54 protein-coding genes (2 of these 54 only partly in view) are annotated in these 57671 nt (G+C 61.0%); 33 read left to right on the top strand and 21 right to left on the bottom strand.

What is annotated here, in order from left to right:
• Both ACZ5J0_RS10430 and ACZ5J0_RS10425 read right to left on the bottom strand, forming a co-directional pair.
• A protein-coding gene (locus tag ACZ5J0_RS10430) for an aldo/keto reductase (RefSeq protein WP_165450193.1) crosses the window boundary here: on the bottom strand, positions 1 to 162 show its 5' end (the start). The gene continues 735 nt to the left of window position 1, outside the view; only the first 162 of its 897 coding nucleotides appear in the window; it begins with the start codon at positions 160 to 162; its stop codon lies beyond the left edge, outside the window.
• A 34-nt stretch (positions 163 to 196) separates the two neighbouring features.
• The gene (locus tag ACZ5J0_RS10425; RefSeq protein ID WP_166840647.1) at positions 197 to 1159 is read right to left on the bottom strand and encodes a sugar-binding transcriptional regulator; all 963 of its coding nucleotides are present in this window, start codon (positions 1157 to 1159) and stop codon (positions 197 to 199) included.
• A gap of 122 nt (positions 1160 to 1281) precedes the next feature.
• Between ACZ5J0_RS10425 and ACZ5J0_RS10420 the strand changes: the two genes are divergently transcribed.
• The 8 genes from ACZ5J0_RS10420 to holA all read left to right on the top strand — a co-directional run bounded on the left by ACZ5J0_RS10420 (position 1282) and on the right by holA (position 13017).
• Positions 1282 to 3063, top strand: a complete 1782-nt coding sequence (locus tag ACZ5J0_RS10420; protein ID WP_142939096.1) for a glycerol-3-phosphate dehydrogenase/oxidase — start codon at positions 1282 to 1284, stop codon at positions 3061 to 3063.
• Between the two features lie 171 nt (positions 3064 to 3234).
• On the top strand, positions 3235 to 3987 hold the full coding sequence (locus ACZ5J0_RS10415; RefSeq protein WP_142939097.1) for an MIP/aquaporin family protein: 753 nt from the start codon (positions 3235 to 3237) through the stop codon (positions 3985 to 3987).
• Between the two features lie 80 nt (positions 3988 to 4067).
• Positions 4068 to 5582, top strand: coding sequence for a glycerol kinase GlpK (gene glpK / locus ACZ5J0_RS10410; protein WP_223940379.1), 1515 nt, complete (start codon positions 4068 to 4070; stop codon positions 5580 to 5582).
• A gap of 301 nt (positions 5583 to 5883) precedes the next feature.
• Positions 5884 to 8409, top strand: a complete 2526-nt coding sequence (gene leuS / locus ACZ5J0_RS10405) for a leucine--tRNA ligase (RefSeq protein WP_250821183.1) — start codon at positions 5884 to 5886, stop codon at positions 8407 to 8409.
• Positions 8410 to 8468: 59 nt separating this feature from the next.
• Positions 8469 to 9452 (top strand): DegV family protein, encoded by a 984-nt coding sequence (locus ACZ5J0_RS10400; RefSeq protein ID WP_446698053.1) that lies wholly within the window; start codon positions 8469 to 8471, stop codon positions 9450 to 9452.
• A gap of 73 nt (positions 9453 to 9525) precedes the next feature.
• A complete protein-coding gene (locus ACZ5J0_RS10395; RefSeq protein ID WP_464093076.1) occupies positions 9526 to 10344 on the top strand; it encodes a helix-hairpin-helix domain-containing protein in 819 nt (272 codons plus the stop codon).
• Positions 10345 to 10426: 82 nt separating this feature from the next.
• On the top strand, positions 10427 to 12082 hold the full coding sequence (locus ACZ5J0_RS10390) for a ComEC/Rec2 family competence protein (protein ID WP_464093075.1): 1656 nt from the start codon (positions 10427 to 10429) through the stop codon (positions 12080 to 12082).
• Complete coding sequence (gene holA, locus ACZ5J0_RS10385) at positions 12001 to 13017, top strand: DNA polymerase III subunit delta (protein WP_223940375.1); 1017 nt, start codon at positions 12001 to 12003, stop codon at positions 13015 to 13017. The genes ACZ5J0_RS10390 and holA overlap by 82 nt, the downstream gene beginning before the upstream one ends.
• A 124-nt stretch (positions 13018 to 13141) precedes the next feature.
• Here holA and rpsT read toward each other — a convergent pair whose 3' ends face one another.
• On the bottom strand, positions 13142 to 13402 hold the full coding sequence (gene rpsT, locus ACZ5J0_RS10380) for a 30S ribosomal protein S20 (protein ID WP_011774926.1): 261 nt from the start codon (positions 13400 to 13402) through the stop codon (positions 13142 to 13144).
• A 178-nt stretch (positions 13403 to 13580) separates the two neighbouring features.
• Positions 13581 to 14123 carry a type II toxin-antitoxin system PemK/MazF family toxin gene (locus ACZ5J0_RS10375; RefSeq protein WP_464093074.1) on the bottom strand — a complete coding sequence of 181 codons (543 nt, stop codon included), beginning with the start codon at positions 14121 to 14123 and terminating at the stop codon, positions 13581 to 13583.
• Positions 14124 to 14282: 159 nt separating this feature from the next.
• Between ACZ5J0_RS10375 and lepA the strand changes: the two genes are divergently transcribed.
• Positions 14283 to 16136 (top strand): translation elongation factor 4, encoded by a 1854-nt coding sequence (gene lepA / locus ACZ5J0_RS10370; RefSeq protein WP_187697191.1) that lies wholly within the window; start codon positions 14283 to 14285, stop codon positions 16134 to 16136.
• Complete coding sequence (hemW, locus tag ACZ5J0_RS10365; RefSeq protein ID WP_142939104.1) at positions 16137 to 17366, top strand: radical SAM family heme chaperone HemW; 1230 nt, start codon at positions 16137 to 16139, stop codon at positions 17364 to 17366. It begins immediately after the preceding gene.
• Positions 17367 to 17418: 52 nt separating this feature from the next.
• Here hemW and ACZ5J0_RS10360 read toward each other — a convergent pair whose 3' ends face one another.
• Both ACZ5J0_RS10360 and ACZ5J0_RS10355 read right to left on the bottom strand, forming a co-directional pair.
• Positions 17419 to 17832: a DUF4870 domain-containing protein gene (locus tag ACZ5J0_RS10360; RefSeq protein WP_026005318.1), complete on the bottom strand. Its 414-nt coding sequence runs from the start codon at positions 17830 to 17832 to the stop codon at positions 17419 to 17421.
• A 122-nt stretch (positions 17833 to 17954) separates the two neighbouring features.
• Positions 17955 to 18806: a DUF3097 domain-containing protein gene (locus ACZ5J0_RS10355; protein ID WP_464093073.1), complete on the bottom strand. Its 852-nt coding sequence runs from the start codon at positions 18804 to 18806 to the stop codon at positions 17955 to 17957.
• A 191-nt stretch (positions 18807 to 18997) separates the two neighbouring features.
• Between ACZ5J0_RS10355 and hrcA the strand changes: the two genes are divergently transcribed.
• The 3 genes from hrcA to ACZ5J0_RS10340 are packed head-to-tail and all read left to right on the top strand — an operon-like array spanning position 18998 to position 21956.
• Positions 18998 to 20005 carry a heat-inducible transcriptional repressor HrcA gene (gene hrcA / locus ACZ5J0_RS10350; RefSeq protein WP_062069563.1) on the top strand — a complete coding sequence of 336 codons (1008 nt, stop codon included), beginning with the start codon at positions 18998 to 19000 and terminating at the stop codon, positions 20003 to 20005.
• A gap of 50 nt (positions 20006 to 20055) precedes the next feature.
• The gene (gene dnaJ / locus ACZ5J0_RS10345; protein WP_142939107.1) at positions 20056 to 21180 is read left to right on the top strand and encodes a molecular chaperone DnaJ; all 1125 of its coding nucleotides are present in this window, start codon (positions 20056 to 20058) and stop codon (positions 21178 to 21180) included.
• A gap of 2 nt (positions 21181 to 21182) precedes the next feature.
• Entirely contained in the window at positions 21183 to 21956 is a 774-nt protein-coding gene (locus ACZ5J0_RS10340; RefSeq protein WP_142939108.1) for a 16S rRNA (uracil(1498)-N(3))-methyltransferase, read from the top strand.
• A gap of 27 nt (positions 21957 to 21983) precedes the next feature.
• Here the strand turns inward: ACZ5J0_RS10340 and ACZ5J0_RS10335 are convergent, their stop codons facing one another.
• Complete coding sequence (locus tag ACZ5J0_RS10335; RefSeq protein ID WP_142939142.1) at positions 21984 to 22856, bottom strand: GerMN domain-containing protein; 873 nt, start codon at positions 22854 to 22856, stop codon at positions 21984 to 21986.
• 443 nt (positions 22857 to 23299) lie between these two features.
• Here ACZ5J0_RS10335 and ACZ5J0_RS10330 point away from each other — a divergent pair, with 443 nt between their 5' ends.
• The 5 genes from ACZ5J0_RS10330 to ACZ5J0_RS10310 all read left to right on the top strand — a co-directional run bounded on the left by ACZ5J0_RS10330 (position 23300) and on the right by ACZ5J0_RS10310 (position 28813).
• On the top strand, positions 23300 to 24400 hold the full coding sequence (locus tag ACZ5J0_RS10330; RefSeq protein ID WP_142939109.1) for a PhoH family protein: 1101 nt from the start codon (positions 23300 to 23302) through the stop codon (positions 24398 to 24400).
• Positions 24397 to 24870 carry an rRNA maturation RNase YbeY gene (gene ybeY, locus ACZ5J0_RS10325; protein ID WP_142939110.1) on the top strand — a complete coding sequence of 158 codons (474 nt, stop codon included), beginning with the start codon at positions 24397 to 24399 and terminating at the stop codon, positions 24868 to 24870. Before ACZ5J0_RS10330 ends, ybeY begins: the two co-directional genes overlap by 4 nt.
• Complete coding sequence (locus ACZ5J0_RS10320; RefSeq protein WP_142939111.1) at positions 24867 to 26198, top strand: hemolysin family protein; 1332 nt, start codon at positions 24867 to 24869, stop codon at positions 26196 to 26198. Before ybeY ends, ACZ5J0_RS10320 begins: the two co-directional genes overlap by 4 nt.
• The gene (gene era, locus ACZ5J0_RS10315; RefSeq protein ID WP_374206996.1) at positions 26182 to 27144 is read left to right on the top strand and encodes a GTPase Era; all 963 of its coding nucleotides are present in this window, start codon (positions 26182 to 26184) and stop codon (positions 27142 to 27144) included. The genes ACZ5J0_RS10320 and era overlap by 17 nt, the downstream gene beginning before the upstream one ends.
• 106 nt (positions 27145 to 27250) lie before the next feature.
• Positions 27251 to 28813, top strand: a complete 1563-nt coding sequence (locus ACZ5J0_RS10310) for an LCP family protein (protein WP_223940370.1) — start codon at positions 27251 to 27253, stop codon at positions 28811 to 28813.
• A gap of 73 nt (positions 28814 to 28886) precedes the next feature.
• Here the strand turns inward: ACZ5J0_RS10310 and ACZ5J0_RS10305 are convergent, their stop codons facing one another.
• Positions 28887 to 30839, bottom strand: a complete 1953-nt coding sequence (locus ACZ5J0_RS10305; RefSeq protein ID WP_464093072.1) for a M13 family metallopeptidase — start codon at positions 30837 to 30839, stop codon at positions 28887 to 28889.
• A 249-nt stretch (positions 30840 to 31088) separates the two neighbouring features.
• Here ACZ5J0_RS10305 and leuA point away from each other — a divergent pair, with 249 nt between their 5' ends.
• From leuA to ACZ5J0_RS10290, 3 genes are all read left to right on the top strand, one after another.
• Positions 31089 to 32828 (top strand): 2-isopropylmalate synthase, encoded by a 1740-nt coding sequence (gene leuA / locus ACZ5J0_RS10300; RefSeq protein ID WP_091467727.1) that lies wholly within the window; start codon positions 31089 to 31091, stop codon positions 32826 to 32828.
• A gap of 85 nt (positions 32829 to 32913) precedes the next feature.
• Entirely contained in the window at positions 32914 to 33666 is a 753-nt protein-coding gene (gene recO, locus ACZ5J0_RS10295) for a DNA repair protein RecO (RefSeq protein WP_142939115.1), read from the top strand.
• 2 nt (positions 33667 to 33668) lie between these two features.
• The gene (locus ACZ5J0_RS10290; RefSeq protein ID WP_464094718.1) at positions 33669 to 34493 is read left to right on the top strand and encodes an isoprenyl transferase; all 825 of its coding nucleotides are present in this window, start codon (positions 33669 to 33671) and stop codon (positions 34491 to 34493) included.
• Positions 34494 to 34524: 31 nt separating this feature from the next.
• Here the strand turns inward: ACZ5J0_RS10290 and ACZ5J0_RS10285 are convergent, their stop codons facing one another.
• From ACZ5J0_RS10285 to ACZ5J0_RS10275, 3 genes are read right to left on the bottom strand one after another with little or no spacing between them, the layout of a single operon-like run.
• Positions 34525 to 35598, bottom strand: a complete 1074-nt coding sequence (locus tag ACZ5J0_RS10285) for an alpha/beta hydrolase (protein WP_464093071.1) — start codon at positions 35596 to 35598, stop codon at positions 34525 to 34527.
• Positions 35595 to 36620, bottom strand: coding sequence for an alpha/beta hydrolase (locus tag ACZ5J0_RS10280; RefSeq protein ID WP_464093070.1), 1026 nt, complete (start codon positions 36618 to 36620; stop codon positions 35595 to 35597). Before ACZ5J0_RS10280 ends, ACZ5J0_RS10285 begins: the two co-directional genes overlap by 4 nt.
• A 9-nt stretch (positions 36621 to 36629) precedes the next feature.
• A complete protein-coding gene (locus ACZ5J0_RS10275; protein WP_464093069.1) occupies positions 36630 to 38312 on the bottom strand; it encodes an FAD-binding dehydrogenase in 1683 nt (560 codons plus the stop codon).
• 68 nt (positions 38313 to 38380) lie between these two features.
• On the opposite strand from ACZ5J0_RS10275, the gene ACZ5J0_RS10270 reads away from it, so the two are divergent.
• Positions 38381 to 39460 (top strand): quinone-dependent dihydroorotate dehydrogenase, encoded by a 1080-nt coding sequence (locus tag ACZ5J0_RS10270; protein WP_464093068.1) that lies wholly within the window; start codon positions 38381 to 38383, stop codon positions 39458 to 39460.
• Between the two features lie 84 nt (positions 39461 to 39544).
• On the opposite strand, the gene ACZ5J0_RS10265 is transcribed toward ACZ5J0_RS10270, so the two are convergent.
• On the bottom strand, positions 39545 to 40138 hold the full coding sequence (locus tag ACZ5J0_RS10265) for a DUF3043 domain-containing protein (protein ID WP_142939120.1): 594 nt from the start codon (positions 40136 to 40138) through the stop codon (positions 39545 to 39547).
• Between the two features lie 133 nt (positions 40139 to 40271).
• On the opposite strand from ACZ5J0_RS10265, the gene ACZ5J0_RS10260 reads away from it, so the two are divergent.
• The 5 genes from ACZ5J0_RS10260 (at position 40272) to ACZ5J0_RS10240 (ending at position 45451) form a co-directional block, all read left to right on the top strand.
• The gene (locus ACZ5J0_RS10260; protein WP_464093067.1) at positions 40272 to 41705 is read left to right on the top strand and encodes a M20/M25/M40 family metallo-hydrolase; all 1434 of its coding nucleotides are present in this window, start codon (positions 40272 to 40274) and stop codon (positions 41703 to 41705) included.
• Positions 41706 to 41869: 164 nt separating this feature from the next.
• A complete protein-coding gene (locus ACZ5J0_RS10255; RefSeq protein ID WP_011774901.1) occupies positions 41870 to 42262 on the top strand; it encodes a HesB/IscA family protein in 393 nt (130 codons plus the stop codon).
• Between the two features lie 183 nt (positions 42263 to 42445).
• Positions 42446 to 43318, top strand: a complete 873-nt coding sequence (gene ctaC, locus ACZ5J0_RS10250; RefSeq protein WP_062069602.1) for an aa3-type cytochrome oxidase subunit II — start codon at positions 42446 to 42448, stop codon at positions 43316 to 43318.
• Between the two features lie 10 nt (positions 43319 to 43328).
• Entirely contained in the window at positions 43329 to 45053 is a 1725-nt protein-coding gene (gene ctaD, locus ACZ5J0_RS10245; RefSeq protein WP_011774899.1) for an aa3-type cytochrome oxidase subunit I, read from the top strand.
• Positions 45050 to 45451: a cytochrome c oxidase subunit 4 gene (locus tag ACZ5J0_RS10240; protein WP_142939122.1), complete on the top strand. Its 402-nt coding sequence runs from the start codon at positions 45050 to 45052 to the stop codon at positions 45449 to 45451. The genes ctaD and ACZ5J0_RS10240 overlap by 4 nt, the downstream gene beginning before the upstream one ends.
• A 141-nt stretch (positions 45452 to 45592) precedes the next feature.
• Here the strand turns inward: ACZ5J0_RS10240 and ACZ5J0_RS10235 are convergent, their stop codons facing one another.
• Complete coding sequence (locus ACZ5J0_RS10235) at positions 45593 to 45886, bottom strand: HPr family phosphocarrier protein (RefSeq protein ID WP_165450194.1); 294 nt, start codon at positions 45884 to 45886, stop codon at positions 45593 to 45595.
• A gap of 156 nt (positions 45887 to 46042) precedes the next feature.
• On the opposite strand from ACZ5J0_RS10235, the gene ACZ5J0_RS10230 reads away from it, so the two are divergent.
• The gene (locus ACZ5J0_RS10230) at positions 46043 to 46831 is read left to right on the top strand and encodes a GntR family transcriptional regulator (RefSeq protein WP_142939124.1); all 789 of its coding nucleotides are present in this window, start codon (positions 46043 to 46045) and stop codon (positions 46829 to 46831) included.
• 82 nt (positions 46832 to 46913) lie between these two features.
• On the opposite strand, the gene qcrB is transcribed toward ACZ5J0_RS10230, so the two are convergent.
• The 4 genes from qcrB to ctaE form a co-directional block, all read right to left on the bottom strand.
• A complete protein-coding gene (gene qcrB / locus ACZ5J0_RS10225) occupies positions 46914 to 48587 on the bottom strand; it encodes a cytochrome bc1 complex cytochrome b subunit (RefSeq protein ID WP_142939125.1) in 1674 nt (557 codons plus the stop codon).
• Positions 48565 to 49635, bottom strand: coding sequence for a cytochrome bc1 complex Rieske iron-sulfur subunit (qcrA, locus tag ACZ5J0_RS10220; protein ID WP_142939126.1), 1071 nt, complete (start codon positions 49633 to 49635; stop codon positions 48565 to 48567). The genes qcrB and qcrA overlap by 23 nt, the downstream gene beginning before the upstream one ends.
• A 93-nt stretch (positions 49636 to 49728) precedes the next feature.
• Positions 49729 to 50517, bottom strand: coding sequence for a cytochrome bc1 complex diheme cytochrome c subunit (qcrC, locus tag ACZ5J0_RS10215; RefSeq protein ID WP_142939127.1), 789 nt, complete (start codon positions 50515 to 50517; stop codon positions 49729 to 49731).
• Between the two features lie 88 nt (positions 50518 to 50605).
• Positions 50606 to 51244 carry an aa3-type cytochrome oxidase subunit III gene (gene ctaE / locus ACZ5J0_RS10210; protein WP_142939128.1) on the bottom strand — a complete coding sequence of 213 codons (639 nt, stop codon included), beginning with the start codon at positions 51242 to 51244 and terminating at the stop codon, positions 50606 to 50608.
• 148 nt (positions 51245 to 51392) lie between these two features.
• Here ctaE and trpD point away from each other — a divergent pair, with 148 nt between their 5' ends.
• On the top strand, positions 51393 to 52451 hold the full coding sequence (trpD, locus tag ACZ5J0_RS10205; RefSeq protein ID WP_142939129.1) for an anthranilate phosphoribosyltransferase: 1059 nt from the start codon (positions 51393 to 51395) through the stop codon (positions 52449 to 52451).
• An 18-nt stretch (positions 52452 to 52469) separates the two neighbouring features.
• On the opposite strand, the gene ACZ5J0_RS10200 is transcribed toward trpD, so the two are convergent.
• The gene (locus ACZ5J0_RS10200) at positions 52470 to 52748 is read right to left on the bottom strand and encodes an Lrp/AsnC family transcriptional regulator (protein WP_017197606.1); all 279 of its coding nucleotides are present in this window, start codon (positions 52746 to 52748) and stop codon (positions 52470 to 52472) included.
• A 72-nt stretch (positions 52749 to 52820) separates the two neighbouring features.
• On the bottom strand, positions 52821 to 53210 hold the full coding sequence (locus ACZ5J0_RS10195) for a DUF3054 domain-containing protein (protein WP_464093066.1): 390 nt from the start codon (positions 53208 to 53210) through the stop codon (positions 52821 to 52823).
• A 159-nt stretch (positions 53211 to 53369) separates the two neighbouring features.
• Here ACZ5J0_RS10195 and ACZ5J0_RS10190 point away from each other — a divergent pair, with 159 nt between their 5' ends.
• Positions 53370 to 53792, top strand: a complete 423-nt coding sequence (locus ACZ5J0_RS10190) for a VOC family protein (RefSeq protein WP_464093065.1) — start codon at positions 53370 to 53372, stop codon at positions 53790 to 53792.
• Positions 53793 to 53813: 21 nt separating this feature from the next.
• On the opposite strand, the gene ACZ5J0_RS10185 is transcribed toward ACZ5J0_RS10190, so the two are convergent.
• Entirely contained in the window at positions 53814 to 54797 is a 984-nt protein-coding gene (locus ACZ5J0_RS10185) for an Lrp/AsnC family transcriptional regulator (RefSeq protein WP_142939132.1), read from the bottom strand.
• 102 nt (positions 54798 to 54899) lie between these two features.
• Between ACZ5J0_RS10185 and ACZ5J0_RS10180 the strand changes: the two genes are divergently transcribed.
• From ACZ5J0_RS10180 to ACZ5J0_RS10170, 3 genes are all read left to right on the top strand, one after another.
• Positions 54900 to 55781: a sigma-70 family RNA polymerase sigma factor gene (locus ACZ5J0_RS10180; protein WP_464093064.1), complete on the top strand. Its 882-nt coding sequence runs from the start codon at positions 54900 to 54902 to the stop codon at positions 55779 to 55781.
• 226 nt (positions 55782 to 56007) lie between these two features.
• Positions 56008 to 57183: a tyrosine-type recombinase/integrase gene (locus ACZ5J0_RS10175; protein ID WP_250820234.1), complete on the top strand. Its 1176-nt coding sequence runs from the start codon at positions 56008 to 56010 to the stop codon at positions 57181 to 57183.
• Positions 57135 to 57488: a helix-turn-helix domain-containing protein gene (locus tag ACZ5J0_RS10170; RefSeq protein ID WP_250820233.1), complete on the top strand. Its 354-nt coding sequence runs from the start codon at positions 57135 to 57137 to the stop codon at positions 57486 to 57488. The genes ACZ5J0_RS10175 and ACZ5J0_RS10170 overlap by 49 nt, the downstream gene beginning before the upstream one ends.
• Positions 57489 to 57540: 52 nt before the next feature.
• On the opposite strand, the gene ACZ5J0_RS10165 is transcribed toward ACZ5J0_RS10170, so the two are convergent.
• Positions 57541 to 57671: the 3' portion of a hypothetical protein gene (locus tag ACZ5J0_RS10165; protein WP_250820232.1), read on the bottom strand. 79 nt of this gene lie beyond the right edge of the window; only the last 131 of its 210 coding nucleotides appear in the window; its start codon lies off the right edge, out of view — the gene reads right to left on this strand; its stop codon occupies positions 57541 to 57543.

The following is a 57671-nucleotide window of genomic DNA, read 5'->3' as shown; positions in this document are numbered from 1 at the left end:
CGCTGCTGTATCGAATCTCCGGTAGCCCTCGCCCAAGGCTGTGGCAACCAATGCCTCGGCGTCTGTGGCGGGAACTTTGTAGAGTCCGTATCCCATGCGGTCCATCTGTACGCCGTTGTTGAGTGCCAACTTGTTCGATGTCAGCTTGGTGGGGGATCTCATAGCAACGACTCTACCCATTCCTTGCACGATTGCTTCAGGAATGGTTGTTGAAACTCACCAGGCGTCGGGCTGAGGCTTCGTCCAGAATAAGGTCAGTTGCCAGTCCTGCTGCCAGGGCTCCCTGGAGTCCGTTGATCTTGGAGGCCCCGGAGACCACGCAAATCCGGCGCCTGACTTGGCGCAACTGTTCATGGCTTGGACCGGTTGACCTCGCATTCAAGGTGATGCCGTCCGATGACCCATCGCTCCGGAAGAAGACGGTCGCCACGTCGCCAACGACGTCGTCTGCGGCCAGCATGGTGAGATCGTATTCATCGAGGTAACCACCGGCGTACACGTGGCTGGGGTAGTCCGAATCAACGGATCCGACGCCGAAAATGGCGATGCTCATGCGGGCCTGCAAGTCCAGGATGCGTTGAACGCTGCGCTCATTCCACATGGCGGTCTTGGTGGAGGCATGATCAAAAAAGGCCGGAACAGGGAACTGCTCCACGCGCGCACCGTACGCGCTGCCGAAGCGTCTCATGATGTCGCTGGCATAGGTAATGCCGGTGGTTTGCATGTTTCCGGCGCCGTTGAGTTGAACCACGATGCTGTCATGGGTGACCTTGCGGGTTAGGTGCCGGCTGACCGCGCTCAGTGTTGCGCCCCAGGCCACGCCGATGATGGCATTTGAGTCCACAAGGGGTCCGATTGTTCGTGCAGCCTGCATGGCTACGCGGTCCAGGGTCTCTGCTTCATTGAGAGTGTCCAGCACCGGAACCACGTGGACGTCCACTCCGTATTGGTTCCGGATCTGGCTTTCCAGCTCCGGGCCGGTATCAAAAGGGCTTCGAATCTGGACCTGAACCAAGCCGGTTTCCCGCGCCGAGGACAACAGTCTGGACACTGTGGATCGGGACGTCCGGAGCTCGCGGGCAATCGCATCCATGGTCAGGTCCTGCAGGTAATACATCTGTGCAGCCCGGAGTGCATCCGAGTGACGTGATCGTGCCATCTCATTTCCTTCCTGCACGTTTGTGCAAATAGCTTGACTCCATTTTCCACCTTCGCCAGATTAGTGGTGAACGGTGCAGCAGCGAGTGGCGCGGCGCACGAACCAAGCCCAAGGGAGCAGTTTTGGGACACAACAAGATTTCCGGTACCTCACAGCACACACAGCGCGACTCCGTCGTTGCACTGCAGGAGCGGCCCTCGGCCAAGGTACTCATCATCGGCGGTGGCATCAATGGTGTCGGAACGTTCCGCGATCTTGCCCTTCAAGGCGTCGACGTGGCACTTGTTGAACGCGGGGATTACTGCCAAGGTGCCAGCGGCGCTTCTTCGCACATGATCCACGGCGGCATCCGCTACCTGGAAAACGGCGAGTTCCGCCTGGTCCAGGAATCAGTGGTTGAGCGCAACCGCCTCCTGCGGATTGCGCCGCACTACGTGAAGCCACTGCAGACCACCATCCCCATCTTCAGCACGTTCTCAGGCATCTTGTCCGCACCCATGCGCTTCCTCACCCACAAACAGGGCAAGCCCAAGGAGCGCGGCGCGTTCCTCATCAAGGTTGGCCTGAGCATGTACGACTTCTTCTCCCGCGACGGCGGAAGCGTACCCCGCCACCAGTTCCGCGGCCGCACCAGGGCCTTGGCCGAGCTTCCCAAGCTTCACTCCGGTATCAAGTACGCGGCTACCTACTTTGATGCCTCGGTTCACAACCCGGAACGCCTCACCCTTGATGTCCTGCAGGACGGAGAAAAGGCAGGCCGCGGCGGGGGCCTGCCGGGAGGAAGCGCCCGCGCCAGCAACTACGTCTCGCTCGTGTCCATGGGCTCGGACGGAGCCCGGCTTCGTGATGAACTGACCGGCAAGGAATTCGACTTCCAGGCTGACGTCATCGTCAACACCACAGGTGCCTGGGTAGACCTCACCAACCAATCCATGGGGGCCGTCAGCAAGTTCATGGGAGGCACCAAGGGATCCCACATCGTCCTGGACCACCCGGAACTGCTCGCAGCATGCAACGGCCGGGAAATCTTCTTCGAGCACACCGACGGCCGCATCGTCCTCATCTACCCCATGGGAGACCGCGTCCTGGTAGGTACCACGGACGTGGACGCTGATATGTCCGAAGACGCAGTGTGCACCGAAGAAGAAATCGACTACTTCTTCGACCTCGTCGGGCACGTGTTCCCCACCATCAAGGTGGAACGCGAACAGATCGTCTACAGCTTCGCTGGCGTCCGCCCGTTGCCTCGCCACGACGAAACCCAGCCGGGATTCGTCTCACGCGACTACCGCATCGAACGCAGCGTACGCACCGGCCGCGACGCCGTCACAACGCCGGGCGGTAAGGCCGCCGTCGTCCTCAGCTTGGTGGGCGGCAAGTGGACCACCTTCCGCGCCCTGGCCGAACACATGACCAACGACGTCCTCCGCGAACTGGGCATGGAACGGAAAGTCTCGACGGCGAAGCTCGCCATCGGCGGCGGCGCCGGCTTCCCGGCCACTGAACAAGGCGAACAGGAATGGATCAAAAAGCACATGGGTCCTGGCCTGGACGCCGACCGCGTAGCTGTCCTGCTGACCCGCTACGGAACCCGGGCAGATGCAGTTATCGAGTACCTGAACGCGGGACAGGACACGCTGCTGCGTGCCACGCGCGAGCTCAGTGTCCGGGAGCTGACTTACATGGCAGAACACGAGCAAATCGGGCACCTGGTGGATGTCCTCATCCGCAGGACCTCGCTGGCATTCCGTGGGCTGGTTACCGGCGAGCTACTCAACGAGATCGCTGCAGCATTGGCCGAGCCGCTCGGTTGGGACGCAGCCACCCGTGAAGCGGAAATCCGCCACGCCCAGGAAGTACTGCAGCGGTTCCACAAGGTTGACGTGCACAGTCTCGTAGCCTGAGCACAAGCAGCGGAAAACAGCTTGACCGTCCCAGCGTGCGGTAGGGACGGAATGGGGTAGGTGGTCCCGCCAGGGGACCACCACACCGGGACGGTTCCGGAGACAACGGAACCGTCCCAACAGCCTCTTCACCCGCGAGGAGGCTGACAACAGAAAAATGAGGAGTCAAAGATGTCTCTTGGAATTGTTTTCCTTTCCGAAGTATTCGGAACCATGATGCTGACCCTGCTGGGTTGTGGCGTCGTGGCAAACGTTGCGCTCAAAGGCACCAAGGGCAACAACGGTGGATTCTTGATGGTGACGTGGGGCTGGGGTATTGCGGTCTTCGCGGGCGTTTTCGTGGCTGCAAAGTCCGGTGCGCACCTTAACCCGGCTGTCACCCTGGGCCTGCTGGTCAATCAAAAAGCAGAGTATGCCCCCGGTGTGCCCGTGGATTTCGCGTCCACCCTGACGTACTTCGGTGCTGAACTACTGGGCGCTTTCCTGGGCGCAGTTGTCTGCTGGCTCGCTTACAAGCAGCACTTCGATGAAGAACCCCTCGCTGCGAACAAGCTGGGCACCTTCTCCACCGGTCCGGCCATCCGTTCCACCCCGTGGAACCTCATCACAGAAATCATCGGCACGTTCGTCCTGGTCTTCGTCATCCTGACCTTCGGCGGCACACCCTCCGGCCTCGGCCCGCTTGCCGTTGCACTGCTTGTTGTCGGTATCGGCGTTTCCCTCGGTGGTCCCACCGGCTACGCCATTAACCCTGCACGTGACCTCGGCCCCCGCATCGCCCACGCCCTCCTCCCCATCAAGGGCAAGGGCAGCAGCGACTGGGCCTACTCCTGGATCCCGGTGGTCGGACCGCTGGTTGGTGGCGCCCTCGCAGGGCTCGTGGCCTTGTGGGTTCCCGACATCATGCCTGCACTCGCCGGCTAATACTGCAAACACTCGCAACACCCATCCGCACGTCGTAAATCACCACCTGAGCACCAACAACAAAAGACAAGGACGTCACCATGAATCAATACGTCATCGCCATCGACCAAGGCACCACCAGCTCCCGCGCCATCGTCTTCGACCACGCGGGCAACATCGTCTCCACCGGCCAGATGGAGCACGAGCAGATCTTCCCCCAGGCCGGCTGGGTGGAGCACAACCCCGCCGAGATCTGGAACAACACCCGCGAAGTAATTGCTGCCGCCCTGTCCAAGGCGAACCTGACCCGGCACGACATCGCCGCCGTCGGCATCACCAACCAGCGCGAAACCGCTGTCGTCTGGGACAAGAACACCGGCGAGGCCGTCTACAACGCCATCGTCTGGCAGGACACCCGCACGCAGCCCATCGTCGACGAACTGGCACAGGACGGGGGAGTGGAACGCTTCAAACAGAAGGTCGGGCTGCCCTTGGCCACCTACTTCTCCGGTACCAAGATCAAGTGGATCCTGGACAACGTGGACGGTGCCCGGGAGCGCGCCGAGGCCGGCGACCTTCTCTTCGGCAACACCGATGCCTGGGTTCTGTGGAACCTGACCGGCGGCGTCGACGGCGGTGTACACGTCACCGATGTCACCAACGCCTCCCGCACCCTGTTCATGGATCTCGAGACCCTGCAATGGGACCAGGAAATCCTGGACATCTTCGGTGTACCGGCGTCCATGATGCCCGCCATCAAGTCCTCCTCCGAGGTCTACGGCCACGTCCACACCTCGCAACTGCTCCGGGAAACGCCTGTAGCAGGCATCCTCGGTGACCAGCAGGCGGCAACTTTTGGCCAGGCCGCGTTCCAGCCCGGCGAAGCCAAAAACACCTACGGCACCGGCTGTTTCCTGATCTTCAACACCGGCGAGGAAATCGTTCACTCCAAGAACGGCCTCCTCACCACCCTCGGATACAAGCTGGGCGACGCCAAGCCGCACTACGCGCTTGAAGGCTCCATCGCCGTCACCGGGTCCCTGATCCAGTGGCTCCGCGACAACCTCGGCATGATCAGCTCCGCCCCTGAGGTGGAGGAACTCGCTGCCGGCGTAAAGGACAACGGCGGCGTTTACATCGTCCCGGCCTTCTCAGGCCTGTTCGCACCCTACTGGCGGGCAGACGCACGCGGCGCCATCGTGGGCCTCACGCGTTTCGCCAACAAGGGCCACATCGCCCGTGCGGCACTGGAGGCCACCGCCTTCCAGACCCGCGAGGTCCTCGACGCCGTCAACGCAGACTCGGGAGTTCCGCTCACCGAGCTGAAGGTCGACGGCGGCATGGTCGCCAACGAGGCACTCATGCAGTTCCAGGCAGACATCCTGGGCGTGCCGGTGGTCCGTCCGAAAGTTGTTGAAACAACGGCCCTCGGTGCTGCGTACGCAGCCGGCCTGGCCGTCGGATTCTGGAAAGACCTGGGCGAGCTCAGCGCCAACTGGAACGAAGACAAGCGCTGGGAGCCGCAGCTGCCGGCAGAAGAGCAGGAGCGTCAGCTGCGGCTCTGGAAGAAGGCCGTGACAAAGTCCATGGACTGGGTCGACGAGGACGTTAAGTAGTCTGACCTGACGTTGACGGCAGCCGCGCCTGCCCCGCCCGCTTCGCGGTGCCCACCACACCCGGGCGAGGCGCGGCTGCCGTCAACTCAACCATCAGCTCTGTAAGCCGCTCGATGCGAACTGGGAGTTTAATCGTGCGCTATTGTAGATCTATGCGTGCGATCCTTCTGCTTAGCTAGCCGCCCGGCAATACATAGCCGTGCGGCCGCCCCTCCATTGTTGAGGGGCTTTTGTGTGTCCGGGACATTCCGGTGCCAGAGCAGGAGTCAGAACCGCCATCGAAGAACAGAAGAGGGCAGCAGTGAGCGTTCAGCCGGAGACAACCGGAACAGCACCAACAGCCGCAGCCGAAGCGCCCGAAGAGGGCGTCTACAGCTTCGCTGCGATGGAAGCCAAATGGCCGCAGGTATGGGAGGACCTCAAAGTCTTCACGCCTGCCGACGACGGTTCGCGGGAACGCCGCTACGTGTTGGACATGTTCCCCTACCCCTCCGGCGACCTCCACATGGGCCACGCCGAAGCGTTCGCAATGGGTGACGTCGTTGCGCGTTACCTGCGCCAGAAGGGCTTCGACGTTCTGCACCCCATCGGATGGGACTCGTTCGGTCTGCCCGCGGAGAACGCTGCGATCAAACGAAACGCCCACCCCAGCGAGTGGACGTACGCCAATATCGACACCCAGGCGGCCTCGTTCAAGCGCTACGCCATCTCTGCCGACTGGTCCCGCCGCATCCACACATCGGACCCCGAGTACTACCGGTGGACGCAGTGGCTGTTCAAGCGCTTCTACGAGCGTGGCCTGGCCTACCGCAAGGACTCGCCCGTCAACTGGTGCCCCAAGGACCTCACCGTCCTGGCTAACGAGCAAGTAGTCAATGGGGCTTGTGAGCGCTGCGGAACTGCTGTCACCAAAAAGTCCCTGAACCAGTGGTACTTCAAGATCACCGACTACGCCGACCGTCTGCTCGAGGACATGGACCAGCTCCAAGGCCACTGGCCCGAGCGCGTTCTGGCCATGCAGCGCAACTGGATCGGCCGCTCCGAGGGCGCCCACGTGCGCTTCGTCATCGAAGCCACGCAAGACCGTGCCGAGCGCGAAGTCACCGTGTTCACCACGCGGCCGGACACCCTCTACGGTGCAACGTTCTTCGTGGTTGCAGCAGATGCACACTTGGCGCTGGACCTGGTAACCCCGGAACAACATGATGAACTCATGGCCTACCGCGAAAAGGTCAAGGCGCTCTCGGAAATCGAGCGCCAGTCCACCGAGCGCGAGAAGACCGGCGTCTTCACCGGCCGCTACGCCATCAACCCCCTCAACGGCGAAAAGCTGCCGGTGTGGGCCGCTGACTACGTCCTGGCGGACTACGGCACTGGTGCCATCATGGCCGTGCCGGCGCACGACCAGCGTGACCTCGACTTTGCCAGGACTTTCGGACTTCCCGTCCGCGCTGTCCTGGACACCGGCGCCGAAGATCCGGCGGAGACGGGCGTTGCCACTGCTGGCGAAGGCACGCTCAAGAACTCCGGCGAACTGGACGGACTCACCAAGTCTGAAGGCATCCCCGCAGCGATTGAGATCCTTGAGAAGCTTGGAACCGGCGAGAAGTTCGTCAACTTCCGGCTGCGTGACTGGCTGCTGAGCCGTCAACGCTTCTGGGGTACTCCCATCCCCATCATCCACTGCGGTGAATGTGGCGAAGTCCCTGTGCCCGATGACCAGCTCCCAGTCAGGTTGCCGGACAATTTGCGCGGTGAGGCGTTGTCGCCCAAGGGAACTTCGCCGCTGGCCGCCGCCGTCGAGTGGGTCAACGTTGAATGCCCCAACTGCGGACGAGCTGCGCAGCGGGACACCGACACCATGGACACGTTTGTGGACTCGTCCTGGTACTTCCTGCGGTTCGTGTCACCCGACTACACCGAGGGCCCGTTTGATCCCGAAAAGATCAACAACTGGATGCCGGTAGGACAGTATGTGGGCGGTGTGGAGCACGCCATCCTGCACCTGCTCTACGCGCGCTTCTTCACCAAGGTCATCAAAGACATTGGCCTGATTGAAGCCAACGAACCGTTCTCAGCACTGCTCAACCAGGGGCAGGTACTCAACGGTGGCAAGGCCATGAGCAAATCCCTCGGCAACGGTGTGGATTTGGGCGAGCAGTTGGACAAGTTCGGCGTGGACGCCGTCCGTCTCACCATGGTCTTTGCCTCCCCGCCGGAGGACGACGTCGACTGGGCCGACGTTTCGCCGTCGGGTTCGGCCAAGTTCCTCGCCCGTGCCTGGCGCCTTGGCCAGGACGTCAGCAGCGAACCCGGTGTCGATCCTGCCACCGGTGACCGGGCCCTGCGCACGGTCACGCACAAAACCATCGCCGACGCCGCCGAACTGTTGGACAACAACAAGTTCAATGTGGTGGTTGCCCGCCTGATGGAGTTGGTCAACGCAACCCGTAAAACCATCGACTCGGGTGCAGGTGCCGCTGACCCGGCCGTTCGTGAAGCGGTGGAAGCCGTTGCAGTGATCCTGAGCCTCTTCGCGCCCTACACCGCTGAAGACCTGTGGAACACCCTCGGTCACCCGGCTTCAGTAGCAAATGCAGGCTGGCCGAAGCACGACGACGCACTGCTGGTGCAGGACACCGTCACAGCTGTGGTCCAGGTCCAAGGTAAGGTTCGTGACCGCTTGGACGTTTCGCCGGACATCACCGAGGGCGAACTGCGTGAGCTCGCCCTGGCCTCGGACAACGTCCAGCGCGCCTTGGACGGCCGCGGTATCCGCACCGTCATCGTGCGGGCACCTAAACTGGTGAACATCGTTCCTGCCTAGCAGGGATAGTGCGGCCGCCGGCAGACTGCCGGCGGCCGGCCATCATCTTTGGAGGTCGCGTGCCTGAGCGAGAACCACCCGCATGGATTTGGCTCAAGGAAAGAGTGGCGCGTCTTCGCCAGCCCACGGCGCCGGTTACTGTGGCGGACGTGCCGTTGGCCGCCGTCGTCAAAACCGCAATCGTTACTGATTCCGCGGCTGCCCTGCCGCCGGACTGGGTGTCCGCCTTCACGGCCGATGGGCGCCTCGCCGTTGTTCCCATGCCAGTGATGGTAGGGACCGAAATCTACGGTGAGGGCGAAGACGACATCACCCAAACCCTGTCGCTGGCTCTCGCGTCAGGCGCCTCGGTGAAAACGTCACGGCCATCGCCCGGGCAGTTTGAGCAGGCGTACCTCGCTGCGCAACGCCGGGGTTTCGAATCCGTGGTGTCCATCCATATTTCTTCCGAACTCTCCGGAACCGCCGATGCCGCAAGGCTGGCCGCTGCGAGGGTCACCATTCCGGTCGAAATAGTGGATTCGCGCACGGTGGGAATGGCCCAGGGAATGGGCGTGCAGAGTGCCGTCGTAGCGGCAGCCGATGGTCAGGGGGCGGCCGAAGTCCGCGGTTTCGCGGAAAAGCGCATGGAGCGCACGAAGGTCTATTTTTACGTGCCCAGCCTCGAGCAACTGAGGCGGGGTGGCCGGATCGGTGCGGCAGCATCCCTGTTCGGTACCGTCCTGGCTATAAAGCCCATACTGGCGGTGGACGACGGAAGGATCGTCCCGCTGGAAAAGGTCCGTTCCGCTGTGCGCGCCATAGCTCGCCTTGAGGAGATTGTTGCCGCCGACGTGGCCTCCAGGCCGGCCGGCCAGCAAAGGTTGGCGGTTCACCATTTTGGTAATCAACTGGAAGCCGAAGCTTTGGCGGCCCGCTTGAACGAGAAATGCCCGGAGTGCCCGGCGCCCCAAATCAGCGCTCTCCCGGCCGTGTTGGCAGCACATGCAGGACTGGGCGTGCTCGCGGTCATCGTTGGGGAGAGCAGCACGCCAACGGACTGATCCTTGAGCTCTCTTATCCACATAAGGCACCTCACCCCCATCGTTCCCGCAGTACGAGCCATAGGCTCGAAAGATGCCACGCCGGAACCGGGATGCCTCCCCAGATGCCGCCATGCAGGCAGCCCGTCAGCGTTACGCATCACGCTTGGGTACGGATACCCAAACCCTTCCGCTGCTGCAGTTGCCCCAGGACTCCGGGCAGGCCTTTGATGATTCAAACCCTGAAAGCCGCGTGCATCACGCACGCACCCGGTGGCGGACCCCGTGGCCGGTTGCTGTCCTCCTGGTCATCGTAGGAGTTGGCTTTATCGCCTGGCACTTATGGCAGTCTGCTGTGGGACAGTCCAGTTCCGAACCCCTGAGTCCCACGTTTTCTTCCGGACCTGCTGTGCCGGAGTCATCGGAGTCACCGCAAGCGGCTGCCTCCGGGAGCGTGGTCGTACACGTGGCCGGTGCGGTACATAAGCCCGGAATCGTGTCATTGCCGCAAGGCAGCAGGGTCTTTCAGGCAATAGAAGCCGCCGGGGGTGCTGTACCCAACGCGGAACTCAATGGTCTCAACCTTGCTGAGGAGCTAAGTGACGGCGTCAAAGTTCATGTGCCGCTGATCGGCGAGATGCAATCCGCACCTTCTCCACTTGCCGGCGGTTCCCTCAGCCCCGGTGGAACCGCCGCCCCTACGGCAAAGGGGGCCAAGGTCAACATCAACACTGCATCGTTGGAGGAACTGGGCACCCTACCCAGAGTGGGGCCCGTGACTGCGCAAGGAATCATTGACTGGCGGAAAGAGCATGGCCCCTTCGCTTCTGTAGATGAACTTGACGCCGTTGACGGCATTGGACCCAAACTCATGGAGTCCCTCAAAGAACTTGTGACGGTGCAGGGTGGCTGAGTCAGCGGGGGTGGCCGGGGTCGCCCGGACTCGCGGCGGCTCTGGTTCATCAAAGCGCGCGGATTTAAGACTGGTCCCTGCCGTGCTGGTCACCTGGTCCATTGCTTGCGCAGGATCCCTCATCGCTGCAGCATGGTCCGCAGCACTGGCGGGAGTCTTGGCGCTGGTGGTGGTATTGCTGCTGCTCAGGACATGGCGGCACCGGCGGGCAGTGCCACGGGCAAGAACAATTTCTGCAACCCTGGCCGTGGCATCCGTCCTGGGTGCAGCCGTGGCTGTTAGTTGTGCTGTCACTGCCAACACGCAAGAAGGTGGGCCGTTGGCTAAGGCTGTGGCGGAAGGAAACGGTGTCCTCCTTGAAGTTCGAATCACCGGAGTTCCTGCGGAGGTGTCTGCGCCGGGCCATTCAGGTGGAAACCGGTGGTCGGTGGCCGCGGGTTTGGTCAAGGTCACGTCCAAGGGTTCTGTGACACAAGGCTCTGCGGACGTGATGGTGGTCGGCGGAAGTGGCTGGCAAGACGTACAGCCCGGGCAGATCGTCAGAACCTCAGGAACGTTGAAGGCTGTGCGGGAGGGACAAGAGCAGGCGGCCCTCTTGTCCGCATCATCCGCACCCGTTGTCATCGCTTCTGGCTTTGATGTCCGCCAGTCCGCCGCCGAGGCAAGAAGACAATTCGTCGCGGCCTCTGCATGGTTGCCTTCGGACCCGGCCGGTCTGATGCCCGGAATGGTCACCGGGGATACCAGTGCGCTCCCGGAGAGTCTAGAGGCAGATATGAAGACAACAGGAATGACGCACCTCACTGCCGTCAGCGGGGCGAATTGTAGTTTGCTGCTGGGTGGCTTCATCCTGTTGGCTAGATGCCTCAGGGTAAGCCGTCCGGTAGCCGGCGCTATTGCTGTGTGCGGACTGATGGCTTTTGTTGTCCTGGTAGGTCCGGAGCCGAGCGTTCTACGAGCTTCCGTCATGGGGAGCGTAGGCCTGGCAGCCATGGTGGGGGGCTTGAGGGGGCGATCCCTGACCTTCCTTTGCGTGGCCACCATCACCCTGCTGCTGCTGGATCCGAGCATGGCGTTAAACGTCGGGTTCCTGCTCTCTGTTCTGGCAACTCTGGGTATCGTCTTGCTGGCCGCCCGAATTGCCTCGTGGATTCCTTCCGTGGTGCCGCGCTGGCTGGCCGCGGGTATTGCGGTACCGCTCTCCGCGCAAGTGCTGTGCGGTCCGGTCCTCGCGGCCCTCCAGCCGCAGTTCACACCCTATGCCCTGATCACCAACGTAGTGGCTGGTCCGTTGATAGCGCCGGTAACCATCTTTGGAACCATTGCCGTTCCAATTGCCACCCTTTTTCCTTGGTTGGCGGTGGTGCCCGTCGCTGTGGCTGGAGTCTGCGCAGGAGCGGTGGCCGGGATAGCGCGGTTCTTCGCCCATTTGCCCGGGGCGGCACTGCCGTGGGCCGAGGGCCCGGCCGGAGTCATTGCCATGGTGGCTCTTTCAGTTTTATCAGTAGCGGTGTTCTGGATGATGCTGCACCCGACAGGAGTCATGTATCACGTCAGGATGCTGCACCGCGCGGTGATGCTGACGCTGGAGCGCGGTGCCAGGGGTAAACATGGCAGACTTGAATCCTGCAATAAACCGTCCGGAAGGAACTACCAGTGGCTGCTGCCCAAAACACCCGGGCCAAGAGCGTCGCGGCAAACACCGTCAGCTGGCGGGATGCCGCGCCGGCTGCCGTAGTCCTGATCGTGGGCCCGGAAGAGTATCTGGGGATCCGCGCAATGGACGGCATCCGTAGCCACGTGCGAAGTGCTAACCCGGAGGTTGAGCTCAGTCGGCTGAACGCGGGCTCCTACGAGTCCGGATCCCTGGCCATGACCGTGACGCCGTCCCTCTTCGGCGAGGGAAAGCTCATTGAGGTTGAGGGCCTTGAGGCAATGAACGACGCCTTTCTGGCCGACGGATTGGCCTACCTCCGGCATCCGGACCCGGACGTAGTCCTCGTCCTTCGCCACGCCGGGGGAGTCCGGGGCAAGAAGCTCCTCGACGCCGTGAAGTCCGCCGGCTGGCCCGTCATTGACTGTCAACCGCTTAAGAAGGACTCTGACAAGACCGCGTTTGTCGTCTCGGAGTTCAGGGCTGGCGGACGACGCATAGAGGGCGAAGCTGTCCAGGCATTGGTGAACGCGGTGGGTGCCAATCTGTCCGAGCTTGCTGCTGCCTGCAGCCAGCTCATTGCCGATGCCACCACTGCTGTCACGGCCGAAACCGTAGAACGCTACTACGGTGGCAGGGTGGAAGCCACGGCCTTCAAAGTTGCCGATGCCGCCATGGCCGGCAACGGGCCGGTGGCCTTATCCACCCTGCGGCACGCCCTGGCCACCGGTGTTGATCCGGTTCCCTTGGTAGCGGCTCTTGCTGCCAAACTGCGGACCTTGGCCAAAGTTGCCGGCGCCAATGGTTCGCCGGCCACCATTGCCAGGAATCTGGGAATGCAGCCGTGGCTTGTGGAGCAGGCGCAGCGGGATGTCAGGCGCTGGACCCCTGAAGGCTTGATCCGCTCCATCCAAGTCATTGCAGAAGCCGATGCCCAAGTGAAAGGCGAGTCACGGGACCCTGTCTACGCAGTTGAGCACGCGGTCACGGTAATTGCCACCTCGGCCAGTCGCCGCTGATGTCGGCCGCGGCCTGTGCGCGTCGGTGCTGACTGGTCTGCATAACTCAAAGGCCGGTTAAACCCAAAGGCCGGCACCCACTGGGCGCCGGCCTTTTGATCAGCTCAGTCGAACTGGAAAAACCTTAGAGTGCGTTGACCTTCTTGGAGATCGCCGACTTGCGGTTTGCAGCGTTGTTCTTGTGAATAACGCCCTTGCTGACAGCCTTGTCCAGCTTGCGGCTGGCAGCAACAAGTGCAGTTCCAGCAGCATCCTTGTCAGCAGACTCAACGGCGGTGTTGACGGCGCGGATGGCCGTCTTCAGCTCAGACTTGACGGCGTTGTTACGCAGGCGAGCCTTCTCGTTGGTGAGGATGCGCTTCTTCTGGGACTTGATATTAGCCACGTATGAACTCTCTTTTTAATGCGGAAATGGTCTAGAGGGTTTTCAGGTTGGCCATCGACTGAGCGGCGTGGGGATGCCTATGGCAGCCAACCATGCGTGGCCGTCGACCTGCACGGACACACAGCTATAAAGGATAGCAGAAAGTCGGGACTCGCGCCGACTCCTGGTCTCAGTGCAGCTAATGCCGCTCTTGAAGGGCGCGGACTACCTCTTGGAATTGAGCCTTTTCCAGGACGGCGCCTTCGCGCCGGACGGCCTCCGAATCCAGGCGAATGATGCGGCCCACGTTGATCTCACTTGGCCTGCCTTGCCGATCCCAGGAACCTGCACCGATATCAACGTAGTTTCCGGCCCTGTTGCCGTTGTCGTGGTCCTTGGAGGTCAGCATGAGCCCTAGAAGCCACTGCCCGTCCCGCCCAATGAGGAGTACGGGGCGGTCTTTTCCTTTAGTGTGGTCTTCTTCGTAAGGGACCCAGCTCCACACGATCTCACCAGGATCCGGTTGGCCATCGGGCTTGGGGGAGTAGCTGACCCTGACCGAACCGCGAAAGTCGCCGGGGTAGGGACCCGGTTGACGCTCGACGGCGGTCCGCCGGCTTCGCTGGCTGGAGGGACCTTGACCGGTGGCGCCGGAGGGGGTGCCGGCTTTGGTGGTGCTGCCTCCCAGAGCCTTGAGTGATCGCAGGAGGAGTTTGCCCAAGGGGCGCAAGTCGAAAGCCATGTGACAACGCTACAACCGTCTACGGCTGAAGCCGGGCACGCAATGTACGGCGAAGCGCCGGTTCATGGGAGACTAGAGGATCAGATGCGCGGCGTGTTCCGGCTGGCCTTTGCCCAGTTGCAGGAATTGCCGTGCGAGTGTCGACAGTAAGGATCCTGCGTGTCTCCCATGGCCCGCACCGCACCGGTGCCCGCCGCAACAGATCCGGCCATCATCCGGAACTTCTGCATTATTGCCCACATCGACCACGGTAAGTCCACCCTGGCCGACCGCATGCTGCAGTACACCGGCGTCGTTCAGCAACGCGACATGAAGGCCCAGTATCTGGACCGTATGGATATCGAACGTGAGCGCGGCATCACCATCAAGTCCCAGGCTGTCCGCATGCCGTGGGAACTCGATGGCCAGAGCTATGCGCTCAACATGATCGATACACCCGGCCACGTTGACTTCACCTACGAGGTCTCCCGCTCCTTGGCGGCCTGTGAAGGTGCAGTGCTGCTGGTGGATGCTGCCCAAGGTATCGAGGCTCAGACTCTTGCCAACCTTTACTTGGCGATGGAAAACAACCTCACCATCATTCCCGTGCTGAACAAGATCGACCTCCCGGCCGCCCAGCCTGAGAAGTACGCTGCGGAGCTTGCCAACCTCATTGGTGGTGACCCTGAGGACGTCCTCAAGGTTTCCGGCAAAACCGGCGTAGGCGTAGAGGCGCTGCTGGATAAAATCGTCCGCGACCTCCCCGGCCCCGTGGGCGATCCCAATGCTCCGGCCCGTGCCATGATCTTCGATTCTGTGTATGACACTTACCGCGGCGTCATTACCTACGTCCGAGTGGTGGACGGCATGCTGCATCCCCGCGAACGCATCCAGATGATGTCCACCCGGGCTACTCACGAACTCCTGGAAATTGGTGTCAGCTCCCCGGAGCCCACACCTTCCAAAGGCCTGGGTGTGGGGGAAGTGGGATACCTGATTACCGGTGTAAAGGACGTCCGTCAGTCCAAGGTGGGCGATACTGTCACCAACCTCGCCAAGCCCGCGTCGGAGTCGCTGAGCGGTTACGCTGACGCCAAGCCGATGGTCTTCTCCGGTCTTTACCCCTTGGACGGTACGGACTACCCGGTCCTGCGTGACGCTCTTGAAAAGCTGATGCTTAACGACGCTGCGCTTGTCTATGAGCCTGAGACGTCCGCTGCACTGGGCTTCGGCTTCCGCGTTGGATTCCTGGGCCTTCTGCACCTCGAAATCACGCGTGATCGACTCGAACGCGAGTACAACCTGGACCTTATCTCCACTGCACCCAACGTGGAGTATGAGGTAACGCTCGAGGACAAGAAGGTCATCCATGTCACCAACCCGAGCGAATACCCCACCGGTAAGATCTCCGAGGTCCGGGAGCCCATGGTGTCCGCCACCATCCTCGCACCTAACGAGTTTGTCGGTTCCATCATGGAACTATGCCAAAGCCGCCGTGGCCAGATGCGAGGCATGGACTATTTGTCCGAGGACCGCGTCGAACTCCGCTACTGGATCCCGCTGGCGGAGATCGTCTTCGACTTCTTCGACCTCCTGAAGTCCAAGACGCGCGGTTACGCCTCACTGGACTGGAAGGCTGACGGCGAGCAGGTGGCGGATCTGGTCAAGGTCGACATCCTGCTGCAGGGTGAACAAGTTGATGCCTTCAGCGCCATCACCCACCGCGATAAGGCCTACGCCTACGGCGTGATGATGACCGGCAAGCTCCGTGAGCTGATTCCCAGGCAGCAATTCGAAGTGCCCATCCAGGCCGCCATCGGATCCCGCATCATTGCCCGCGAGAGCATCCGAGCGATCCGTAAGGATGTTCTTGCCAAGTGCTACGGCGGTGACATCACCCGTAAGCGCAAGCTGCTCGAGAAGCAGAAAGAGGGCAAGAAGCGCATGAAGATGGTCGGTCGCGTGGAGGTGCCCCAGGAGGCATTCATCGCAGCCCTGACCACCGATGAGTCCAAGGACAAGGCCAAGAAGTAAATGCCCAGCGTCCTCCCTTTGGGCGACCCGGCACCTGCGGATGGCATCTTGCCTCCGCAGGTGTTGGCCGGCGTCGAGCACCGCAAGTTCGGGCTCTATGTCCACATACCGTTCTGCGCCGTGCGCTGTGGCTACTGTGATTTCAACACTTACACTGCCACCGAACTCGGTGGCGGCGCCTCCCAGGACGCGTACGCCGCTACGGCGGTCTCTGAACTGGACTTCGCCTCTCTGGCACTGGACGCCTCGGGGTTACCCCGTCGTCCCCTCAGTACTGTTTTCTTTGGGGGTGGCACGCCCACCCTTCTCCCGGCAGAGGACCTGGCCCGGATCCTTAGGGCCGCCATCGGCCATTGGGGGCTGGAACCCGGCGCCGAGGTAACTACCGAAGCCAACCCGGATTCAGTAACTCCTGAATCCCTGAAGCTTCTGGCCGACGCAGGTTTCACCAGGGTCTCCTTCGGCATGCAGTCAGCCGTACCCCACGTGCTCAAGGTCCTGGACCGCACCCACACACCGAGCCGGGTGCCTCTTGTTGTGCAGTGGGCGCGGGAAGCCGGCCTCTCCGTGAGCCTGGACCTTATCTACGGCACCCCTGGAGAGTCCATGGGTGACTGGCAGCTGTCACTCGAAACCGCTTTGTCGTACCAGCCGGACCACATCAGTGCCTACGCTCTGATCGTTGAGGATGGCACTAAGCTGGCCGCCCAGATACGCCGGGGCGAGGTGCCCGGGATTGATGACGACGACCACGCCTCCAAATACGAGCTTGCCGACAAAATGATCTCCGAAGCGGGCTTGCACTGGTACGAGGTCAGCAACTGGTCGCGGACGCCGGACCAGGCTTGCCGGCACAATCTTGCCTACTGGCGGGGAGATGACTGGTGGGGTATCGGTCCAGGCGCCCACTCCCACGTGGGGGGTGTCCGGTGGTGGAACGTCAAGCACCCCACGGCGTACGCCTCGAGGCTCGGGAGCGCTAGCTCTCCGGCTGCCGGGCGGGAAACCCTCGATGCCGATACCCGGGAAGTCGAACGCATTATGCTGGAGGCACGGCTCGGCACAGGGTTGTCCGTAGATGCCTTGGACGCGATCGGACGGCACGCGATGGCCGGGCTTATTGCCGACGAATTGGTGGACCCTGTTCAGGCGTTCAAGGGCCGTTTGGTCCTTACGCTGAAGGGTCGTCTCCTGGCTGACGCCGTAGTTCGAAGGATCCTGCCCGACTGACCCGCGGGCTCATGCCCGTCGGAGCAAGCAGTCCTGGACGAGCGGAGGTGAGCTACTTAATCCAGCGCAGGTTGACCTTGTAACGGTGAGGCTGCCCGTGGTTTACCCTGATGCCCGCCGAGACGGAGAAACACGTCAGGGCAACCCAGATCGCGGTGGCGATGACGGCGAAGATGTTGCCGACCACAGGAAGAAGGACCAAAATGTTGGCCAGAACTGCTGCGATGGTGGGAGGCAGCGTGAAGTTCAGCGCTTCTTTGGATTCCTGTGCGGTGAACGGTCCACGATCCCGGAAAATCAGGTAAATCAGAAGGGACGGCAGGCATCCCAGGATGCCGCCAAAGTGGGCCAGAGTAGCCCATTGCCTGTCCTCGCTGGCTGTCAACGGGAGTGCGTTGGCAGGCGCGCCATGGTACTGGGGCCGGCCTGCGGCGCTGCCCGGTTCTTCAGGAGCGTTATCTGCCACGTTGTCTTCCCTTTGCTTTAAAGATGCTGCGGTGTTGCTGTCCCAGAATACCGGCACCGACGCACTTGCCGGGACCAACGCCCCGTTGACACGGTAGTTGCTGATACCTGAAGGACTCCACCTCAAGGAACCGTCAAAAAATCGATGACTTCTTCCACCCGTCCCAAGAGCGATGGCTCAAGGTCGGCATAGGTGCGGACTGCGCCCAGAAGGCGTTGCCAGCCCAAGCCTATGTCCTCAGGGGTCTCATGGGGCCAGTCGAACGCGCTGAGGATTCCGGTCTTCCAATCGATCCCGCGGGGTACGGCGGGCCAGGCCTCAATGCCCAGGACCTTGGGCCTGATCGCCTGCCAGACATCCACGTAGGGGTGTCCAACAATGAGGACGTTTCCCGCAGCCCCCGGGACCGTCATGGCCTCGGCGGCAATTCGGGACTCTTTGGACCCGGGCACAAGGTGGTCCACGAGGATTCCAAGCCGGCGGCCTGAGCCGGGATTGAAGTCGGCGATGGCGGACTTCAGGTCATCAACGCCGTGCAATGGCTCCACCACGATGCCTTCCACCCGGAGATCATCACCCCAGACCTTCTCCACCAGTTCGGCGTCGTGCTTTCCTTCCACCCAAATGCGGCTGGCCTTGGCTACCTGTGCCCGTTGCCCCTGGACCCTGACGGAACCCGAGGCCGTCCGGCCGGACGGAACCCCGGATGCAGCGGTGCGGGGGGCGGGAGGCATCAAGCGGATAGCCTGACCTTCGAGCAGGAAGCCAAAGCCCAGCTGGAACGATTTGGTCTTTCCACGCCGGTCTTCCAAGGAGACCACGTGCATTCCGCCCGACTTCTCAACGCGGGTTACTTCACCCACCCAGCCCGACTGCACGTCCTCGAGGACCATTCCCCGCTGCACGGCTACTTCCGGCAGCTTCTGTTTGGCCGGAGCGGACAGATCCTGCGGGCCCCAATTTTTCAAAGCCAAGGGATTCCTACCTTTGTGCTGGTTTACGGTGCGGGCCGAAGCCGCCCGCGGCAGGTTTCAATGCTAACAACGGGGTGGCTCATACTAGACTTGTTAGCACTTGGGCATGTTGAGTGCTAAGTGTGGAGGTCTGAGCGGGATCCCGCGTTGACCGGTCGGAAGAACCATGGCAGTCGTCAGGAGGTGGAGCATTGAGTGAGCCGCGCAAGCTCGAAGTGCTGCGTGCCATCGTTGAGGATTACGTGCATTCCAGGGAACCTGTCGGGTCCAAGGCCCTCGTGGAGCGGCATCATCTTGGCGTTTCCAGCGCTACCATCAGGAATGACATGGCGGTTTTGGAAGAGGAAGGCCTGATTGCGGCGCCTCACACCAGTGCCGGTCGAATCCCCACTGACAAGGGCTATCGCCTTTTCGTTGACCGCATTTCGCAGGTCAAACCGCTCTCAGCGGCCGAGCGCAGGGCCATCCATTCTTTGCTCGAGGGCCCCGATGATGTCGACGACATCTTGGAGCGCACCGTAAGGCTTCTGTCACAGCTGACCAACCAGGTGGCCGTTGTGCAGTACCCGCATTCGAACCGCGCGCTTGTTCGCCACGTGGAATTCGTCCTCTTGGCCCCTCAACAGGTCCTCGTGGTCCTAATTGCGGACACCGGCAGCGTGGGGCAGAAGGTCATCGACGCTGGGTCCGATGTGAGCAATGAGGCCCTGATGCTCCTGAGGTCCCGGTTCCTGGGCAACATTGCCGGCACACAGCTGGCGCTTTTGCCTCAAGTGCTTCCTTCTGTCGTTGCGCTGTGTCCGCCGGAACTGCGCAGTCTGGCGCAGACGTTGGCCCAGGGGCTTCAATCGTTGAGCGACACCAGCCGCGAAGAGCGCATCCTGATGGCTGGAACGGCAAACCTGGCCCGCTCCAACGTTGACTTCCCCCTGAGCATAGGCCCTGTGCTGGAGGCACTCGAGGAACAAGTTGTCATGCTCCGGTTGTTATCTGACATGGGGGATGATCCCCGCGGCGTTACCGTGAGCATTGGACGCGAGAATCCCTACGATGGCTTGGCGGAGGCCTCCGTCGTAGCTACGGGCTATGGCTCCGGTGCCAAGGTGGGGATTCTCGGTCCCACACGCATGGACTATCCCACCACCATGGCAGCAGTACGAGCCGTGGCCCGTTACCTTTCCCGCATTCTCGGCGGCTAAACACCGGTCCGAGGAAACATCCGTAGTACAACAAGGAAGAGATACCGACTTTGAGCAGCCACTATGACGTTTTGGGAGTCTCGCCGGAAGCCACCGGGGAAGAGATCAAAAAGGCGTACCGCAAGTTGGCGCGGAAACTGCACCCCGACGTAAACCCCGGTGAAGATGTCGCGGAACAGTTCAAGGCCGTGACCCACGCCTACGAGGTGTTGTCCGATCCCCAAAAGCGCCGGGTCTATGATGCCACGGGCAATGAAAACGGCACTGACAACGGTTTCGGTGGCGGCTACGCCGGCCAGGGTTTTGCCTTCCAGGACATCTTCGACACCTTCTTTGGTGGCGGCGGTCAGGGCGGACCGGCCTCCCGGGTCCGGCGGGGCCAGGACGCGCTCATCAGCGTCCGCATCGATTTGAAGGACGCCGTCTTCGGCGTCAACAAGAAGCTTGAAGTGGATACCGCCGTGATCTGCCCCACGTGCGATGGCAGTTGCTGCCGCCCGGGCACCCACCCGGAACGCTGCGACATCTGCGGTGGCAGCGGCCAGGTCCAACGGGCAGTCCGTTCCATCCTGGGCCAGGTCATGACTGCCGCCCCTTGCGGTTCGTGTGAAGGCTTCGGCACAGTCATTAAGGACCCCTGCAACGAGTGCAATGGACAGGGCCGCATCCGCAGTCGTCGTTCCCTCACCATCAAGGTTCCGGCCGGTGTCGCCACTGGTACACGCATCCAGCTGTCCGGGCAGGGTGAAGCGGGCCCCGCTGGAGGCCCCGCTGGCGATCTCTATGTGGAGATCCGGGTCAACAACGACTCCATGTTCATGCGTGAAGGCGACGACCTCCACGCAACACTAAGTGTGCCCATGACCGCTGCGGCACTTGGCACCGAACTGCAGCTGGACACCTTCGACGGCGCGCAGGACATCGACGTCAAGGCCGGTACCCAATCCGGCGAAGTCATTACCCTGCGCGGCTTGGGTGTTACGCACCTCCGGGGTTACGGACGCGGCGACCTCAAGGTGCACTTGCACGTGGAGACCCCGACCAAGCTCGACCCCGCCCAGGAGGAACTCCTGCAGCAGCTCGCCAAGCTGCGCGGCGAGCAGTTTACCGAGGGAAAGCTGGTGGCAAGCGGCGGAATGTTCGCGAAGCTTCGGGACAAGCTCGGTAACCTGTAGCGGTGAGCAATCCGGTTTTCTTTACACCGGCGGGAAGCCTTAACCAGCTGATCCCCGGGTCCACATTTGTGTTGGAAGGTGCTGAGGCGCGCCATGCCGTCACCGTCAAGCGACTGGCCGTGGGTGAGCCCGTGGACATAGCCGACGGTTCGGGCATGCGGTTGACTGGCGCCGTGGTTGACGCCGGTTCCAGCACCCTCACAGTGAAGGCATCCGAGGTAGTCCTCGAGGACCAGCCGGCGGTCCGGCTGGTGCTGGTTCAGGCACTTGCCAAGGGCGATCGGGACGAACTCGCCATCGAGACTGCCACGGAACTCGGAATAGACGCCGTCATTCCGTGGCAGTCCGAGCGGGCGATCGTGCGTTGGAAAGGCGAACGGGCCGCCAAGGCGCACGCGAAGTGGCAGTCCGTGGTCACGGCGGCAGCCAAGCAGGCGCGGCGTGCTTGGATTCCTGAGGTACGGTCCATGATGGACACTGCCGCTTTGGCGAAGGCCGTCGCGGCCGCTGATGTGGCCATCATCCTGCATGAAGACGCCAAGAACCCCCTGCGGACCGTCCTTGAAGAGTCGGTTGCGGTCCGGACTGGAGATGATGGGACCCCTCGCGAGGTTCTCTTGATTGTCGGACCGGAGGGTGGCATCTCACCAAGAGAGGTAACGCGGCTCAGTGACGCCGGTGCCGTCACGGCACTTCTGGGTCACCACGTGTTGAGGTCCTCGACGGCGGGACCCGCCGCCGTCGTTCTTGCAAGTGACGTCCTGGGCCGCTGGTAGCCGCCCCGCAGCTCGTCGAACCCGCAGCTAACCGACGTTGAACAGGCGGGTGTCGGTGCTCGTTTCGATGGTTGCGCCGGCCTCATCCACTTGTGAAACCCGCAGCTCATATTTGCCGGCCTTCAGTGTGGCACTGAAGGTGAAGGCTCCGTATTGACCAGGCGCACCGGTTGCTTGCGTTCTCCCGGTGAGCAGGCTGCTCTTTTCGCCCTTGCCATTCTCCTGCAGAATCTGCCAGCTGACCGGCTTTGAACTGTCGGTGCTGCGGCCATTGAACTTGACTACACCGGCAGGCAGAGTTGTTTCCTCTTGCGGATCGATGATCCACAGAGGTGCCACCAAGGATGCGTTCCGTTCCATGGGTTGGCCGAGCTTTACCTGCCCAAACGCCATGTAGTCCGTGTGTCCGTCAACCAGGATGACAACCTGGATCTGCTGGCCGGAGTTGATGAGCCCCGAGGACGAGGCTGCCGCCGTCGCCGTGTAGACCAATTGCTGGACAGCGCGCTGCGCCATTCCGGCGTCGAGGTTTGAGTTGAAGGCATCCCGCGAAATATCAACGGTGATGACGTTCTTGCCGGAGATGGAGGTGGCCAGGCTTTCGGGGGCCTGCCAGGGGGTGAAGAAGTCGTGGTCCAGGGGTTTTTCGGACATCATGATCCGGAGTGCGGTGGTCACGGGGTTTCCGTCGCTGGAGATATCCCTGAACTCACGGTAGAGATAAACCTGTTCCTTGCTGCGTCCAATCCAGTAAACCGGGATCTTCGTGGAAGCCTGCGTAGTTTCCAGCGGTGCCTGGCTGGCTGGCGCGTCGTTAACGCTGACGGATGGCGAACTCGTGCCGGTTTGGGAATCGCCGCCGTTGGCTATGCAACCAGTGAGCAACAGGACAGCAAGCATCGCCGGCACAGCGATAACGGATTTTGTCCGTCTGCGCGCGCCATCTCCAATGCTTCCTGGCTCCGAAATGGGTGTCCTGCCTAACCTTGTGTCTCATGGCGGCCCCAGCCGCCGATTCCCAGCCAACGGAGCCGGGCCGCAGGATGCTTGGATGCCACCCGCTATGCCAGCTTGGCACATCGTCGACGGCGGTCGGCCGGGATTGCGCGGATCAGCGCCAACTGAAACATGATTGATACCCGCTTGATGCCGAGTTGAGACAAAATGTACGCCATGACGGTAGGCGCCGGATGATGCCGGTGGTTTCGGTTCATCGCAGGCCGGGCTGGCGTAGGATTGAAGACATTCCGGCATCCGGACGTGCCCCATACAGCGGCCACGAATGCCGAATCGATGGCAGGTAACACGACCAACCGGAGGAGAAAAGGCCTAAGGCCAACACTATGAGTGAATCTTTGAACGGGCGGCTTAGGACCGGAAACGGCAACCAGCCGCCCACCGAGTTCCCGCACACACTACCGGGTACGCGCACGGAAGTTGTCACGTTCGACAACTCCGACCAGATGGTTCACTCGTTGGGCAGCCACGACGAAGCCTTGCGGTACATCGAGGAACAGTTCCAGGACGTCAGTTTCCATGTCCGTGGCAACGAGCTCTCCATGACAGGCCCTTCCACCGTCATTCCACGCGTTATGCGTCTGTTGGAGGAAGTCCGTGGGCTCGTGGCGAAGGGGACCGTGGTGACTCCGGACATCCTTCAGCAGCTCGTGTCCCTTCTGAGGGCCCAGTCCGTGCAGAATCCTGCCGATGTGCTGACCCATAACATCCTCTCAAGCCGCGGTAAGACTATCCGGCCCAAGACGCTGAATCAGAAGAATTACGTTGACGCCATTGATGAGAACACCGTCATCTTTGGAATCGGCCCGGCAGGTACCGGCAAGACCTATCTTGCAATGGCCAAAGCGGTGCAAGCCTTGCAAACGAAGGAAGTCAGCCGGATCATCCTGACCCGGCCAGCCGTGGAAGCGGGGGAACGGCTGGGCTTCCTCCCCGGCACGCTGAGCGACAAGATTGACCCCTATCTTCGCCCACTATATGACGCCTTGCACGACATGATGGATCCCGAGTCCATTCCCCGCCTGATGGCTGCAGGAACCATCGAGGTAGCCCCGTTGGCCTATATGCGCGGACGCACGCTGAACGACGCCTTCATCATCCTGGACGAAGCCCAAAACACCACACCGGAGCAGATGAAGATGTTCCTTACACGTCTGGGTTTCGGTTCAAAAATGGTGGTTACCGGTGATGTCACGCAGATCGACCTGCCGTCCGGATCGACGTCCGGCCTGCGAATCGTCAGGGAAATCCTGAAGGGAATCGACGACGTCAATTTCTCGATCCTGGAAGCCGCTGACGTCGTGCGGCACCGTTTGGTTGCCGACATCGTTTCCGCCTACAGCGCATGGGATGACGCACATAGCAGCGACGTCGCGAGCACACAATATAAACCCGGAGCGCACTACAAACGTGGAGAACGTCAATGAGCATTGAAGTAAACAACGAGTCCGGTGTAGCGGTGGACGAGGCCCAACTGGTGACGTTGTCCCGCTTCATCTTCGAGCGTTTGTACATCCATCCCCAGGCAGAACTGTCCATCCTCCTTGTCGATGAACCGGCCATGGAGAAACTGCACATCGAACTGATGGACGAGCCCGGGGCTACGGACGTTTTGTCCGTACCCATGGACGAATTGACGCCGGGCACCCCGGACAAGCCCACGCCACAAGGCATGCTGGGTGACATCGCCATCTGCCCGCAGGTGGCAGAGGTGCAGGCAGCAAACGCAGGCCACGCGACGCAGGATGAGATGCTGCTCCTGACCACCCACGGAATTCTGCATCTGCTTGGCTTTGACCACGCAGAGCCGGAGGAAAAAGAAGAGATGTTCGGTTTGCAGCGGGAACTGCTGTCTGAATTCCTGGGCAAGGATGCCCCCATGGAGACCATGCAGTGACCTCGATCATCCTGGTCGGCATGGCGCTGGTGTTCCTCAGCTTCGTTGCACTGCTGACTGCAGCCGAGGCTGCATTGAACTTCCTGCCCCGGCATGAGGCCGAACAATCCATAGTGCGGAGCAAGGGCAAGGCCCTGGGCGGTATCCTCAAGAACCCGATCGCACATATGCGCGCTCTGCGTTTTTGGCGGGTCTGGTTTGAAATGGCGGCAGCAGTCGCCGTCGCCGTGGTCCTCCACAGTTTGCTGGACAACGTCTGGCTCGCCGGACTTGCAGCTACGGGGATCATGGCGGTGATCGGGTTTGTACTGGTCGGCGTTTCGCCTCGGCAGTTGGGCCGGGCGCACTCCGGACCCGTCGTTCGTTTCACCGCCCCGCTCATCAGGTTCCTCTGCTGGATACTAGGGCCCATCCCCGGCTGGTTGGTGGCGCTGGGACAGGCAGTCGCCCCCGGCGCCCCAAGTGGCGACGACGCTTTCGTCAGCGAGGAAGAGTTTCGCGAATTCGTCGATCGTGCCGCCGAGTCGGACATGATCGAAGACAATGAGGCAGAACTCATTCATTCGGTCTTTGATTTTGGTGATACTTTGGTGCGTTCCGTCATGGTACCCCGCACCGATATTGTGAGCATCGGTACGGGCTCGAATCTCGAAACGGCAATGGGCCTTTTCCTGCGGTCTGGTTACTCAAGGATCCCCGTCATCGGGGAGAACACCGATCAGATCCGTGGGATTTTGTACCTCAAGGATGTGGCTGCGGCCATGCATCGGAGGGAACCAGGACTGCAAGTTCACGATGTTGATTCACTCGCCCGGGACGTGCGGTATGTCCCGGAATCGAAGCCCGTGAGCGACCTCCTCAGGGAACTCCAGAAAGAGTCCACACACGTAGCGATCGTCATCGACGAGTACGGCGGCACCGCCGGGTTGGTCACCCTCGAGGATCTTATCGAGGAAATTGTTGGCGAGATCGTGGATGAGTACGACGCCGCCGCCGAAGAGGCCGTTCACCTCGATGATGGTACATATCGAGTAAGCGCCCGCATGAGCATCGATGACTTGGGTGAACTTTTCGACATCGATCTGGACGACGACGAGGTGGATACAGTAGGCGGTCTGCTCGCAAAGGCCCTTGGGCAGGTTCCCATTGTGGGGAGCGCCGTTGAAGTGAACGGAATATCGCTCCGGGCAGATAGGCTGGAGGGTCGCCGAAACAGAGTCAGCCACATCATTGCGGCAGCCATGCCAAAGGAAGACACTGACTTTGAAGACCTACTCGATGACGCCGACTCAACGCAACAGGGAGTTCCACGTGAGCAAGCAAAATAACAAATTTGACGCCGATGCAGACTTCGGTGGCTTCCACGCTGGCTTCTCGGTGCTGGTGGGCCGGCCCAACGCGGGTAAGTCGACGCTGACCAACGCGTTGGTTGGCCAGAAAGTGGCCATCACCTCGGCCAAACCGCAAACTACACGGCACACCATTCGCGGTATCGTCCACCGCGATGATGCCCAATTGATCCTTGTGGACACTCCCGGACTTCACCGCCCACGTACCCTGCTGGGGAAGCGGCTCAACGAACTTGTTGCAGACACCCTGGCGGAAGTCGATGCAATCGGTTTCTGTCTGCCGGCCAACGAAAAAATCGGCCCCGGCGACAAATACATCGCCGCTCAGCTGGCCGCCGTCGGACGCAAGCCCATCGTGGCACTGGTGACCAAAACCGACCTGGTGGATCGTCAGGCGTTGACGGAGCAATTGCTCGCCGTCGCCGCGTTGGGCCGCGAGGTTCTTGGCGAGCAGGGCTGGGCCGACATCGTCCCTGTCTCTGCCGCCGACGGTTTTCAGGTCTCCACTGTTGCAGACGTCCTGATCAGCCACATGCCGTCCTCACCTCCGCTGTATCCTGACGGCGAGCTGACTGACGAGCCTGAGGCCGTCATGATCGCAGAGCTGATTCGCGAAGCGGCCCTTGAGGGCGTCCGCGATGAACTTCCCCACTCGCTCGCTGTGGTGGTGGAGGAAATCGTTCCCCGCGAAGGCCGGACCGAGGACAACCCGCTGTTGGATGTTCGCGTGAACCTTTACGTTGAGCGGCCTTCCCAGAAGGCCATCATCATCGGCAAGGGCGGAAGCCGTTTGCGAGAGGTGGGAACCAACGCCCGAAAGGGTATTGAGACTCTGCTCGGCACCCGCATCTACCTCGATCTTCACGTCAAGGTGGCTAAGGATTGGCAGCGCGATCCCAAGCAATTGGTCAAACTCGGCTTCTGATTCGCGTCGCTGGATCCGGCGTGGCTTGAGGCCCGATAAGGAACTTCCCAGAAACGGCAACTATGATTGCGGGGATCCAGCTGTTTGATGAAAGGTAAACCGAATAGTGCGACGTCGTGACGCCCGCCCGCAGGGCACCGGCACCGCTGGCCCCGCGGGGGCACGCCATGGTGAGGATGCCGACGGCACCCCTCGCCATATGAGGGTGCCCAAGGGGCTGCCACTTTGGTTGAAGATTGTCACCGGCGTAGTCTCCGTTGCCCTGGTTGCCGGCGTTGCCTTTGCTGCTTTTTGGTTTATCCGGCTGCAGAACAACATCACCAAGGCGCCCTTGAGCGCCGGGGAAACCCGTAATGCCGGTGACCCGCTGGTGGATGACAAAACGGATCGACTGCAGATCCTGATCCTTGGCTCCGATACCCGTGACGGAAAGAATGCCGAATACGGTAGCACCGAGGACTCCACCGGCTATGGCCATTCCGATGTCATGATGCTGTTGGACATCTCCGCGGATAACAAACGCGTCAATGTGCTGAGTTTCCCGCGAGACCTGTTGGTGGATGTGCCGCAGTGCACCGACCGCACCAACAACCAGACATTCCCTGCCCGCAGCGGCGTGATGATCAACGAGGCCATGGCTGAAGCTGGAATCGGTTGCGCCGTGGATACGGTCAACAAGCTCACCGGTTTGGAAATCGACCACTTCATGATGGCCGATTTCAACGCAGTCAAGGAGCTTTCGCATGCTGTGGGTGGCGTGAACGTTTGCGTCAGTGATCCGGTCTTTGACCCGGATTCCCGGCTCCGCCTCGCCAAGGGGGATTCCTTGGTGGAAGGCGAACAGGCTTTGGCATTCCTCCGGACCAGGCATGCTTTCGGCGATGGAGGTGACCTTGGCCGCATCAAGGGTCAGCAAGCGTTCCTTTCATCCCTCACCCGGAAGCTTAAGGATGAGGGGACTCTGGGTAACCCGCAGAGGCTGCTGCAGATCGCAGATGTGGTCACGCAGAACCTGACCGTGGACGAGGGCCTGGCGTCAGTTCCTTCACTGTTGACCATTGGCGGGCGACTCAAGGACATTGATGTTTCCAAGGTGGCGTTCGTAGCGGTGCCCACGCAGCAGGCAGCGGTGGACCTTAACAGGTTGGAGCTCGTCGAGCCCCAAGCGTCACAGCTGTTCGCCGCGCTTCGTGCCGATCTTGACCTCACGACGCCTGGTGCGACGTCCACTCCTGTACCGAGCGAAAGCCCGGCCCCACAGCCCACGGCTACTACGCCTGCCGCACCTGCGTATGACAAAGCGATTCAGCCGGTGGCCGTCGCCAACGGCAGCGGCGTTCCAACCAGGGCGCAGGAGCTCATGACCGTGCTCACTGGCAACGGCTTCGCCCAGACGGTGTCCTACTTGGCTAATCCGGTGGATCAGACGGTGCTTTATTACGGACCGGGCTTTGCGGACGTTGCTGCTGACGTAGCTACACTTTTCGGCATCCCTGCCGCTCAGGTTCAGGAGTCCCCGGGTGTGGCGGGAGTGCAGCTTTACGTGGGTACTGACTTCGGCACGGGGACCGCTTACGGTGCGGCTTCGGTGCCGTCCGATGTAGTCAACCAAACAGCTAACGATGCCGTGTGCCAACAGGTGAATCCCCTGTACATCGATCAGCAATAGGTTCCATGCATTAGGAGCAAACAACAACGGCCGGCCAGTTTTTGAACTGGCCGGCCGTTGTGTCATGCGGGTACTACCAGATGCTGACGCGTTCCCCGGGTTCCATCCACATGCCGTCGGTTTCAGTCACGGCGAATGCTGCATGGAATGCGTCGAGGTTACGGGCAATGGCGTTGGTGCGGAACTCGTTGGGGGAGTGGGGGTCGGTAGCCAGTCTCCGGATGGCTTCTTCAGTGCGGATCACTTGGCGCCAGCCGGCAGCCCACGACATAAAGAATCGTTGGAATCCCGTGAAGCCGTCAATGACCTCCGGCTCGGCTCCGTTCAGGCTCAGGAGGTAGGCCTTGTAGGCAATCGTCAGGCCTCCGAGGTCGCCGATGTTCTCGCCCAGGGTCAGCTTGCCGTTGACCTTATGCTCCGGCGCAGCATAGGGGGACAAAGCGTCGTATTGGGAAACCAACCTCGCCGTCAGGGCTTCGAAGGCTGTCCGGTCGTCCTCGGTCCACCAATTGCGGAGCGCGCCGCTGCCATCGAATTGGGATCCTTGGTCGTCGAAACCATGGCCGATTTCGTGACCGATCACCGCGCCGATGCCGCCATAGTTCACTGCGTCGTCTGCATCCGCAGTGAAGAACGGGGGCTGAAGGATAGCCGCAGGGAAGACGATCTCATTGAGCATTGGATGATAGTAGGCGTTGACCGTCTGGGGTGTCATGAGCCACTTTGTCAGATCGACCGGCTTGCCGATTTCATCCAAGTGCCGGTTCACGTCCGCATCATGGGCACGCTCGACGTTGCCAAGAAGATCCGTGGGGTCGATCTCGACGGCAGAGTAGTCGATCCATTTTTCCGGGAAGCCGATTTTTGGACGGAATGCGTCCAGCTTTTTCAGGGCTTCCTTCTTGGTTTCCGCACCCATCCACGCCAGGGAGGAGATGCTCTCCCGGTAGGCTTCGATCAGGTTTGAGACCAGCGTCTCCATTCTTGCCTTGTGTCCCGCAGGGAAGTGCCGATCAACATAGATCTGGCCCACGGCCTCGCCGAGGGCTGCTTCGACCACTGCCACCCCGCGCTTCCACCGCTCTTTGTTCTGTGGCGTACCGCTAAGCGTGGTGCCGTAGAAGTCGAAGTTCGTGGAGACGAACCCTGATGACAGGTACGGGGCGGCCGAGCTGAGAACCCGGAGTGTCAGCCATTCCTTCCATGCTTCCAGCGACTCGGATTCCAGCAAAGCCGCAGCGCCTGCAAAGAAGTCCGGAGTGCTCACCACTATTTCACTCCGCTTTGCTGCGTCTACCCGCGCTGCCTGGAACCACGTGTCGAGCAGGGGGAAGATTGCCACTGCTTCATCTGCGGTCTTGAGGTTGTAGGTCTTTTGGGGGTCGCGCAGGGTGACGTTGTCCCAGTGGTGGGACGCCAGGGCGGTTTCCAGTGCGACGATGCGCTGTGCGGAAGCTTGCGCGTCCGCGATACCCGCGAGATTGAAAAGCTTTGTAATGTATTCACCGTAGGCAGCCACGATGCCCGCGAACTTTTCTTCGCGGTAGTAGGACTCGTCCGGAAAGCCCAGGCCCCCTTGCCCGATATACAGGAGGATGCGTTCGGGGTTGCCGGCGTCCGGAGCAGCGTAGATGGAGAAGAGCCCGGAGACGTCTGAGCGGAACAGGCGTCCCATCAGGGCAGCCAGTTCCTCCACAGAGCCCACCGCCTGCACCTCATCAAGGCGGCTTCGCACGGGGTCCATACCTTTTGCTTCGACTGCTTCTTCGTCCATGAAGCTGGCGTAGAGACCGCCGACTTTCTGTTCGACGCCGGTGGCTGACTCTCCCTTGGCGGCCGCTTCTTCGATGATCGCCTTGACGGCCAATTCGGCGCCATCCCGCAAGGCGGTGAAGGTACCTTCCAGCGGCCTGTCGTCGGGGATCGTTGTGCTGTTGAGCCACGCGCCGTTGACGTGCTGATAAAGGTCGTCCTGGGGCCGGACGCTGTGATCGATATTCGAAAGAGAGATCCCCGATTGTGGCACTGTGGCTCCTTGTGTGGACACTGCAGCCGGCGTTGCCACCGTCGCGGCGTCTGCATAGTGGACGTTGCATGAGGTGTTGCACTGTCATCATACGCATCGTGTTACTGTGAATTTGTGCGTACGGCGATGCTTCTTCTTAGCTGCCGCGGCGAGGCCTGAAAGCTATCTGAAGCTGGGCCATCCTCGCCGCGGAGTTCCGTTGTGTCCGGCTAAGCTTTCACTTAGTTCTTAGAGAAAAGGCCACACGTCATGCGTAATGCACAAAAGCCCTCCGGTATGCCGATTCACCGCTACCTGCCGTTCCAGGACCAGATTTCCGTTGAGGTTCCGGACCGTACTTGGCCCGACAAAGTCATCACCAAGGCTCCGCGCTGGTGCGCAGTTGACCTGCGGGACGGCAACCAGGCGCTGATTGATCCCATGAGCCCGGCTCGCAAGCTGAAGATGTTCCAGCTGCTCGTCAAGATGGGCTACAAGGAGATCGAGGTTGGTTTCCCGTCAGCGTCGCAGACCGACTTCGACTTTGTTCGCCAACTCATTGAGGGTGGCCATATTCCGGATGATGTCAGCATCCAGGTTCTGACGCAGGCACGTGAGCATCTGATTGAGCGCACCTACGAGTCTTTGGTTGGCGCCAAGCAGGCAATTGTTCACCTGTATAACTCCACGTCCGTTCTGCAGCGTCGCGTGGTGTTCAACCAGGACGAGGACGGCATTTTGGACATTGCGCTTCAGGGTGCGCGCTTGTGCAAGAAGTACGAAGAGACCCTGACGGATACGCACATTACGTATGAGTACTCGCCTGAGTCCTTCACCGGAACCGAGCTCGAGTACGCCGCTCGCGTGTGCAACGCCATTGCCGACGTCTTCGAGGCATCGGCTGACAAGCAGGTCATCATCAACCTGCCGGCCACTGTCGAAATGGCAACGCCCAACGTCTACGCCGACTCCATCGAGTGGATGCACCGAAACTTGCACCCTCGCGAGGGAATCATCATTTCCCTCCACCCGCACAATGACCGCGGCACCGGCGTCGCTGCTGCTGAACTCGGTTATCTGGCCGGTGCCGATCGCATTGAAGGCTGCTTGTTTGGCAACGGCGAACGAACCGGCAACGTGGACTTGGTAACGCTGGGCTTGAACATGTTCGTCCAGGGTGTGGACCCCATGATCGATTTCTCCGATATTGATGAAATCCGCCGCACCGTGGAGTACTGCAACCAGTTGCCCGTTCCGGAGCGTTCACCCTACGGTGGCGACCTCGTCTTCACCGCCTTTTCCGGTTCACACCAGGACGCCATCAAGAAGGGCTTCGAGGCGCTGGAGAAAGACGCTGCTGCCGCCGGAAAATCGGTTGATGACTTCACCTGGCAGGTGCCGTACCTGCCCATCGATCCCAAGGATCTGGGCCGCAGCTACGAAGCTGTGATCCGCGTCAACTCGCAGTCCGGCAAGGGCGGCGTGGCTTATCTGCTGAAGAACGAGCACAACCTCGATCTGCCCAGGCGGGCCCAGATCGAGTTCTCCGGAGTTATCCAGCGTCGTACGGACGCCGTGGGTGGCGAGGTCAGCGGTGCCCAACTGTGGCAAATCTTCCAGGACGAATACCTGCCCTCTGAAGAAGAGCAAGCACAGTGGGGCCGCTATGGACTGGGCAGTGTAAGCACTGAGACTGACGAGTCGGGTGCTATGACCATGAACGCAAACCTGCGCATCGACGGCGTCGAAGTCCGCCGGACCGGCCACGGCAATGGTCCCATAGCGGCATTGTTGGACATCCTGCACCACGACGGCGTTGACGTGCGGGTGCTGGACTACAGCGAGCATGCCCTGTCCGAGGGCGGCAGCGCAAGTGCGGCGGCGTACGTCGAATGTGCTGTTGGAGAGCGCGTTTTGTGGGGCGTTGGAATTGACCCCAGCACCACCACGTCTTCCCTCAAGGCGCTGATTTCGGCCGTAAACCGGGCTGTCCGCGACGCTCAGGCTTAAGCACATGCCGTGTGGTGACGGGAAATACCGTCACCACACGGTCCGGCGAACACTGCCGGACCCCGGCAAAGTGCGAAGATTAGTTGTGGCCAATCCGTCGTTTGCAGCACGGTCCTATCGGGACGATGCCGTGGTGCTCCGCACCCACAAGTTGGGCGAGGCGGATCGCATCATTACGTTACTGACCAAGCACCACGGCCAGGTTCGTGCCGTGGCCAAGGGCGTCCGCAGGACCAGCAGCCGGTTCGGGGCGCGGCTTGAGCCTTTCATGGTGGCTGACCTGCAGCTTGTTCAAGGCCGGACCTTGGACATTGTGACGCAGGCCGTAGCGAAGGGTGCGTACGGAAGCAGCATCGCCGCCGATTACGGACGTTTCACAGTGGCTGCAGCCATGACAGAGACTGCTGAGAAGCTCACTGATGTCGACACCGAATCAGGGACTGCGCACTACAATCTGCTGGTGGGTGCTTTGGCTGCCTTGAGCCGATCGGACCATCCGCCGGAACTGATTCTCGATTCCTATCTTTTACGGGCGTTGGCCACAGGTGGCTGGGCACCGAGCTTCACCGATTGCGCACGTTGTGGCCGCCCCGGCCCTCATACAGCATTTGCAGCTCCCGTGGGAGGCATGGTCTGCAGCGACTGCAGGCCCCCGGGTTCGCCGGCCCCCGCGCCGGAGACTGTGGTGCTGCTTGGTGCCTTGCTGACTGGCACGTGGAGCGTCGCTGATGCGTCGGACCCGCGGCACAGACGGGAGGCGGCGGGCTTAGTGGCAAGCTACCTCCAATGGCACTTGGAACGGGCCTTGAAATCACTCAAACACGTGGAGCGAAGCTGACAGTGGCACTTGGTAAGAAGAATAAAGCAACCATGGCTAGGACGGCTCCGGTAGTCGCCCCTTACAGGCACCCTTCCGGGGCGGTACCGCCAAGCATTCCAAGTGAGCTCATCCCGCAGCATGTGGCGATAGTCATGGACGGCAACGGGCGGTGGGCCAATCTGCGGGGCCTGCCGCGGATAGAGGGGCACAAGGCGGGGGAGCCGGCCCTCCTGGACGTCATGGCAGGAGCCATCGAACTCGGAATCAAGTACGTCAGTGTCTATGCGTTCTCCACAGAGAACTGGCGCCGATCACCCGAGGAAGTCCGTTTCCTCATGGGATTTAACAAGGATGTACTACGCCGCCAGCGCAACCAGCTGGACGAGTGGGGTGTGCGGATCCGCTGGGCCGGTCGCCGACCCCGCTTGTGGGGTTCGGTGATCAAGGAGTTGGAAGAGGCCGAGGACTACACTCGCGCCAATGACACCTGCACCCTGACCATGTGTGTTAATTACGGCGGCCGCGCAGAAATTGCCGACGCCGTCTCAGCCATCGCGCACGACGTCGCCGCCGGCCGTCTGAAGCCGGGATCGGTGTCGGAGAAGACGATTCAGAAGTACTTGGATGAACCGGACCTTCCTGACGTGGATCTTTTTCTCCGCAGCTCCGGGGAGCAGAGGCTGTCCAACTTCCTCCTGTGGCAATCCGCTTATGCGGAGTTCGTCTTCATGGACACCTTGTGGCCGGACGTCGACCGGCGGACGTTGTGGGACGCCGTCGAAATTTATGCAAAACGCGACCGTCGCTATGGTGGGGCCGTGGACGCTGCGACGGCCGTGAAGTAGCACGCCAGCGAAGTAGCATGCACTTGCTAAATCAGTACGGATAAGCAGCCAGCCACACCGCCACGTCCCGGTAAGCCTGTTGGCGGACGGTCCGCCGTGAGAGAAAGACGTCGTGCAGGGCTCCGGGATAGCGGAACACAGCAGTCCGCCGGGCAAGGCCCAGGGCCCTCCGTGAGGTCTCCTCGACGTCGATGACCGCATCGGCGCGCATTAGGTCCGCAGTCCATTCGGCTTGGATCCGTGTCCGCCCGGACAGAAGAACCAACACGGGCGCGTCGATGTTGAGCTTGCGCTCTACGGCTGCGTGGCCTGCCAGCACCGCTTTTGTCCATCCAGCCCGGATGGGAAACGAAGCCCGCGGCCGCCACACCGGATCCAGGATCCACTCACCATGTCCCTCGTTGCTGACGCTTTCCCAGTACGCAGGCATTTCCGGAAATCTAAAAGGACGCTTGGGATCGGTCCGGGCGAATGGTTCAACCAGATGCATGGCGATGCTGCGGACCAAGCTACTTCCCTGGAGTTCGAGCCATGGCGAGTTCAGGACGAGTGTACCCACCCGGCCGGGATGGCGGTCCGCCCAGAGGGCAGCGATCAACCCGCCCAAGGAGTGGGCGAGCATGTGGATGGTAGGCGACGTGGAACTACCCGTCCTTCGCGCGACATCCCGTTCGATCTCGCGTAAGGCCGCTGCGAGGTCTTCGTCGTAGACGCCGAGGTCCGAGGTGTAGCCAGGTGTCTGCCCTGGCAGCAGGCTGCGGCCGAACTTCCGCAAGTCCAGGGCATAGAAATGAAAGCCGGATGCCGTCAGGTACTCGGCAAGTTCGGTTTGCAGGAAATAGTCAGCCCACCCGTGCAAATAGAGAACTACTCTGGGTGCTCCGCCGGGATCAGCTGGTGCGGGGCGTCGTTTGCGCTTCGTAAAGGAGGCCAGGAAGTCAAGCATCCCTGGCGGGGACGGTTGGGTTGCCGGCGGTGCGTACCTGACGAGCGTGGCCGTGACCGGCCCTTCTTCATCGGCTTTCATAGGCAAGCGCATGCACTCGTATCCGTGGCCAAGAATGTCCGGTTGCCACAGCGAAACCGACTCCTCCGTGGTGGTCATGTGTCTCCTCCCCGCCGATGCTCCGGCTCCTTGTTGTCCATGAATCCGTTGACCCACCGGGCAAGCCGTGCATAGGCGTCTTTCCGCACGGCCGGGGCAGAGAGAAAGACATCGTGGAGGGCTCCATCGATGCGTTCCAGGGTAACTGTCCGCCCCAAAGCCATGGCCCGCAAAGCGATGACACCCACGTCGAGCACGGCGTCGGAACGGCGCATCGATTCCTGCCACACCATACCGTTGGCGCTGGTGGTGGACGTCAGCACGAGGACCGGCATCTCCAGCATCAAGCCGCGGGCCACTTGTGCATGGCCGGCAAACACAGCACTCAGCCAGCCGGCTCGGACCGGAAACGCAAGCGGAGGCCGGTAGTTTTCATCCAGGGTCCATTCCCCTTCAGCGGTACTGCTGATGCTCCGGAAGTAGAAGCCGCGCTCAGGCAGCCTCAAGATGGTCTCGGGGCGGATCCTAGCAAGCGGAGACACCATGGCTTGCGCGGCGCGTCGCACCAGTGAACTGCCGTGCATCTCCACCCATGGGCTGTCGAGGACCAGGTACTGGACCCTATCGGGATGGCGGCTGGCCCACAGCGCTGCCACCAAACCCCCGGTTGAATGGCCCATCAGTGTCAGGCTTCCGGTTGGGGAAACACCGCGATCCGCATGAATGGTGGTGATGGCTTCTTCAATCTCGGCGTCGTAGTCGGTCAGGTTGGCAACATAGCCGCCCGGCATGTCGGCACGGAGGCTCCGGCCATGGTTGTGCATGTCCAGCGCGTAAAAATCGTAGCCTTGGTCGGCCCAGAAGCCCGCCAGCTCCGTATTGAAGAAGTAGTCACTCCAACCGTGCAGGAAAAGTATGGCGCCGTAGCGCTTTGCCGGTGGCTGGGGGTCGTCGCTGGCCTGAATTCCTGGCTGGGCCCTGTACCGGATCAGCGTGGCATGCCGGATGACGCCATCCGGGCCCGCGGCCTCAAGGCCGCAGGATTGGAAGTCGGTTCCCAATATGTCAGCGGTCCACTCCATGGCTCCAGCTTAGACACTGGCAGCGGCGTGCCAGCCGGCAGCCCTCCCGGTGAAGAGGCAACCTCCCAGGAATGTCCCTTCCAAGGCCCGGTAACCGTGGATACCACCGCCTCCAAAGCCGGCCGCTTCGCCGGCAGCATAGAGGCCGGGGATGGCCATACCGTCTCCGTCAAGCACCCGGGAGTGCAGATCAGTGGTGATTCCGCCCAGGCTTTTCCGCGTCACCACAGAAAGGCGGATGGCAATCAGGGGACCGTGTTGGGGATCTGTCAGTCGGTGCGGGGGAGCAACCCGCATGAGTTTGTCGGTAGCGAATCGGCGCGCCGCCCTGATGGCGGCCAGCTGGGGGTCTTTGCCCAAGCCGCTGCTCACCTGGTCATCCCGTGCACGGATCACTGCCCCAAGTTCAGCAGCGTCAATCAAGAAGGCTCCTGAGAGCTGGTTCATACGTTCGGCAAGACCCGCAGGAGATGATGCCTGAAGGAAGTCAGCGCCCCGGTCCAGGAAGCGTTGAATGGGCGCGTCCGTCGTGGGTCGCAGACGCGATGCGAGCAGACGTACGTCCTTATTCGTGAGGTCAGGATTCTGCTCGGACCCGGACAGTGCCAGTTCTTTGAGGGCGATGGTGCGGTTAAGGACAAACCAAGAGTATCCATGTCCCGTACCCACGATGTGTCGAAGTGCTCCCTGTGAGTCAAAGCCCGGGAACAATGGCGCGGGCAGCTGATGGCCTTCTGCATCCAGCCATAGGGAGGAAGGCCCGGGCAGAATCCGGATTCCATGATTGGGCCACACGGGGTGGTAGTTGTGAATTCCTTCAGGGTAATGCCACATTCTGTCGCCGTTGATCAAGGAACCGCCGGCGGATTCAACCGCGGACAGGAAGTCGCCGTCAACGGACGCCGGTACTCCGCTGAGCATGTCATCCGGTGCAGTGTTGCCCGGCCATCGTCGGCGGACAGCTGCGTGGTTACCTCCGATGCCGCCGGTCGTCACCACCACGGCGCCTGCCTTTGCCTCAAAGCTGCCTGCGACCCTGCGTCCGGACTGCTGGCCTCGCGCCGCCGTCGACCCCTCCAGTACGTCTCCGGAAACGCCGGTGACGCTGCCCGCTGCCCTGGTCAGCGACGCTGCGCGGTGCCTGAAGTGGAGACTTATTCTGCGGTTATCAACGCCCTCGCGCACCTTGGCGAGGAACGGCTCTACCAGCGCGGGTCCGGTTCCCCACGTGACATGGAATCGGGGGACTGTGTTGCCGTGGCCCCGCGGCCCGTAGCCGCCACGCTCCGCCCATTGCACCAGCGGAAAAATGCCAACACCGAGGCTCCGCAGCCATTGACGTTTCTCGCCTGACGCGAAGTCGACATATGCTTCGGCCCATTTCCTTGCGTTGCCGTCTTGGATCCGATCAAATGCTGCCGACGCAAGCCAATCTGATAGGGCGAGTTCAGCGTTGTCCTTCACTCCCAACCGCCGCTGCTCCGGCGTGTTGACCATGAAGAGTCCGCCAAATGACCAGTGCGCCTGGCCGCCGACGGATGCCTCCGGTTCCTGGTCCAGGACTGCCACGGTCTTGCCGGCTGCATACGCCGTGGCAGCGGCAACCAGCCCGGCTAAGCCCGCGCCTATCACCACAATGTCTGCACTGACCTTTTGGGTTCCATGATCTGCATCACGATTATCCAGCGGCATGCCTACATGCTAGCGCCAGGGCAGGTCACGGGTTTGGTGAGTGGTGGGTAAGCGGGAAAACTAGGATCATGCGTGTTTACCCCACATTCTTTAAGTTGGCCTTCTCCTGGATGGATGCCGAGAAGGCCCACAAGATCGGCTTCCAAGGAATCCGTGCGGCCCACCGTTCCGGTGTTGGGAGGATCCTTGCCAAAATGACAACTCCTGATCCTTCCCTCCGCACGGAGGCGCTGGGGCTTACCTTTCCCTCCCCGTTCGGCCTGGCGGCAGGATTCGACAAGCAGGGCCACGGCATCGAAGCCTTGTCCGAGCTTGGATTCGGACATGTAGAAGTGGGGACCATTACGGGCCAGGCACAGCCCGGTAATGAAAAGCCGCGCCTCTTCCGCTTGATAGAGGACCAAGCGGTCATCAACCGGATGGGGTTCAATAACGACGGCGCCGCCGCAGTCGCGCCCAGACTCAAGGCAGCACGGGCTGCTTTGCAGCGGCTGCACCCGGACGTCCGGCCGATTATCGGGGTCAATATCGGCAAGACCAAGCTGGTTGAGCTCGAGGACGCTACCGAGGACTACCTGGTCAGTGCCCGGAGCCTGGCGCCCGCGGCAGATTACCTGGTGGTGAATGTAAGCTCTCCCAACACTCCGGGGCTGCGTCTGCTGCAGAACGTGGAAAGCCTGCGGCCCCTTCTCCGCGCTGTTGGCGACGCCGCCGACGAAGCGGCCGGGCGGCACGTTCCCCTGTTGGTCAAGATTGCGCCGGACCTCTCCAATGAAGATATCGACGACGTCGCGCGGCTTGCCCTGGACCTGAAACTTGACGGAATCATAGCCACCAACACCACCATTTCCCGCGACGGGCTCGTCTCCGACGCTGCGAAGGTGGAGTCTCTTGGCGCGGGCGGCTTGTCGGGTGCGCCCCTCAAGCAGCGATCCCTCGAGGTGCTGCGCAGGCTCAAGAACTCGGTAGGGGATCAGCTTGTCCTCATTGCAGTTGGTGGCGTTGCCACCCCGCAGGATGTTCAGGACCGGCTCGATGCCGGGGCCACGTTGGTGCAGGGCTACACTGCTTTCCTTTACGAAGGTCCTTTCTGGGCTTCGAGAATCAACAAAGGTCTTGTGAAACTTCGCCGACGGGCGGCCGCATAATCGTGGCCACCTAACCTGGAAGCATACAAAGAGACCCCGGACCAATGGTCCGGGGTCTCTTTATTTGCTTGAGGGTTGTGGCGCCTAGGCGGGGTACTGTCCGCGCTTCACCTGAGGTTTCGGAAGACGTAGCTTGCGGAACTGAAGGGCGCGCATGCAGCCGTACCAGATGCAACCACGTTCCACTTCACCGAACTTCTCCGTAAGGCGCTTGCGAAGTTTGCGGGAGAGGATGAAGACGTCCACAAAGACTGCAAGGAACATGATCCAGAAGCCAATAAGGACGTAGCTGATGCCGGCGCTGGTGGGCGGGATGATCAGGGAGATCACTACGAACAGCAAAGCGCCGAACATGAGGTACTCACCCAGGCTGAAGCGTGCGTCAACGTAGTCACGTGTGTACCGCTTCTGGGGGCCCTTGTCCCGATACGGGAGAAATTTCTCGTCTCCCGTATCAAGGGCCTGCCGCATTTTCTGCCGCTGGTCCTGGATGGCCACCCTTTCCGCTGCCTTGGAGGCCTTACGATCGGTGGGAACCAAAGGGCGCTTGCGGGCCGCTTCCTGGTCCTTCCGCTTGGGCGTAGGGGCGCCCTTTCCAGCACCGGGCTCCGGTGCGGTGGCGTAGGCCTGATCTACTACTGATTGAGCGCTGGGCTCTTCCTTTTTGCGTCCGAACACCCATACAGAATACCCCTCGGGAAGGTGGTGCAGGTTACGTGTCCCATAGCCCGGACCCTCTGGCTTATGTGCAGCCTTGTGGTTCGGGCCGTGCTTGCCTCGGGGGAGAATCCCCGACGGTAAAGTGTGGCCCATGACTTCAGCACATGCGGACATCCCGCAGAACAAGCAAGGGCTCTCCGGCTCCACTCCTGTCGAGGCACTGACCACGGCTGTCAACGAATCCTTTGACGCTACTGTCGCATCGTTGGAAGACCTGGTGGCTATTCCCGGTATTGCGTGGCCGAGTTTTGATCCCAAGGAACTTGACCGGAGCGCTGACGCCGTCGCCTCCCTGGTCAAGGAATCCGGTATGGAGGACGTCCGTATCCTTCGATGCAACAAGGCTGACGGTACGCCCGGTGGTCCTGCCGTCGTCGCGCGCCGACCTGCCGCCGCAGGCAAGCCGACCATCCTGCTGTACGCCCACCACGACGTCCAGCCTCCGGGTGACAGCAGCCTCTGGAACTCCGAGCCCTTTGTCGCTCAAGAGCGGAATGGCCGCTTGTATGGTCGGGGTGCCGCCGACGACAAAGCAGGCATCATGGCGCACCTTGCCGCCTACAGTGCCGTGACAAAAGTCCTGGGGGACGACTTCGGGCTCGGCGTGACCTTCTTCTTTGAAGGCGAAGAAGAAGCCGGATCACCTACCTTCCGCACTTTCCTTGAGGAGCACCAGGAACTTCTCCGGGCCGATGTGATCGTCGTTGCCGACTCCAGCAACTGGAAGGTGGGCGTGCCTGCCCTCACTACCAGCCTTCGCGGCCTGGTTGACGGAACTTTCGAAGTGCGCGTCTTGGAGCACGCGGTCCATTCAGGCATGTTCGGCGGCCCCGTGCTCGATGCCCCTACTCTTTTGTCGCGGCTCATAGCCACCCTTCACGACGACGCCGGGAATGTCGCAGTGGCCGGCCTCGTCGGCCGGGACGAGGTGGCAGTTGATCTCACCGAAGCTGACTACCGGGCCGATGCATCCGTGCTCGACGGCGTGAGGCTCGCCGGAAGTGGAACCATCGCCTCGCGTTTGTGGACCAAGCCGGCATTGTCCATCATTGGCATGGACGTCCCGGCCGTAGATGTTGCATCCAACACCCTCATACCGTCGGCGCGGGCAAAGTTCAGCATGCGGTTGGCGCCGGGGCAGGACCCGGAAGCCGCCATGACGGCGCTCAAGCAGCACGTCGAATCCCATGCCCCGTTCGGCGCCAGGGTGACGTTCACGCCGGGGGAGAGGGGCAATGCCTTTTCCACCGATATGACGTCCGCTGCAGCGCGGGTGGCTTTGTGGGCGCTGGGGGAATCGTGGGGAGTCCAGCCGGTGGAAATGGGGATCGGAGGCTCCATCCCGTTCATCGCCGATCTCCTGGAGATGTATCCGGATGTCCAGATCCTGGTCACCGGCGTCGAGGACCCTGATTCCCGTGCGCATAGTGCCAACGAATCATTGCATATAGGAGACTTCCGGCATGCAGTGTTGGCGGAGGCCTTGATGTTGGCCCGGCTGAACGCCGAAGGCCTGGCCGGGTAGGCTCCTGCGGGGCGCGGGGAACAACCACTTGCAGTCTGTGGTTACGTCAAGAGTTATAGCTAAGGGCCTGCGCGACGTAGCATTAGCTATAACCCGTACGTAATTGGGTAAGGGCAGGCAGCGTTCCGGCGCCGCCGCCAAGAGCTTCATAAGAAGGTAGGCCAATGAGCACTGCAACCAACGAAAACAGCACCGGAGCACAGCTCGTCACCAACGACGACGAACTGGCCACGCACGAGGTCAATCTGACCGACGTCGCCGCGGGCAAGGTCCGCAGCCTCCTCGAGCAGGAAGGGCGCACAGACCTCCGACTGCGCGTTGCAGTCCAGCCTGGCGGATGCTCGGGCCTGATCTACCAGCTCTACTTCGATGAGCGCTTGCTCGACGGAGATGCTGTGCGCGATTACGACGGCGTTGAGGTGGTAGTGGACAAGATGAGCGTTCCTTACCTCAGTGGTGCCAGCATCGACTTCGAAGACACCATTTCGAAGCAAGGATTCACCATCGATAACCCGAACGCCGGCGGGTCTTGCGCCTGCGGCGATTCGTTCCACTGATGTGAGCCATCGCCGCATGTCGGCGCCCCTTCGAGCGAGTTTGAATTCGTTCGGAGCCACGGCGCTGACATGTGCGCGAAAACCGCGTGATAGCGGTAAGCTCTACATCGGGTAGTAAAACTTTTAGTGTGCCCGGTGAGCCTTCGGCCTGCCGGGAGACAGCAACAAGAGGAAGGGCCGTCTGTGAGTTCGCAGAACCGAACCGGCAGCCGACGCATAAAGATCACATCGATCACTGGCTTGGCACTAGCCGGCGCGTTGGTTTTGACCGGATGTTCACCAGAGGTAGAGAAGGGTTGGCTGCCTACAGAGCGCGGCACGACCAACCACACTGACCGGATCATGGACCTCTGGGTCAACTCATGGATCGCCGCCTTGGCAGTCGGTATCATCACGTGGGGCCTCCTGGTCTGGTGCATCATCGCTTACCGTCGCCGCAAGGGCACCACGGGTTTCCCCAAGCAGCTCAGCTACAACCTGCCGCTCGAGGTCTTCTACTTGACCATCCCGCTCTTCATGGTGCTGGTGTTCTTCTACTTCACCGACCAGGACCAGCGTGCGATCGATGACCGCTCCCAGCCTGCCGACGTCGTTGTTGACGTCCGCGGCAAGCAGTGGGCATGGGACTTTAACTACAAGCAAGGTGAGGTCATCAATGAAGACCTCCACGAGGCGGGCGTTCAGGCCCACCTGACCGGCAATGAAGTCGACAAGGAACTGCTCCCCACCCTGTACTTGCCCGTAGGCAAGTCCGTGGACCTGGAGCTCAACTCCCGCGACGTCATCCACTCATTCTGGGTACCCGCCTTCCTTCAGAAGCGCGACATGATCCCGGGCAAGACGAACTACATCAGGTTCACCCCCACCAAGGAGGGCACCTTCGATGGCAAGTGTGCCGAACTCTGCGGTGAATACCACTCCGAAATGCTCTTCCGCGTCAAGGTTGTCTCCGAGTCTGAATTCCAGGCTCACATGGACAAGCTTCGCCAGGAAGGCAACACGGGCCTCCTCGGTGCGGAATATGACCGCAACCCGAACCTGAACGAATCCAAGTAAGGGAAGCGACGTGGCTACGTACACTCAATCCGCACCGGGGGTTCTCGAAGCTCCGGTAGTTCCTAAGTCCAAGGGGCGCATCGTCGTCAACTGGATCACCTCCACCGACCACAAGACCATCGGGTACATGTACCTGATCGCGTCCTTCGTGTTCTTCTGCCTCGGTGGCGTCATGGCGCTGTTGATCCGCGCTGAACTGTTCGAACCCGGCATGCAGATCCTGCAGACCAAAGAGCAGTACAACCAGATGTTCACCATGCACGGCACCGTCATGCTCCTGATGTTCGCAACGCCGCTGTTCGCCGGCTTCGCCAACGTCATTATGCCGTTGCAGATCGGCGCCCCCGACGTCGCCTTTCCCCGTCTGAATGCTCTGGCGTTCTGGTTCTTCCTTTTCGGTTCCACCATCGCCGTGTCCGGCTTCATCACCCCGCAGGGTGCTGCATCCTTTGGCTGGTTCGCTTACGCGCCGTTGTCCAACACGACGTTCAGCCCCGGCGTAGGTGGTGACCTCTGGGTCTTTGGCCTGGCGCTGTCCGGGTTCGGAACCATCCTTGGTGCCGTCAACTTCATCACCACCATCATCTGCATGCGTGCACCGGGCATGACCATGTGGCGTATGCCGATCTTCACCTGGAACACGCTTGTTACGGCGATCCTGGTTCTGATGGCCTTCCCGCCGCTTGCAGCTGCCCTGTTCGCGCTCGGTGCCGACCGCCGCTTTGGAGCGCACATCTTCGATCCCGAGAACGGCGGTGCAGTCCTTTGGCAGCACCTGTTCTGGTTCTTCGGACACCCCGAGGTGTACATCATCGCGCTGCCGTTCTTCGGTATTGTCTCGGAGATCTTCCCGGTCTTCAGCCGGAAGCCGATCTTTGGCTACAAGGGTCTTGTTTACGCAACTATCGCCATCGCCGCTCTGTCCGTTACCGTGTGGGCTCACCACATGTACGTGACCGGATCCGTGCTGTTGCCGTTCTTCGCGTTCATGACCATGCTCATCGCTGTTCCAACAGGTGTGAAGTTCTTCAACTGGATCGGTACTCTCTGGCAGGGCTCCATCACGTTCGAAACTCCCATGCTGTGGAGCATCGGCTTCCTGGTGACATTCCTCTTCGGCGGTCTGACCGGCATCATCCTGGCGTCGCCGCCACTGGACTTCCACGTCTCCGACTCCTACTTCGTGGTGGCTCACTTCCACTACGTCGTCTTCGGTACCGTCGTGTTCGCGATGTTCGCAGGCTTCTACTTCTGGTGGCCCAAGTGGACGGGCAAGATGCTCAACGAGCGCCTTGGCAAGATTCACTTCTGGCTCCTGTTCCTGGGCTTCCACGGCACCTTCCTGATCCAGCACTGGCTCGGTGTTGAAGGCATGCCGCGTCGATACGCCGATTACATGCCGCAGGACAACTTCACGTGGATGAACCAGTTCTCCACCATCTCCTCCTTCGTCCTGGGTGCTTCGCTTCTGCCGTTCTTCTGGAACGTCTACATCACGTGGCGAAGCAACAAGAAGGTTGAAGTTGATGATCCTTGGGGCTTCGGCGCTTCGCTTGAATGGGCAACATCCTGCCCGCCGCCGCGCCACAACTTCACCTCCTTGCCCCGTATCCGCTCCGAGCGCCCGGCCTTGGACCTTCACCACCCGGAGTTGGCCCAGGTTCACACCGCCGAAGCCCCGTCACCCGCAGCAGCTGTTTTGGGTAACGCAGACCAGAGGGACGTCAGCAAATGAAAATCGAATCGTGGCTCTTTGGGGCCGGAGTCTTCTTCTTCATCCCCGTAACCATCGTTTACGGTTTCTTGACGGAATGGACTGAATGGGTCGGCGTACTGGGAATCCTCCTGGTGGGTGGTCTGGCCGGCATGATCGGCGCCTACCTCGGGTTCACCGGTAAGCGCATTGGTCTTCGGCCCGAGGACCGCCCCGACGCTGAGATTCATGAGGGCGCCGGTGAGCAGGGCCACTTCAGCCCCTGGAGCTGGTGGCCGCTGGTTCTGGGCCTGGCATGTGCCGGTGGCTTCCTCGGATTGGCAGTGGGTTTCTGGATCACCTACGTGGCTGGTGGCCTCGCCATCATCGCCCTGGTTGGTTGGGTCTTCGAATACAGCCGTGGAGACCACGCCCACTAAGTAATTGGTGACACAAAGATGGGCCCCACCTTGTGGTGGGGCCCATCTTCTTTAACTTCATCCCGTAGGTCAGTTGCCCACAGGGCCGAGCGCGTCCGCCCAAGGGGCCAGAGGCGTCTCGCGAGGTCGCCGAGATGGCTCTTAGCGGGCCTGTGTGCCCTCCAGGACGGCTGAAAGAGCGAGGAGCGCCCTCTCCGCCATCGGGATAGTCTGATCGCCGCTGAGATCCTCAGGAGCGATGTTTAGGTAGACTTCGCAACCTTGGTCGAAGTCCTCGGTCATTACTTCAAGAAGAGAACGGGCATCAACGGGTGCTCCGTTGTGCTTGCGGATGGTCACCGGCAGCCCGGTTTCCGTCACAGCACGAACAAATACCGCGGCCGCCCGTGCATGCAAGCCAATCTCGGCGGCCACGAAGGTTTTCTGCTCCGGCAACCCGGCTCCTTTGATACGCGACGGACTCCGTCTGAAAAATGTTCCACACAAGCCTAGCCGCCGGGGTGGTGGTCTTCCACCGCGGACTTCGGTGGTCTAGACCTGCGGTCCTGCTGAATTATCCTTGGAACATGACTCAATTGCTGGACATCTGCCGTGGCTGAGGCAGCAAGCATAGCCGGTGAGATCGACCGCGCCAGCGGCACCCCCATCTATGTTCAGCTCCGCGAGATCCTCAGGACGTTCATTGTCCAGTCCTGCCCGCCCGGGTCCGCGCTTCCATCCGAGCGGGACCTGTCGGAACGGTTCGGGTTGGCGCGAATGACTGTCCGGCAGGCTATTGACGCCCTCGTAGGCGAAGAGGTCATTGAGCGGGTGGTCGGCCTCGGAACGTTTGTCAGGAAGCCAAAGCTGGATCTTCAGGTGAAGTTGACCTCCTACAGCGAGGAGATGCAGCGTCGCGGGATGGTGCCCGCCGCCAAGGTCCTGAGCTTCGAACAGATTGCTGCCAGCGCTTTCCTGGCCAGGGAACTTCAACTGGACGAGGGCACTCCACTGGTGCGGTTCAGGCGTTTATTGCTTGCCGATAACGAGCCTATGAGCGTAGACGAGAACTTCATACCTGCCCATCGAGTGCCTGGCTTGCTCGACGAGGCACCTCCAACCTCGCTATATAACGTTCTGAGCGAACGATTCGGCTTAGTTATGGAGTGGGGCGAAGACATGATTGAGGCCACTGCGGCTTCTCCGTCCACTGCGAGGCTTCTGAATGTTGACGTCGGAGCACCGCTGCTCAAAATACAACGTCACGCGTTTGTAGCCCGTGCGATGGTTGACTATTCGGTTTCCTACTACCGGGCTGACCGATACAAGCTCTGGGTGCCCTTGCAGCGGCCTGGCATCCGTCCCACACGGAACTATTCCTCGGGGTACCGCACTCAATAACCCCGGCAGTACCTGTAGCGGCACAAACGAAGGGCCCGGTCCATGTGGACCGGGCCCTTCGTGTGGTTTGAGTAATGAACCGCTAGTGGCTCAGACTCTTCTGCTCTTCTCCAGCTGCTATGGCCTCGTGGTGGCCATGAGCGTGGGCTGCTTCGAGTTCCGCAGGCGTTGCAGGGGCAACACGGTCTTCGAAGAACCAGCGGGAGAGTGCCGCACGGCGCTTCTCCTTGCGGGTGACAACACCATGCTCGTTCGGCTGGGCCGGGATGGGAGCCGGTGACTCGAACCCGACAAGCTTGTAGCGCTTGTATTCATCCAGCGGGGCATGGACCTCGATGAACTCACCGTGGGGCAGCCGGACGATACGGCCTGTTTCGCGGCCATGAAGTGCGATTTCGCGGTCCTTGCGCTGAAGGGCAAGTGCGATTCGCTTGGTTACGATGAAGGCGATGATGGGGCCAATAAAGAACAGGGTCCGAAGCCAGTACGTCACATCGTTCAGCGAAACGTGGAAGTGCGTGGCAATGAGGTCCGAACCGGCAGCTGCCCACATCACGCAGTACCAGGTGAAGCCGGCAACACCGATAGCAGTGCGGGTAGGGGCGTTGCGCGGACGGTCCAGGACGTGGTGCTCGCGGTTGTCCTTGGTAACCCAGCGCTCGATCCACGGGTACATGAACAGCACAGTGAAGATGATTCCGGCCGGTACAAGAGCGGGAAGCAGGACGTTCAATGTGAGGGTGCGACCGAAGATGACCCATTCGAAGTGGAAGTCATTGATGACACCGGGCATGAGGCGCAGGGCACCATCAACGAACCCGATGTACCAGTCAGGCTGGGTACCGGCCGAAACCGGGGAGGGATCGTACGGGCCGTAGTTCCAGATCGGGTTGATCGTGAATGCAGCAGCCATGAGTGCCAGGACACCGAAGACGATGAAGAAGAATCCGCCGGCCTTGGCAGCGTACACCGGTCCGAGGGGGTAGCCGACGACGTTTCCGTCATTGCGTCCTGGGCCGGGGTACTGGGTGTGCTTGTGAACAACCACCATGAACAGGTGGATGACAATCATCAGGAGGATGAGGGCCGGTACCAACAGGATGTGCAGAACGTAAAGACGGCCGATGATGGCCGTGCCCGGGAACTCTCCACCGAAGAGGAAGAAGGACGTGTACGTTCCGATGACCGGGATGGACTTGATGACACCATCAATGATGCGCAGGCCGTTGCCGGACAGAAGGTCATCGGGGAGGGAGTAGCCGGTGAAGCCGGCAGCCATTGCGAGGATGAGCAGCACGCCGCCCACAACCCAGTTCATTTCACGGGGCTTACGGAACGCGCCGGTGAAGAAGACACGCAGCATGTGAACACCGAGGGAGGCCACGAACAACAGTGCTGCCCAGTGGTGAACCTGGCGCATGAACAGGCCGCCGCGAACGTCGAACGAGATGTTCAGCGACGAGCTGTAAGCCACGGACATTTCGACGTTGTACAGCGGCGTGTACGAACCCTGGTAGTGGGTTTCCGCCATGGACGGGTCGAAGAAAAAGGTCAGGAAGGTACCTGACATCAGCAAGATGACGAAGGAGTACAGCGCCACCTCACCGAACATGAACGACCAGTGGTCAGGGAAGACCTTCCGGCCGAACTCGCGCAGGATGCCGGAACCGCCAACACGCTCGTCCACGAAGTTGGTGAAACTACCAACTTTGGTCTTCGGAACGAAGGGGGCTTCAGCTGTTGATGAGGCGCTCATGCTCGTCACGCTCCCAGTAACTCGGTCCTACAGGTTCTCTGAAGTCGCTGGTAGCGACGAGGTAGCCCTCTGCGTCAACTGCGATGGGCAGCTGCGGGAGCGGACGGCTTGCCGGTCCAAAGATGACCTTGCATTCTTGCGTCAGGTCGAATGTGGACTGGTGGCAGGGGCACAGAAGGTGGTGCGTCTGCTGCTCGTAAAGAGCAACCGGGCAACCGACGTGCGTGCAGATCTTGGAGTAAGCAACGATGCCGTTGTAGCTCCAGTTTTCACGACCCTCTGAGGGGTTCAAGGAGTCCGGGTCCAGGCGCATCAACAGAACGACAGCTTTAGCCTTCTCGTTCAGTTTGCCTTCGTGGAGTTCATTGAGACCTTCGGGGATCACGTGGAACGCAGAACCAATGGTGACGTCCGAGGCCTTGATGGGGGTGCCATCAGGATCACGGGTCAGGCGCTTGAGCTTGTCGCCCTCAGGCGCCCACATTGTGTGTGCCAAAGCGTCGTCCGGCCGCGGACCCAGATCGCCGAAGATAGCGAGGGCAGGCAGGGGAGCGAGGGCAACGGCACCAAGAAGGGTATTGCGGATCAGCGGGCGACGCTTAATGCCGGTCTCGTCCACGATGTCGTCAACGATTCGCACAGCAGCCTGGCGATCTTCTTCAGTACGGATAGCGTGGCGCTCTTCCGACACTTCGTGATCGGGCATCAGGGCCTTGGCCCAGTGCACGATTCCAGTGCCAATACCCAGCATTGCGAACGCAGTGCCCAGACCCAGAAGGAGGTTCTGGGTGCGGATGGTCGCAATCGAGGTATCGTCGCCCAAATCGATGGCAAAGTATGCCACCAGGAACACCAGCGTACCGATGACGGAGGTGCCAAACAGAATGGCTACCTGACGCTCGGCGCGCTTTGCGGCTACCGGGTCCGTGTCAGCCAGGCGCAAACGATGCGGAGGAAGTCCAGGATCCTGGAACTTCTCCACCTCATTCTGACCAGCCGTAGCTACGGTGCCCGAGTGGTTCGGACTGCCGTCACTATGGTTGCCCATAATTCGCCTCATCCTTCTCTCGTTGTCTCGGCCGGGGCCGAGTTATTTTCAGTTTCAAACTGCTGACCGTGCAGCAGAAGTTTCGTGTCCGGATTAGGACGTGCGGGACGTCAACCAGATGGTGAATGCGATGATGACGCCCAACCCGGCGACCCAGACAAACAGACCTTCGGATACCGGACCGAGTGCGCCAAGATCCGCGCCGCCGGGAGAACCGTTGGATTCAATGGTCTTCAGGAAGGTGATGATGTCGCGCTTGTCTTCAGGCGTGACGTTGGAGTCGCTGAAGACGGGCATGTTCTGCGGACCGGTAACCATGGCCTCATAAATGTGTTCAGCACTCACGCCTGCCAACGCGGGGGCAAACTTGCCCCGGGTCAGGGCACCACCGGCAGCTGCGGCATTGTGGCACATGGCGCAGTTGACGCGGAAGAGTTCGCCACCGTTGGCTGCGTCTCCCTTTCCGTCGAGGAGGTTTGCCTCGGGAATGGCCGGACCTGCGCCGAGGGATGCAACATAAGCAGCAAGTTGCTTGGTCTGCTCCGCGTTGAACTGCGCGGGCTTCTTCTGGGCCTGCGGGCCACTCATCTGCATGGGCATACGGCCGGTGCCAACCTGGAAGTCAACTGCAGCAGCACCCACGCCGACCAGCGAGGGGCCGTCCTGGGTTCCGCTGGCACCCATGCCGTGGCAGGTGGCGCAGTTGGCGGCAAAAAGCTTGCCGCCTTCTTCTACGTCACTCGCGCTAAAGCTTGTGGTGTCGGCCTTGGCCTGGTTGACAGTTGTGGCAACGGCGTACAGCCCACCAGTGAGGAGGAGGCCCATCAGCAACAGCGCAATGGCTGCCAGTGGGTGACGTCGCTTCTGCGATAGTGCCTTCACGTGGTGGTTCCTTTTTTCGATCCTGCGTCGGCTCCGCGAGCCGCTTCTTGAAATTCTGCCTCTTGTAGAAAAAGAGTCAAGGCCGGGCTTACTTGAGTACGTAGATGACCAGGAAGAGGCCGATCCACACAACGTCGACGAAGTGCCAGTAGTACGAGGTGACGATCGCCGATGTTGCTTCAAAGTGGCCGAACTTCTTGGCTGCAAAGGCTCGACCCATGATGAACAGGAACGCGATCAGGCCGCCAATGACGTGCAGGCCGTGGAAGCCGGTAGTCATGTAGAAGGCAGAGCCATAGGCGTTGGACGACAGGGACACGTGCTCTGAGACGAGCATGGCGTATTCCGTGGTCTGGCCGGCCACGAAGAAAGCTCCCATGATGAACGTCAGGGCAAACCATTCGGTCATTCCCCACCGTGTGAACTGCAGGAGCCCGCCGGTACGGCGCGGCTCGAGTCGCTCGGCGGCAAAGACGCCCATCTGGCAAGTAAAGGAACTTGCCACAAGGACGATGGTGTTGACGAGCGCAAACGGGAAGTTGAGCTTGGCCGTCTCCTCGGCCCACATCAATCCGGATGTGGAGCGCAGGGTGAAGTACATGGCAAAGAGGCCGGCGAAGAACATCAACTCACTGGACAGCCAAACAACGGTTCCAACAGAAACCAAGTTGGGGCGGTTCAGCGTCGGGTGCGCCGGGGTACTGGGGGCATGGGTCGCAGATGTCACAAGGACATTATGTCTGTAAAAGTCCAGACTTCCCAATGCAAACCACCGATTCAGGAGACTTTTTCTACAAAGACGCGAATTCGCGCGGAAAAGTTCCCGGTCGCGTTCACATTGGTCATCGGCGTGGCTGGGTCGATAGCATCAGGGAGTGACTTCTCCGGCAACGGCACCTGCAGCCAGCAATACCTGGCCAGGGCTCATCTCAGCACTGATCAACGGCGACAACCTTGCAGTGGGCAACACAGAGTGGGCCATGAACACCATCATGTCCGGAGAGGCGACGCCGGCTCAGATTGCGGGGTTCCTTGTTGCGCTCCGTGCCAAGGGCGAGACGGTCGAAGAGCTGGCCGGTCTTGTTGAGGCCATGGTCCAGCATGCCAACCCCATCAATATTTCCGGTGAGAAGCTGGACATTGTCGGAACCGGTGGAGACCGCCTGAACACGGTAAATATCTCCACCATGGCTGCCCTTGTTGCTGCCGGCGCGGGGGCCAAAGTGGTAAAGCACGGCAACCGAGCTGCATCTTCCACTTCCGGGTCGGCCGACGTTCTAGAGGCGCTGGGCGTTCGTTTGGATCTGTCAATCGAGCAGGTGGCCCGGAACGCAGAGGAGGCGGGAATCACTTTCTGCTTCGCGCAGGTCTTCCACCCCTCATTCCGGCATACCGCTGTTCCGCGCCGTGAACTGGCTGTTCCCACGGCTTTCAATTTCCTTGGGCCGATGACCAATCCCGCGCACGTTCAAGCTTCGGCTGTGGGTGTTGCCAACGCCCGCATGGCGCCGTTGGTGGCAGGAGTCCTGGCCCGCCGCGGCAGCCGGGGGCTGGTATTCCGAGGAGACGACGGCCTCGATGAGTTGACCCCCACAGGGTCATCGACGGTCTGGGAAATCAGGAACGGAACCGTCAGGGAGCAAATCTTCTCGCCTCAGGTCCTCGGTATTCGTCCTTCGACGGTTGCTGACCTTCGCGGAGGGGACGCCGCTGCCAATGCGGCCGTAGTGCGCGATATCCTCGACGGCAAACAGGGGCCTGTACGCGACGCCGTACTACTGAATGCGGCTGCTGGATTGGTGTCAATCGATCTGGACGCCGAAGGGAGCCTTGAGGACCGGATGCGGACCGCTTTTGCCCGGGCGGCGGAATCCGTGGATTCAGGCAAGGCTGCCGGAGTGCTCGCCAAGTGGACTGCTCTTAGCCAAAGCTGAAGACCAGCCGTCCCGCTGCTACTCGAAGCCGAGTGCGAAGGCTGCGTCGAGGTCGTGCTGGGAATAGGCGCGGAAGGCAATGTGTGTGGTGGTGTGGACCACCGAGGCAACCTTTGACAGGCGGTCCGCGATCACATCGGCAAGCTCGTCGTGTTTAGTCACCCTGGCCACCGCAATGAGGTCCCACTCTCCGGTGACGGAGTACACCTCGCTGATGCCCTGAATGGCCGAAATCTGCTCGGCGGTCTCCGGTATGCGTGAGGCATCGGTTTTGATCAGGACGAAAGCGGTGATCACGTGGGGCCTTTCCGAAAATGCATCGTTGCGGACGTTTTCCAGCCTAGTGCATTCCCTCGTACAGGGGGTTGATCAGACCCGGCGTTGCCGTCGGCGCGATACCCTCATGAGCGATGAAGTGATAAGCCGGTATCCGGGCAGGAAAATGCCAAGGGTGACCAAAGCCACCAGGACAAAAGGCAGCACGACGGTTTGGCTTGTAACAGCCCGCAGCAGCATTCCCACAGCGACTGCGCCGAGCCATATGAAAACTCCGGACGGCCATGCAGCCATGGGCGCCCGCCAAGCACGTGCAACCACCCAGGCGATCGCTGCCCCGGCCAGGAACGGCCACGCTGTGGCAAAAGCTCCCGAGATGATGTCACCGCGGGCGTGCGCGTCCCGTCCAACGGCGGCGAAGGCAAGAATCAAGAAAAGATCGGCAAGGGCTGCGGGTATCCACAGTCGTGAGGGTGAAGACATACTCCCGACACTATCCGGGGCATCCCTCCCACGCGAAAGTTACCTCCAGGTGCTGCTGCGGTGATCAGGGGAATTCGCGTCGGCCGTTGTGTGGGCGATGTCACGGTATTAGCCTCTGACGGGGGACCAAGGAGTCTCAACAAGAAGGAGAGCCGACCAATGACAACCCGCCTCAATCCGTACATTTCATTCCGGGACAATGCTCGGGACGCCATAACGTTTTACGAGTCCGTCTTTGGCGGTGAACTGAACATCAGCACTTTCGGCGACTACCAAGCCAGTGACGATCCAGCAGAGGCCGGCAAAGTCATGCACGCCATGTTGGAAACTCCCGGCGGATTGACGTTGATGGCTGCCGACACCCCGAATGGCATGGAGTACAACCCCGGCGACAATATCTCCGTCTCCTTGAGCGGAGAGTCGTCGGATGAAGCCGAGCTCCGCGGTTACTGGGACAAACTCGTCGACGGCGGTATGGTCACCGTGCCGCTCGAGATGGCCCCTTGGGGTGACACCTTTGGAATGTGCGTCGACAGATTCGGGATCGGCTGGTTGGTCAACATTGCAGGGGCCCAGGAGTAGTAGCTGGGCGCTGTGATCATCCTAGGTGATGCGCCTTCCGTCAGAGGTGAGCCTGTTGCCCATGTGTTTGGGAGTTCGCAGCACTATGCATCTGTCGAGGATCTCTGCGAACGGAAGCCTCTCGCCCAGCTGCCTCTCCAGGGGTGTCATGTCTTCAACCCGCCGAAGCCATACCAGCATCAGGATTGAGTAGAGCCCGCCGGTGGTGGCGACCAGACGGACCTCGTGCAGGCCGACGAGCTTTTCTGCAACGGATTCCACCATCGTGGCCGGAACGCGCAGGAAGTACCAAACGGCGACTGGCCAGGGGGAGTAGGGTCGCGCCACCTCCAAGCGCAACACCATGCGCTTCTCGGCAAGGATGGTGGACAGCGCGTTTCTTGCCCGCGTGGTGCTGATCCCAAGCGTTTCGGAAATCTCCGCCACGGAGGCTCGGCCGTTGGAACGCAGAATGCCGGCAAGTTGGTCTTCGATCTCTGCGGAGATGCCTCTTGGGGCGGCTGCAGGCTGTGGAATACTCGATTCCAGTTGGCGCGCCTCGTGGTCCTGGAGCGAGCGCAGCCGCCAGAGCTGCGCATCGGCGAGGAGCCGGATACCACGGTGTGTACGGGTGCCGATCACGCCTGTCACGTTTGTAAGCCGGTCCAGCACAAACCCTGCCAAGTCGGCGTCAGTCCGGCATAGTAACGTCACCACCAGATCCCGGCCGCCGATGGTTTGGTCAATGGAAAGTACTTCGTCGTCGCGGGCGAGATCCTCTGTTGCCTCGGCAATGCGTGAAGGTGTGCATTCCACCTCAATGATTGCGCCCACATATTTCGCTCCGGGTCCCCGGTAGCTTGCCAACCAGGCCAGCCCCTGATCCTGAAGAGCGCTCCAGCGCCTGGCGAGGGTAACAGCGTCTGCCCCGACGATGGGCGCGAGTGTGGCCCAAGGTGCTCGCGGACGAATCTGCAGGGCATGAAGAAGCCTCAGGTCACGGCTGTCCAAGTCGTAATCCTGCATTGAACACCCACTTCCCCTCAATTCGCTGCGTTTTCCGTGGCGTTTTGATCGTGCTGCCTAGATTCTAGGGTCCGCGAAGAACTCTGACGACCAAGAGGGGCCATGAGCGCTGCGAACCTGATCTACCCGCAGTTAGCCGCGGATCCAAAGCCATGCTCCTGCGGAGGGACATTGTGCGGCCAGCGGCGGGGGAGTGGGGCGACCGTGCCGAACCCCGGCCTGCAGGCGGTCGAGGGTCTGGAGAGGGCCGAGCCGCTTGGGTGGTGTGACGTGTCTTTAGTTTCCGCGGTGCGGGCTGGGCAGTTTTCTGCCTTTGCCGAACTTTTTGGTAGGTACAAAAAACTCGCCGCGTACGTGGCCCGGGTGGAGACCGACAATCTGTCGGACGTGGACGATGTTGTGGGAGAGGCAATTGCGTCTGTGTTTCAGGCTCTGGCTAGTGGCAGGGGACCGGCGGACTCTTTCAGGGCCTATCTGGTGACCACTGTGCGAAGAACGGCACATCGTCGCAACGTACAGGCGAGGCGCGCTGGCTTCTTGAGCGACCTCCTGAATGGGGATGGCGACACCGGATATGAGGATCCCTATCTCCGTTCCTTGGAGACGTCCTCGCTCATTGAAGCATTCCGGTCCCTGCCGATGCGTTGGCAGGCTGTGCTTTGGTACAGCGAGGTGGAAACCATGAAACCGGCAGCGGTGGCGCCGATCATGGGATTGACGCCGAACGGTGTATCGGCGTTGCTCATACGCGCGCGGAAAGGACTTCGGCAGGCATATTTCCAGGATCACGTTCTCGTAAAGGCAACGGACTCTTGTGCTGACGTGTCGCAGCATTTCGGGAAATTCGTCCTCAACGACGGACGAATGCCAGGCAGCGCCAGGATTCGACGGCATGTGGATGAGTGCCCGAAGTGCGAGGCGGGCCTAGCTACTCTGCACCAGATGCGCAGCGCAATAAAGGGTTCAGGAAAATCGACGGGGTAGGGTCACTTTCAGACTACTTTACATAATGTAGATTATCGGCGTTCGAGTGGGACGAGTAGAAGTGGATGAGATAACTCGTCTCAACCTGCCATGCAGCGTTTTCCCACGTCAGGGATCGTTCGCATGTGATGGGATTGAATGATGACCAGCAGCTCGACCGCGTCATTGCGCGCTCTAGCGGCGTAATCTCTCATTTAATGAGAGATTCTTGCGTAGAGTTTGGCTTGTGAACATCGAACCTGGCCGGATTCCTGCCTTTCTGAACACTGAGAACGTTGGGCTGCTGCGGGCTGAAGACCGGGTTTTCGAGGCGATGCTTGATGGTTGGCGGGCGCAGATGCTGGCACGCGGGCTCTCAAACGCCTACATCAAAAGCTCCTGCAGTGTCGTTGAGCGGTTCCAGGAGCACGCGAACGAGTATCCGTGGACATGGTCGGCACATAACGTGGACGAATTCCTCGCAGACCGTCGCAGTTCAGAGAAAGGCCTGGCGTTGTCCACGCTCAGGTCCAACGCGGGAGCTATCAAGGCGTTCTGCGCGTACGTGACCGACGGGCGCTATGGGTGGGCAGCGTTTTGCGAACGGGTGTTCGCCGACATCCCGGTGCAGGTCGTATTTGAGTGGAACTCACCGCGGCATACCACTGACGATGCCATGCCGCCGCGCCGGAGGGCCTTCGCCCGGGCAGAGCTTCAAACGTTCTTTGATGCCGCTGATGATCTGATCGATACGGAGTTTGCCAAACGCTCCAAGCGTTGGTTGCCGGCGTTGAGGGATTCGACGGCGTTCAAGGTTGCCTATGCTTACGGGCTGCGCCGTCGTGAACTGACCATGCTTGAGTACGTCGATTTCGGCCCTAATCCCCACGTTGAACAGTTCGGCCGGTTCGGTGCGCTCCAGGTGCGGTGGGCCAAAGGAACAAAAGGCTCAGGCCCTCGGCGCCGGACCGTGCTGACCGTCCCGGAGTTCGATTGGGTCGTCGGTCAGTTGGAGTACTGGCTCTCCCCCGATGGCCGTAAACGCTTCGCCACCGCGGACCGTTCAGCCAGCATGTGGCCCTCGGAGCGCTCGGGTTCCACGGTCTACCGCAACTTCGACCGGGCCTTCCAACGCATCAGGAAAGCCGCTGGATTGCCGGACGAGTTGTCCCTGCACACCCTGCGGCATTCCTACGTCACCCACCTGATCGAGGCCGGCTACGATCCGTTGTTTATCCAGCAGCAGGTCGGTCACAGCTACTCATCGACGACAGCCCTCTATACTTCCGTGTCGGCGGACTTCAAACAGAAGACCGTCCAGAAGATGATCGCTCAGCGGCTACGCGGCAGCGGCACTGACGAAGGGAACGGCCCATGGCTGAACAGCGACGGATCGGCTACCGATGGAACCTTCGGCAGATGATGGCCCAACGGAACCTCTGGAAAACCACCGAGCTCCTCCCCCTCCTCAAAGCCCGCGGCATCAACCTCTCCAACGCCCAGGTCCACCGGCTCGTCACAGGAACCCCTGAACGCATCCCGGCCCAGACCTTTGCAGCGCTCTGCGACATCCTCGAATGCACACCCAACGACCTGTTCGAACCCTACGTCCAGATGCGCGCAGCGAAGACCGCCAACGCCCCCAAACGGCCAGAAGACCTCGGAATCCAGCCAGGCTCACCGGTCGCCCGCCGGATCAGGGTCCTGCCGCCGGACGACGATGCCTAGACCCCGGAAACCCAGCGACCCCGCGAAATGGCCCGAACCATGCGGACGCTGCTCAGAACACCACCAAATCGTCGTCCGCTGGCCCGACAGCGGAATCTGTGGCTACTGCTACCAGCAAGCCAAACGAACCCGGGGCAGCTGCGCCTGCGGCCACGAGGGTATCCTGCCCGGCCGGGTAGACAC

This window comes from Arthrobacter sp. DualSoilB13 (assembly GCF_055389195.1).
Note: the sequence above shows the minus strand (reverse complement) of the source record. Positions and strands in the feature narration are given on the sequence as shown.

What these genes read in the sequence shown, in the direction of transcription:
- ACZ5J0_RS10170 (WP_250820233.1), top strand. Translation starts at nt 57,135, where the DNA reads ATGGCTGAACAGCGACGGATCGGCTACCGATGGAACCTTCGGCAGATG.
- ACZ5J0_RS10255 (WP_011774901.1), top strand. Translation starts at nt 41,870, where the DNA reads ATGAGCACTGCAACCAACGAAAACAGCACCGGAGCACAGCTCGTCACC.
- ACZ5J0_RS10190 (WP_464093065.1), top strand. Translation starts at nt 53,370, where the DNA reads ATGACAACCCGCCTCAATCCGTACATTTCATTCCGGGACAATGCTCGG.
- hemW (WP_142939104.1), top strand. Translation starts at nt 16,137, where the DNA reads ATGCCCAGCGTCCTCCCTTTGGGCGACCCGGCACCTGCGGATGGCATC.
- ACZ5J0_RS10260 (WP_464093067.1), top strand. Translation starts at nt 40,272, where the DNA reads ATGACTTCAGCACATGCGGACATCCCGCAGAACAAGCAAGGGCTCTCC.
- ACZ5J0_RS10280 (WP_464093070.1), bottom strand. Translation starts at nt 36,620, where the DNA reads ATGGAGTGGACCGCTGACATATTGGGAACCGACTTCCAATCCTGCGGC.
- ACZ5J0_RS10395 (WP_464093076.1), top strand. Translation starts at nt 9,526, where the DNA reads ATGCCACGCCGGAACCGGGATGCCTCCCCAGATGCCGCCATGCAGGCA.
- ACZ5J0_RS10285 (WP_464093071.1), bottom strand. Translation starts at nt 35,598, where the DNA reads ATGACCACCACGGAGGAGTCGGTTTCGCTGTGGCAACCGGACATTCTT.
- ACZ5J0_RS10180 (WP_464093064.1), top strand. Translation starts at nt 54,900, where the DNA reads ATGAGCGCTGCGAACCTGATCTACCCGCAGTTAGCCGCGGATCCAAAG.
- ACZ5J0_RS10195 (WP_464093066.1), bottom strand. Translation starts at nt 53,210, where the DNA reads ATGTCTTCACCCTCACGACTGTGGATACCCGCAGCCCTTGCCGATCTT.
- ACZ5J0_RS10415 (WP_142939097.1), top strand. Translation starts at nt 3,235, where the DNA reads ATGTCTCTTGGAATTGTTTTCCTTTCCGAAGTATTCGGAACCATGATG.
- qcrB (WP_142939125.1), bottom strand. Translation starts at nt 48,587, where the DNA reads ATGAGCGCCTCATCAACAGCTGAAGCCCCCTTCGTTCCGAAGACCAAA.
- ACZ5J0_RS10275 (WP_464093069.1), bottom strand. Translation starts at nt 38,312, where the DNA reads ATGCCGCTGGATAATCGTGATGCAGATCATGGAACCCAAAAGGTCAGT.
- leuA (WP_091467727.1), top strand. Translation starts at nt 31,089, where the DNA reads ATGCGTAATGCACAAAAGCCCTCCGGTATGCCGATTCACCGCTACCTG.
- ACZ5J0_RS10270 (WP_464093068.1), top strand. Translation starts at nt 38,381, where the DNA reads ATGCGTGTTTACCCCACATTCTTTAAGTTGGCCTTCTCCTGGATGGAT.
- ACZ5J0_RS10240 (WP_142939122.1), top strand. Translation starts at nt 45,050, where the DNA reads ATGAAAATCGAATCGTGGCTCTTTGGGGCCGGAGTCTTCTTCTTCATC.
- qcrA (WP_142939126.1), bottom strand. Translation starts at nt 49,635, where the DNA reads ATGGGCAACCATAGTGACGGCAGTCCGAACCACTCGGGCACCGTAGCT.
- ybeY (WP_142939110.1), top strand. Translation starts at nt 24,397, where the DNA reads ATGAGCATTGAAGTAAACAACGAGTCCGGTGTAGCGGTGGACGAGGCC.
- ACZ5J0_RS10425 (WP_166840647.1), bottom strand. Translation starts at nt 1,159, where the DNA reads ATGGCACGATCACGTCACTCGGATGCACTCCGGGCTGCACAGATGTAT.
- ACZ5J0_RS10335 (WP_142939142.1), bottom strand. Translation starts at nt 22,856, where the DNA reads ATGCTTGCTGTCCTGTTGCTCACTGGTTGCATAGCCAACGGCGGCGAT.
- ACZ5J0_RS10330 (WP_142939109.1), top strand. Translation starts at nt 23,300, where the DNA reads ATGAGTGAATCTTTGAACGGGCGGCTTAGGACCGGAAACGGCAACCAG.
- glpK (WP_223940379.1), top strand. Translation starts at nt 4,068, where the DNA reads ATGAATCAATACGTCATCGCCATCGACCAAGGCACCACCAGCTCCCGC.
- ACZ5J0_RS10185 (WP_142939132.1), bottom strand. Translation starts at nt 54,797, where the DNA reads ATGCAGGATTACGACTTGGACAGCCGTGACCTGAGGCTTCTTCATGCC.
- ACZ5J0_RS10375 (WP_464093074.1), bottom strand. Translation starts at nt 14,123, where the DNA reads ATGGCTTTCGACTTGCGCCCCTTGGGCAAACTCCTCCTGCGATCACTC.